This is a genomic window from Streptomyces sp. NPDC019890 (assembly GCF_044903445.1).
Taxonomy (GTDB): Bacteria; Actinomycetota; Actinomycetes; order Streptomycetales; family Streptomycetaceae; genus Streptomyces.
Map to the genome: position 1 here is coordinate 337,084 of NZ_JBJDQK010000001.1, position 55,546 is coordinate 392,629.

Here is a 55,546-nt window from a genome sequence, read left to right on the forward strand (position 1 = left end):
TGCCCGCTACCGGTCGCCTGGCACACCGCCGACGACAACCGGCCCGAGCCCTGGTATCTGTCGACGGACCTGGCCCGTGCCTGGCCCGGCGGACCGCCCGGCGGCCCCGCCCTCTGGCCACAGCATGCCGCCGGACTGGCCGGGCAGGAGGGAGATCGGTGAGGTGTTCGCCGAACGAGTTCCCACCCGACCACCCGACGACTGGTCGTCCTGGGAGAGCCTGGCGCAGGTAAAGGCGTTCGCTCGCGCCTCGCGTCGATCTTGCTCCGGGAATAGATCGGTTCCGTTTGTGAGAACCAGACTGGGCCCCTGAACTTGTCCGGAGAAAATTTTGGGGAGCTGTCGATCTGGCTGTGTCCCGTTCGTCGTCATGTTGTACGGCGACCCGCCGCGCGAGGAAACCACAGGACCTGACCGGAGTCGGACCATGAAGTACATGCTGCTGATCAACGCTGGTGCGATCGACGAGAACGGCGGAGCCGCCGAGTGCACCTTCGAGGACTGGATGAGCTACGACAAGGAGGTGAAGGACGCGGGCATCTGGGTTTCCGGGGAATCGCTGGCGGACCTGGTCACCGCCACGACGGTACGAGTCGGCCAGGACGGCCTGCGGGCTGTCACGGACGGGCCGTTCGCCGAGACGCGCGAGGTCCTCGGCGGCTTCTATGTCGTCGACGTACCGGACCTGGATGTCGCGCTCGACTGGGCCGCCCGCTGTCCCGGCGCGCGCGGCAGCGGTTCGGTCGTTGTGCGTCCGATCGCCGAGTTCGGGGCCTGACATGAGGGACGAGGGAGCCGCAGGACCCGATCCGCCCTTCGAGTCACCCCATCAGTCGCCTGGCCAGTCGACTGTGGAGTCGGTGTTCCGCGAGGAACGCGGTCGGCTGCTCGCCTCCCTCATCCGCCGCTTCGGCGATCTCGACCTGGCCGAGGAGGTCACCTCCGAGGCCGTCGAGGCGGCTCTGGTGCACTGGCCGGTCGAGGGCGTCCCTGCCAAGCCCGGCGCCTGGCTGCTGACTACGGCACGGCGCAAGGCCGTCGACCGCCTGCGCCGGGACCAGGCATACGCCGCCCGCCTCGCCATCCTGCAGGTGGAGGCGGACCGCGCCGACCCCGCACCGCCCGCGGACGCCGACGGCGAGCTGCCCGACGAGCGGTTGCAGATGTTCTTCACCTGCGCCCATCCCGCTCTCGCCGCAGAGGACCGTACGGCGCTGACCCTGCGCTGCCTGGCCGGCCTCACGACGCACGAGGTCGGGCGGGCCTTTCTGGTCCCGACCGCGACGATGGCCCAGCGGATCGTGCGGGCGAAGAAGAAGATCCGCGAGGCTTGCATCCCGTTCCGCGTACCCGGCGCCGACGAGCTGCCGGAGCGGCTGCCCGAAGTGCTCCAGGTCCTCTATTCGATCTTCACCGAGGGCTACGCGGCCAGCTCGGGCCCGCGGTTGCAACGGCTCGACCTCGCCGAGGAGTCCATCCGGCTGGCGCAGATCCTGCGCCGGCTGCTGCCCGCCGAGCGGGAGGTCTCCGGCCTGCTCGCCCTGATGCTGCTGACCCACGCGCGACGCGACACCCGCACCGGTCCGGAGGGCGAGCTCGTGCTCCTCGACGACCAGGACCGCAGCCGCTGGGACCGCACGATGATCGAGGAGGGCCTCGGCCTGGTGCTCGCCGCGCTGACCGGAGGCCCGCCCGGCCCCTACGGGGTGCAGGCCGCCATCGCCGCCCTGCACGACGAGGCCGCCGACCTCGCGACCACCGACTGGCCGCAAGTCGTAGCGCTCTATGACGTGTTGCTCGTGCTCGCGCCGTCCCCCGTGGTCGAGTTGAACCGAGCGGTGGCGGTGGCCATGCGCGACGGCCCGGAAGCAGGCCTGACGCTGCTCGACGAACTGGCCGACGAGCCGCGGCTGCGCGGGCACCACCCCTACCCGGCCACCCGGGGAGACCTGCTGCACCGGCTCGGTCGATTGCCCGAGGCCGCGACGGCCTACCGGGAAGCACTCGACCTGGCCGGCACCGAACCCGAACGGGCCCACCTGCGAAGCAAGCTGACCGAGATCCAACCGCCCAACCCAGCCGACGAGACCGGCACATGACGGCGGAACCCCAACGCCACCAGCCACCAGCCACCAGCCACCAGCCACCAGCCACCAGCCACCGAGGAGAGCTGACCATGGACCTGACCGCAATACTCGCGTGGGTGAAGGCCGAACGGCTCAGCCTCGCCGACTTCTTCGACGGCCTTGAAGACCACGAGTGGCAGACCGCCTCCCTCTGCCCCGGTTGGACCGTCCACGACGTGGCCGCACACATGACACTGTCCACACGCTCCACACTCCTCGGCACGATCAAGGGCGCGATCCGGGCGCGCGGCAACTTCGACCGGATGGAGGCCGACCTGGCACGGGAACGGGCGGCCAGATTCGGGCCCGCCGAGCTCATCGCTCAGCTGCGCGAGACGGCAGGCTCGGCCCACCGCGCGCCTCTGTCCGGCCCGTTGGACCCGCTCGTGGACGCGCTGGTGCACGGGCAGGACGTTGCACGGCCGCTCGGGCGCGAGCGGGAAATGCCCGTGGAGCAGACCGTCGCCGCGCTCGAACACGTCCTTGCCAGCCGGTTCTACGGCGCCCGAAAGCGCCTGGCCGGTACGAGACTGGTGGCCACCGACCGGGAGTGGTCGGCGGGTGAGGGGCAGGACGAAATCCGAGGGCCGGCGGGTGATCTGCTCCTGCTGGCCACGGGGCGAGCCGCCGGGCTCGCAGGCGTGTCCGGACCAGGTGCCGAACGGATTGCGGCAGCGCTGTAGGTATCCGTGCCGACGCCCACCGGCTCTTCGGGAAGAGGGCCAGGTGAGGCACTTATGCGGCGGAAGAGGGCGCTGGGGCGGAAAGGGCGGCCAGCGCGCCCACCGCCCGCACGCCCCCGACCACCGTCCCGCCCTCGATGACCAGCGTTCGGGCGAATCCGGCAAGGACCTGTTGGTCGACTCCGCACAGCGCGAGGGCCGCGGCTGTCACCGGCATCCGGGCGCGGTCGGCGCCGTCGGCGATCTTCACGCCGACGGCCCGCCCATCCGGCAGCGCCGCGACCTGCACACCCTCGAACCCGTCCTTGGCAAGCAGGCCCGGCACCGCGCGCATCAGCCTGGCGACGTCCCGCCCGCTGCCGGAGGCCATCTCCGGGTGCTCGCGCATGGCGTGCGCGACCCGGCCCTCGTGGGTGTCGGGCGCTGCGGTCGCCAGCCGGGCGACGGCCCGGGTGAGGCCGTGCAGGGACACCGAGAACAGTGGCGCACCGCATCCGTCGACCGTCACCCCTGCGATGCCCTGCCCGGTGAGGTCCTCCACGGTCGTGGCGATGGCCCACTGCAACCGGTGTCCGGCGTCGAGGTAGTTGTCCAGCGACCAGCCTCGGGCCTGGGCCGTGATCAGCATGGCGGCGTGCTTGCCCGAGCAGTTCTGAGCGAGCCGGGTGGGTCCGAGGCCCCGGCGGATCCACTCCTCGCGCACCGCCGGGCCGTACGGCAGATCGGGGACATTGCGCAGGTCGTCCTCGGTCAGCCCGGCGGTGTGCAGGATCCGCCGGGCCGTGGCCAGATGCTGTTCCTCACCGGAGTGGCTGGCCGCGGTGAGGGCCAGCGACTCGCCGTCCAGCGGCGGCAGGCCCGCACGCAGCAGGCCGACCGCCTGGACCGGCTTGAGCGCCGAGCGCGGGTAGATCGAGGCCTCGATGTCACCCGCCTTGAATTCCACGCTGCCGTCCGCCGCCAGCACGACGACCGAGCCGTGGTGAACTCCCTCGATGCCGCCCCCGCGCACTACATGGGCGAGGGGGACATGGGACGGTTCACGGTCGGCGGGCGGCTCTGCCGGGGTACGGCGCGGCGTGGTGATGTGACTCATACTCAGCTCTCGGTGCTAGGTGCTGGGCGCTGGGTGTTGGGCGCTCTGGTGCCGGATGCTCTCTCGCTAGGGCCTCTCGCGCTCCTGACGCTCGTGCGCCGCCGACTCTCGTACAGCCCCGACCCTGCCCCGTACGAGAAACCAACCCGCGACCAATGCCGCCCCGATCGCCGGCAGGGACAGGACGGTTGTGCGGCCGGCCCCGCCGTCGGCCCACATCAGGACCAGTACCGATGCGAGGAAGACCAGCGTGACGATCTCGGTCCACGGCGAGCCGGGCAGCCGGTAGCCGGGCCGGCGGAGCTGCCCGGCCTCGGCCTTTCGCCAGAAGAGGAGATGACAGACCATGATCATGGCCCAGGTGCTCAGAATGCCGATCGCCGCGAAGTTCAGCACGATCTCGAAAGCCTTGCTGGGCACGACGTAGTTGAGGCCCACGCCCAGCACGCAGAAGGAGGACGTGAGCAGGATGCCGCCGTACGGGACCTGGTTGCGGTTCATCACGCCGGTGAACCTCGGCGCGGATCCGGACATCGCCATGGAGCGCAGGATGCGCCCGGTGGAGTAGAGCCCGGAGTTGAGGCTGGACATCGCGGCGGTGAGGACGACGAGGTTCATCACGCCGCCCGCGGCCGGCACCCCGATGTTGGACAGCACGGTCACGAAGGGGCTCTCGCCGGCCGAGTACGCGTTCCAGGGAAGCAGCATCGCCAGCAGTACCACTGAGCCGACGTAGAAGAGGGCCACCCGCCACATGATGGAGTTGATGGCCCTGGGCATGATCTTCTCCGGTTCCGCCGTCTCACCCGCCGTGACGCCGACCAGTTCGACCGAGGCGTAGGCGAAGACGACGCCCTGGATGACCAGCAGCATCGGGAGCGTCCCGGCCGGGAAGATGCCGCCGTTGTCCACGATCAGCGAAGGGCCGGGGGTGTGGCCATCGACCGGCTGCTGGGTGACCAGCAGAAAGATGCCGATCAGCATGAACAGGACCAGCGCCCCGACCTTGACGATCGCGAACCAGAACTCCAGTTCGCCGAATATTTTCACGGATATGAGGTTCACGGTCAGCACGACCGCGAGCGCGATCAGTGCGATCACCCACTGCGGGACATCGGTGAACATGCCCCAGTAGTGCGTGTAGGTCGCCACCGCCGTGATGTCGGCGATTCCGGTGGTCGCCCAGTTCATGAAGTACATCCAGCCCGCGACGAACGCCCCCTTCTCGCCGAGGAATTCACGGGCGTACGAGACGAACGCGCCGGAGGACGGCCGGTACAGGACCAGCTCCCCGAGGGCGCGCACGACGAGGAAGGCGATGACACCGCAGAGCAGGTACGCCACGGCCAGAGAGGGCCCGGCGCTCGCGAGCCTGCCGCCCGCGCCGAGGAAGAGCCCGGTGCCGATGGCCCCGCCGATGGCGATCATGTTGACGTGCCGGGATTTCAGCGACTTGCTGTATCCGGCGTCGCCCGCATCGACGTGCGGACCGCCCTGCCGCTGCCGTTCGTCCAGCCCTTCCTGCCGTAATTCCTGCTGCCGTTGCCGTTCCGTCTTTCCGATGAATTGCTCGCTCACGCCTGGTCTTCGCCTTCCGTGAAGGGGTCGGTGCGGTGTGGTGGCCGCACGATGCTGGTCAGAGTGGACTCGACGCGGGCCAGATGGTGTGTCATGGCTTCCACGGCGTCCTGCTCGGAGTGGTCGACAAGCGCCTCGACGATCGCCCGGTGCTCCCGGTTCGACTGCTCGCGCCGTCCGCCGAGCTCGTTGAGGAACGCGGACTGGCGGGCCAGCGCGTCGCGGATCTCCTCGATGACCCTGCGGAAGACCGGGTTCTGGGCCGCCTGGGCGACGGCGAGGTGGAAGAGGGTGTCCATCGCCACCCATGCGGTGGTGTCGGTCTCCTGCTCCATCCGTTCCAGCAGGTGAGTCAGATGGTCGAGGTCCTCGGGGGTACAACGCGCGGCGGCGTACCCCGCCACCGGGATCTCCACATGGCGGCGGACCTCGAGGAGGTCGCTCGCCGAGTAGTCGCCGAAGGTCGGGTCCTCCACCGGACCGTTGGAGAGGACGAAGGTGCCCTTTCCGGTACGGGAAACCGTGAGACCCATCGTCTGCAGGGCGCGCAGAGCCTCACGGAGCACGGGTCTGCTCACTTCCAGGCGGCGGCAGAGCTCCGCCTCGGAGGGCAGCTTCTCCCCCACCGCGTAGTCGCCCCGCTCGATGGCGCCGCGGAGATGACTCAGCACCGCTTCCATCGCGCTGATCCGCCGGGGAGCATCGCCAGCTGTCTGGCTGTCTGACAGGTTCACCCGGGGATAGTCGTCCGTGCAAGGGAAAACTGTCAAGGGCTGCGGCAGAAGTGGCGGTGGAGGTGCGGGGCGAGGCACCGCCCCGCCCCTCCCTCTCCGGACAGAGGCCTACGGCGTCCGGGGCCGCATCCGGTAGTCGTACGCGTCGGGCAGCGGCTCGTCGGTGAGCTGCGACCACACCTCGCCGAGAACTTCCGCGCCCTCACGCAGGTCCGCCACCTCGAAGCCCGCGTCGAAGACGGCGCGGGCTTCGTCCGTGCGGCCCTCGGCGATGAGGAGTTGGGCGTTGAGCAGGCAAAAACGGCCGCGTTGCCGGACCGCCGGGCGCAGCCGGTCCCAGACGGCGCGGGCGTCCCCGGTGCGGTGCACGGCGAGCAGGGCGTCGATCGCCTCGCGGCCGAGGGCGGCCGTCGCCGATGTCCAGGTCTCGCCGTCGTCGCGGCGCTCCTGGCAGAGGTCGTCGAAGGCCTCCAGATAACGCTCGGCGGCGCGTGCCGCGTTGCCGCCCTCCTGGTCGGCGGCGGCGAGACAGCGCAGCAACGGCCAGCGGGACGGGGCGAGCCCGAGTCCGCGCTCCCAGCTGCGTACAGCCTGGGCGAGGTCGCCGGCATGCCACTGGGCCACGCCGAGGTGGTACTCGGTGAGAGGTTCGGCGGGGGCGGTCTCCAGCATGTCGCGCCAGTGCGGGGATACCAGCGAGGGGCCGGGCAGGACGACCCTGCGGGGCGCCGGGAAGACGCCCGTCGTCAGCAACTCGCGCCAGGGCGCCTGTTCTTCACCGAGCGTCGACTCGTCGAAGGGCGTGCCGGGCAGCTTGTGTCCGCCGCGCAGCACCTCCAGCGCGCCCCAGCCGGAACCGGTGGCGAGCCGCTCGCCGGGTTCGGTGTCCGCGCAGGGCCGCCAGGCCTCGTACGCCGCGTCCACCGCCGCCCGCGGCAGGGCGTCGGACAGCCGCCCCTCCACCTCGGCGCGCGCCGCGGCCCAGTCGTCGCCGTGCACCGCAGCGGGGTCCGCGGTGAGCGGTCCGTACGACTCCAGCCAGCTGAACTCCCCGCCACCGTCCAGGCGTAGGTGCTCCAGCTGGGTGCGGGCAAGACCTGCCTGGATCTCCGCGTAGCCACTTGTGCCCGGCTCGGTCAGCCACTCCTGCCAGCGCCGGCCACCGCGCCCCGAACCCCACAGGAACAGCTTGCGGCCGCGCAGCACATCGGTCGATGTCTGGACGAGTCCGTGACCGTGCGCGTCCAGCGAGGCGATCCACTTGCGGGCCTCGGCCGGCACCTCGTAGAAGTAGTCGGCGGGGTACTCGCTGCGCAGCGGATACGTACGGTCCGCGCCCCGGAAGTCTGGCACGGGCACCCGCCGCAGGCTGCGCTCGTAGCCGAAGTGCCAGGCCTCTGCGGCCGGTGCGAGGACGCGTGTCGTCTCGTGTTCCTCGACGGCGATATTGGACCACCAGTAGACCGGCGCGGGCCGCTCGTGCGGATTGCGTATCCGTACGCCGACATGGAGGAAGTCGGAGTCCGCCGGCAGCCACAGATCCACCTGGAACGGCAGGTCGCGCAGCCGCTCCCACTCCCAGAGCCTGACCATTTCGCCGCCGTCTGGCGCGGGCACGATCGCGGCGTGCAGCGGTGCGCAGGACAGGGTGGTGTGGCCGGTCGCGCCGATGTTCCACTCGATGCCGCCGGAGTACCAGGCGCCGTTGAGCGCGAAGTCGGCGGGCTGGAACACCGGGTTGCGGTAGAGCAGTTCACGCCCGGTCGGCTTGTGGTGCAGCGAGTGGATGCGGCCGCCGAGACAGGGCAGCACGGTGGCCCGCAGCCGGTCGTTCTCGATCACGATCGCGTCCAGGCCGGTCTCGGTGCGCTCGCGTCCGTACCCGTCGAGCACGCGCACCGGCAGCAGCGTCCGCAGCGGCTCGTACCCGATCTGCCGTGCCATCTCGCGCGGCAGCTCCCGCCTGGTGCGCTCGTCGATCGAGTGCGTCTCGTCCAGCGGCCGCAGCGCGGGCAGCGGGTTCGGTGGTCCCAACGGGGCCGCGGGCAGGGTCAGTACGGTACGCCGCACGGTTGTGGCCAAGGCAACCTCGCATCCTTGCGAACGGCCGCCGACAGCTCCTTCGGCCGACGCCCCTGACGACCATGGAACACGGTGGGCGCCGCCCCGACCAGGGGCTCCGTGGGTCAGTCTTCGGCAAAAGCCGGTCCCGATCAGGCCGAAGGTGCCGGGGTGCAGGGGGCAGGCAGCATCTCGCTGGTGATCGCCCACCGTTCGTGGTCGCGCCAGGCCCCGTCGATGAAGAGAAAGTCGGGCGAGAAGCCCTCGAGGCGGAAGCCCGCGCTGCGTACGAGTGCGATGGAAGCGGCGTTCGCCGGCTGGACATTGGCCTCCAGACGGTGCAGGCCCATCGGGCCGAAGGCGTGGCGCAGGACCAGTCCGAGGCCCTGGCCCATCAGTCCGCGGCCGACCGAGTGCGCGAAGGCGCCGTAGCCGATGGCCCCGCACCGGAAGCCGCCCCCGACGATGTTGTTGATGTTGATGAAGCCCGCGATCCTGCCGGACTCCCGCTCGCAGACGAGGAATCCGGCCTTGGTCGGGTCCTCGATGAGCTTCCCGGCGTAGGCGGCGTACGCCTCGGCGGTGACGGGCGGGAACAGCCAGGGCCGGTGCTGCTCGGTGCTCCGGCTCGCCAGCGCCGTGAACTCCGCGCTGTCGTCGTACGCGTAGTGGCGCAGGCCGACGCGCGGGCCGGTGGCGATGTAGGAGGCGGTGGTGGAGGTCTCGGCCATCGCGCCAGGTTAACCGGGCTGCTGTCCGGCCGCGGCCCCGGCGGCACATCAGCGCCGAGTTTTACTTGTCAGACAAGCTTCGCTCAGACAGACGGCGATCTACGGTGCGTAGATCGTCACGTCCGCGCTGCTGTGAATGCCGACGAGCCAAAATCGCAGCTCATCCGGGATCCGGCGAACGTTGCCCCGCTGCGCGAGTTCGCATAACTTGCTGACAAGTGAGCCGAGGAGGGGTCGTGGCAGTCAGCCGACAGCAGCGGAGACCGGTCGTCGTCCTGTACGAGCGGATCGCCGACGCCATCCACGAAGGCATCTACCCGCCCGGCTCCACGCTGCCTTCGGAACCCCGGCTCGCGACCGAGCTGGGCGTCAGCCGGCCCGCCCTGCGCGAGGCGCTGCTGCTGCTTCAGGAGGACGGGCTGCTCTCGGTGCGCCGTGGGGTCGGCCGCACCGTCAACGACCGCCCGCCGCGCCGTGGTTACGAGCACATCCAGCCGCTGGAGGAGCTGCTGTCCACCGGCACCCCGCTGCGGGTGCGGCCCTTGCTGCGCGCCGTGGAGGAGCCCACCGACTTCACCACACAGCATCTGCTCGCGCCCGCGCGGGCCGAGCTGCGGTTCTGGGAGTCCGTGCTGACCGGGGAGGGCACGGCGGCGGCGCTCAGCCAGGAGTGGGCCGCGGCCGAAGAGGTCCTGGACCGGACGCACCCGGCCTTCGCCGAGGCACTGCGGGCCGCCCCCGCACCGGCCACCTCGATGCTCGCGGTGCTGACCGCGGCCTCGCGCGGGGTGGCGCTGACCGCGCACAGCGGGGTGAGCGCGACACTGCTCGGCCAGCGGCGCGGCGAACAGCTCGGCCGCCCGGCCGACACGCCTGCGGTGCTGGTCACCCAGGTGGTACGGGTCGGGGAGACGCCGATCATGGCAGCCAAGCACATGCTGCCGACGGGAGCGCCGGCGCTGCCGGTACTCCAGTCGAACTGACGCCGCGGCGGCGCCCCACAGGACGGGGGAGACCGCCGTCACGGCGCCGCCCGCCGGACGTGCCGTACACTCCCGGGATGCACTTGTCTGACATCCTCCGCGCACCCAAGGCGGTCCTCCACGACCACCTGGACGGCGGTCTGCGCCCCGCCACGATCATCGAGCTGGCCCGGGAGTGCGGCTACACCGAGCTGCCCACCGAGGACCCGGCCGAGCTCGCGACCTGGTTCCGCGACGCCGCGGACTCCGGCTCGCTGGAGCGGTACCTGGAGACCTTCGCCCACACCTGCGCGGTGATGCAGACCCGCGAGGCGCTGGAGCGCATCGCGGCGGAGTGCGCCGAGGACCTGGCGGCGGACGGCGTCGTGTACGCCGAGGTGCGGTACGCCCCCGAGCAGCACCTGGAGCGCGGTCTGACCCTCGACGAGGTAGTCGACGCCGTCAATGCGGGCTTCCGCGAGGGCGAGCGCCGCAGCGGCGGCCGGATCACGGTCCGCGCGCTGCTGACCGGTATGCGCCACACCGATCGCTCGCTGGAGATAGCCGAGCTGACCGTCGCCCACCGCGACCGCGGGGTGGCCGGCTTCGACATCGCGGGCGGCGAGATCGGCAACCCGCCGGCCCGCCATCTGCCCGCCTTCCAGCATCTGAAGCGGCACAACTGCCACTTCACGATCCACGCGGGCGAGGCCGTCGGTGCCGAGTCCATCCATGAGGCGGTGCAGATCTGCGGCGCCGAGCGCATCGGCCACGGCGTCCGCATCACCGACGACATCACGGTCCACGACGACGGCACGGCGGACCTGGGCCACCTGGCCGCGTACATACGCGACAACCGCATCGCCCTGGAGGTCTGCCCGACCTCCAACCTCCAGACGGGCGCGGCGAAGGACTACGCCACGCACCCCATCGACCTGCTGCGCCGCCTCGGCTTCCGCGTCACGCTGAACACGGACAACCGCCTGGTCTCCGGCACCACCATGAGCCAGGAGTTCCAGCACATGGTGGACGCCTTCGGCTACGGGCCCGAGGTCTTCGAGCAGTTCACGGTCGCCGCGGTCGAGTCGGCGTTCCTGCCTCTCCCGGAGCGGCGTCGCCTGATCGACGAGGTGATCCGCCCGGGCTACGCGGCGCTTTCAGCCGGCTAGGGCCATGTCCCCTGCGCCGGAGGGGCTGAACTTCAGCCCCTCCGGAGTAGGGCAGGCCCTGGAGGGGAGGATCTGGGGCGGAGCCCCAGTTGCGGGAAGCCTCGCCCGTCAGCGCAGCGCGGGCTCGTCCAGCGTCAGTGTGCAGGCGTCCGCGTCCAGCATCGCGGGCACCCCGAGCGGGATCGTCAGCGCCGTCGCGCCGTGCCCGAAACCCAGCTCCTCCACGACCGGCACCCCAAGGCCGCCGAGCCGGTCGAGCAGCACCGCCCGCACCTTTTCGTAGGGACCGCACTCCTCCCACGATCCGAGCGCGACGCCCGCCACGCCCTCCAGCCAGCCGGAGCGCAGCAGTTGGGTGAGGACCCGGTCGAGGCGATAGTCCTCCTCGCCCACGTCTTCGATCAGCAGCAGACCGCCGCGGGCGGTCGGGCGGGCGTGCGGGGTGCCCAGGTCCGCGGCGAGCAGGCTGACGCAGCCGCCGAGTGTGATGCCCCGGGCCCGGCCGGGGACCATGGTGCGGGCCGTCTCCAGGCCGAGGGTGCGTACCGACTCGGGCTCGAAGAGCGTGGCACGCAGCGACTCCTGGGTGCGGTCGTCCTTGAGGAAGGTGAGCGCGCCGACCATCGGGCCGTGCAGCGTGGCCAGGCCCGTCCGGACGGCGAAGGCCTCATGGAGGGCGGTGACATCGCTGTAGCCGACGAAGACCTTGGGGCCGGCCGCGCGTATCGCGGTCCAGTCGAGCAGATCGACCATGCGCTGGGCACCGTAGCCGCCGCGGGCACAGATGACGGCGGACACCGACCGATCGCACCAGGCCTCCGTCAGATCGCGGGCGCGGTCCTGGTCTGCACCCGCGAGATACCAGAACTCGGGGTGCTGGTCGCGGACATGGGGCAGCACGACCGGGTCCAGGTCCCAGCCGCGCAGGATCTCCAGGCCCGCGTCGAGCCGTTCGCCGGGTACGGGGCCGCTGGGCGCCACGACGGCGACCTTGGCCCCGGGCCGCAGTCGCGGCGGGCGGGTCAAGGGCGTCAGGGGCGGGCGGGTCACTTCTTGAGCTCCAGCAGGGGGATGTCGGGGCGGGTGATGCCGAAGGTCTGGGCGTAGAGGGAGAGTTCGGACTCAAGCGCGCGGATCATGGTCTCGGCCCTGCGGAAGCCATGGCCCTCGCCCTCGAAGGCGATATACGCGTGCGGTATGCCGCGCCCCGCCATCTGCGCCAGGAACCGCTCGCACTGCACGGGCGGACAGATCACATCGTCGAGGCCCTGGAGCAGCAGGAACGGAGTGGTGATCCGGTCGCTGTGCTGCAACGGCGAACGCTCGAGGTAGCGGCCCGGGACCTCGGCGAACGGGCCGATCAGCGACTCCAGATACTGCGACTCGAAGTCATGGGTCTCGTCCGTGGCCCAGCTCTGCAGGTCCAGTACGGGATAGATGATGGTGCCGCAGGCGTAGAGATCGGTGGTGGTCAGCGATGAGGCGGTGGTCCAGCCGCCCGCGCTGCCACCGCGGATGGCCAGTCGCGCCGGATCGGCCGTGCCCTCGGCGGCCAGGGTCTCGGCGACGGCCGCGCAGTCCTCGACGTCGACAACGCCCCATTGTTCGCGCAGTCTGCCGCGGTATTCCCTGCCGTACCCGGTGGAGCCGCCGTAGTTGACCTCGGCGACGCCGATGCCGCGCGAGGTGAAGTAGGCGATCCCCAGGTCGAGGACGAGCGGGGCGTGACCTGTGGGGCCGCCGTGCGCCCACACCACGAACGGCGGCAGTTCGTCGTCGGGCGCGATCCGGTCGGGGCTGTGCGGCGGGTAGATATGGGCGTGGATCTCGCGGTTGTCGGGGCCGGTGAAGGTGCGGATCTGCGGCTCCGGGTAGTAGACCGGGTCCACCGGGTCGTCATGCGCAGAGCCGATGACCCGGGTCCTGCCGGTGGCGGTGTCGAGCTCCACGAGCTCGTACGCGCTGCGCGGGCTGGCCGCGACCCCGATCACCCTGTCTCCGTGCACGGCGAGGGTGGACGCCCACTCGGTCCACGGGCCGGCGGCGTCGACGATCTCACCGGTCTCGGGGTCGAGTATCCCCAGGGCGGTGGCGCCCCTGCCGTGGATGACGGCGATCAGCCCGTTCGCCAGGGGGTGGAACCACCTGAGGCCGATCTTCCACAGCGGCCCGCCGAACTCCTCCGCCCGGCCGGGACAGAGAGCGGTGCGCGTCCCTGGGTCCGGCCCGGTCCCCTCCGGCCGGATCCGCTGCAGCTCCCACCAGTTACCCACGTCGGAGACGAAAAGCAGCGAACCGTCCGGGGCCCAGTCGACCTGGGCGACCGATTCGTCCGTGCCCCCGACGACCGGCCGCACCGCGCCGAACGGCCCGCCCTCCCTCACCTCGCCGAGCATCACCACCGTGCCGTCCCAGGGCATCTGCGGATGGTCCCAGGCGATCCAGGCGGCGTGCCGCCCGTCGGGCGAGAGCCGCGGCCCGGTGACAAAGCGGTGCCGGTCGTCCGAGAGCTCCCGCACCGCCGTCCGGTCCTCGGCCGCCGAGCCGTCCAGGGGCACGGCCGCAATCACCCGCCGTACGTCGGTGGGCGACTCGCCGGTGAACTCCTCGAGCACGCACCAGACTTCGCCCCGCTCCAACTGCAGCTGCAGGTCCACCCAGCGCAGTCCGCCGCCGACAGCCGAGAGCGGTGTAAGCGGTCGCGGGGCGGATTCGGGCGCGTCCGGCTCGTAGACGTACAGCCGCTGGTCGTTGAAGTGCACAAAGACGACGAGCGGACGGCCGTCGGCCCGCCGGGCTCCGGCCCAGGGGTGTCCGCCGTACTCGATGACTCTGCTGCGTATATTCCACGGGGCGGGGAGCAGCGACTCCTCCACGCCGTCGGCCCGCCGGCGCATCAGCGCCCGTCTGCCGCCCTCGGTGGGACGCGGCGCGGTCCACCACACCTCGTCGCCGACCATGCCGAGGAACTCCGGGCGCCCGTCGTGCGAGGCGGCGAGTCTCGCGTCGATCGGGGACGGCCAGGTTCCGTAGGCTCCCGTGGGTACCATTGCCGACTCCCCCTATGCGGACCGCAGATAGCGGTCGAGAACCTTGACGCCGAAGTGCAGCGCCTCGACCGGGACGCGCTCGTCGACCCCGTGGAACAGCGCCGCGTAGTCGAAGCCGACGGGCAGCTTCAGCGGCGAGAAGCCGTAGCCCGTGATGCCGAGCCGGGAGAACTGCTTGGCGTCGGTGCCGCCCGGCATGCAGTACGGCACGGCGTGCCCGTCCGGGTCGAAGTGCTCCACGGCCTCCCGCATCTTGGCGTACGTCGGGGAGTCGACGGGTGCCACAAGTGGCACCTCGCGGTGGTGGAACTCCCACTCGACGTCCGGCCCCGTCAGCCGGTCGAGGGTGTCGTGGAACTCGTCCTCGCCGCCGGGCACCATCCGGCCGTCGACATAAGCGGTGGCGTGCCCCGGGATCACATTGATCTTGTAACCGGCTTCCAGCATGGTCGGGTTGGCGCTGTTGCGCACGGTCGGCTCGACCAGGGCGGCCGCCGGGCCGAGCCTTGCCAGCAGCGATTCCACGTCGAAGTCGGCTGCGTTCACATCGGTCTCGATGCCGTGCAGCACCGCGAGCTCGGCCAGCGCCGCACGCACGGTCGGGGTGAGCCGCACCGGCCACTGGTACTCGCCGATCCTGGCGACCGCCCCCGCGAGCCGGCTCACCGCGTTCGCCCGGTTGACCTTGGAGCCGTGGCCCGCCCTGCCGTGGGCGGTGAGCTTGATCCAGGCGGTGCCGCGCTCGCCGGCGGCGATCGGGTAGAGCGCCATCCCGGGTCCGGCGTGGAAGGTGAAGGCCCCGGACTCGCTGATCCCCTCCGTACACCCGTCGAAGAGGCCGGGGTGCTGGTCGGCGAGGAAGCCCGAGCCGTCGGCCGCGCTGGCCTCCTCGTCCGCGGTGTACGCGATCACGATGTCGCGCCGGGGCCTGATCCCGGCCCGGGCCCAGGCCCGGACGACGGCGAGCATCATCGCGTCCATGTTCTTCATGTCGACCGCGCCGCGACCCCACACCACGCCGTCGCGGACCTCCCCGGAGAAGGGGTGCACGGACCAGTCGGCCCGCTCGGCGGGCACCACGTCCAGATGACCGTGCACGAGCAGGGCGTCCGCGGACGGATCGGTGCCCTCGATCCGGGCGACCACATTGGTGCGCCCCGGGGTGCGCTCCAGCAGGGTGGGTTCGAGACCTGCGTCGGCCAGCCGCTCGGCTGCGTACTCCGCGGCGGGCCGCTCCCGGCAGTCGCCACCGCCGCGGTTGGTGGTGTCGATCCGGATCAGCTCGGAGGTGAAGGTAACCACCTCGTCGAGCGCCTTGCCGTCGATGGGCGTTGTCACGTCAGCCATACTGCTCCTCCACTGCCGCCGAGACGATCGTCGTGACCGCTTTGAAGGTGCGGATGCCCTCATACATCGTCCCGCTGGTGTACGCGACGCGTCGCTCGCCGCTGCCCGCCACTCCCGGCACAACGGTGGCCGCCGCCGCCAGATGCGCCGCGTCGAACTCCAGCTCCACGGTGAACGGGCCGTCCCGCACCGGCTCCTGACGCCCGGCGAGGGCGGTCGCCTCCTTGGCGGCGGCGCGGATGTCGGAGGCGGTACGAGCGGGGGTGCGGCACACCGCCGCATACCGCGAGACATGGTCCTTCACCGCGACCTTGCGGGCCCCCGGCGCATAGCCCTCGGCGTCCACGCAGGTCAGATCGTCACCGGTGACCAGCACCACCGGCACGCCGTACTCCGCGACCACATGGGCGTTGAGCAGGCCCTCGCTCGCCCGCGCGCCGTTCAGCCATACCCCTGTGATCGAGTTGGCGAGATAGGTGTGCGCGAGCACGCCCTCCGTGCCCGCTCCCGTGTGGTAGCCGACGAAGGCGATGGCGTCGACATCGCCGTGCTGCACACCCTCCACCATCGACAGCGACTTGTGTCTGCCGGTCAGCATTTCGGCCCGTTCGTCCAGCCGCTCCAGCAGCAGATTGCGCATGCTCGAGTGCGCTTCATTGATGAGCACCTCATCGGCGCCGCCGTCGAAGAAGCCGAGCACCGCCGCGTTCACATCGGAGGTGAACATGGACCGGCAGCGCTCCCACTGGGGGGTGCCGGGCAGCACGTCGGCGGGCCAGGTCACACCGGTGGCGCCTTCCATGTCGGCGCTGATGAGGATCTTCATGCCCGGAACGTTACGCGGCGCCTTCCACCCCCACCAGCCCTGTGGATAACTGCCAAGGCGCCGCGCCGCGCCTTGGCTGGCGGCCGGAACAGCGGCTCAGCGCCGCCCGACCACGAACCACCGGGCGGGCAGCTCGATCCGGGTGCCGTCCGCCAGATACTCCGTCTGCGGGAGTGCCGTCTCGCCGCTCGTGAAGATGTCCAGGCCCGCTTCCGCCAGCAGGGCGGGCACCTCCTCGTCCGAGGCGTCCGCGGGTTTCAGCCCATGGGCGAAGACCCTGCGCAGTTTGGGGGGCGGCCCGTCCGGCCCCTCGGCCGCCCGGCGCAGTACGTCCCTGGAAGCCGAGACCAGCTCGACGACGAAGGCGCGCCCACGGGTGCCGACGAGTTCGGCGACCGCGCCGGCGACCGCCGCCCGGTCCTCCGGCCTGCTCTGGTGGATCACTGCCCGCATATAGACGTGGCAGTCCCCGAGGCGCCGGTGCAGTTCCCTGACCGCCGGGCCGTCCACCAGACTGAGCTGCTGGAACTCGGCGACCCCGGTGGCGTCGGCGCGGCGTGCGTGCTCGATCGCCGCATGCGCGAGGTCGACGCCGACGGCCTTCGGGAACCTGCCGGCCAGATAGCGGGTCTGCGTCCCGTTGCCGCAGCCCAGATCCACTATGGGCAGCGCGGAGTCCACGTGGGGCAGCAGCAGTTCGGTGTGCGGCTCGGCGGTCAGCGACGGGTCGGAGTCCCAGATCGCCTCGCCCGGCGCATCGGTCGTCTCACGCCAGTAGCTTTCCCACGCGTCCCGGTAGTCCTCTGACACATTCATGCGCGCGCTCCCCAGGTCCGGCCCGGCTGACGATGACGACGACGTACGGATGCGACAGCGGCGTACCGACGTGTCGCCGTATCGCCCTATCGCCGTACGTCAGCACATCACGTCAAGATCGGTCTACCGTGAGGCAGTTGACCGTGCAAGGGAGCTCGCAAGTTCGAATTCATCCTCGGCGCCCGCCGCGCTGCCCACGAGGGAGCGCCTGCTCGAACCAGACGGCCTTGCCGACCGCGCCGCGGCTGCTTCCCCACTCCGTCGCCAGGCGGCTCACCACCCGTAGCCCGCGCCCGCACTCGTCCTCGGGGCTCGCGCTCAGCAGTGTCGGCAATTCGTGATCGTAGTCGGAGACCTCGCACAGCAGCGTGTCGGAACGCACCAGCCGCAGGTCCACATGGCCCCCGTGCGCATGCCGCACCGCGTTGGTCACCAGCTCGCTCACCAGGAGCTCGACGTTCGAGGACAGTTCCGCCAGGCCCCAGACGGCGAGCTGCTCCCGGACCAGCCGCCGGGCCCGCCCCACCTCGTGCGGCTCGGGCGGCAGCCGCCACTCGGCGACGTCCTCGGCGGCGATGCCGTTGAGCCGCGACATCAGCAGGGCCACATCGTCCTTGCGCCCGCCCCGGGTGTTCAGTGCCCGGATGATGGTGTCGCAGGCGTCGTCCATCGCGGCCGCTGGGTGAGCGGCGGACTCGCACAGCGTGGCGAGGCCGACTCCGATGTCCTCGCCGCGCACCTCGACCAGTCCGTCCGTGCACATCACCAGGCGGTCGCCGGGCGCCACCGGGACCCGGGTCGTCTCGAACGGGACCCCGCCGACGCCGATGGGCGCGCCGGTGGGCAGCTCGAGCAGCTCGCTGCGGCCGTCCTCGGCCCGGACCAGCACGGGCGGGATATGGCCCGCGTTGGAGATCTGGAGCTCGGAACGGATCGGGTCGTAGACGGCGTACAGACAGGTCGCCAGATACTGCTCGCCGAGCCGCCGTGCCAGGTCGTCGAGGCTGCGGAGCAGTTGCGCGGGCGGCAGCTCCATGGCGGCCATGGTCTGTACGGCGGTGCGCAACTGGCCCATCATCGCTGCCGAGTTGAGGCCGTGCCCCATGACGTCGCCGACAACGAGCGCGGTGCGCGAGCCGGGCAGTTTGATGGTGTCGAACCAGTCGCCGCCGACTCTGCCGAGCCGGGTGCCCGGCAGATAGCGTGTGGCGGTGTCGCAGCCCGCCATGCGCGGGGTGACCTGCGGCAGCATGCTGTCCTGGAGCGTCTCGGCGACATTCTCCTGGTATGTGTACATGCGGGCGTTGTCGAGGACGAGACCGGCACGGGCGGCGAGTTCGGCGCCGGTCGTGCGGTCCATGTCGTTGAACGCCTCCCGGCCCGGCCGCCGCATCAGCACCATGAAGCCTAGGACGACATTGCGCGCCTTGAGGGGCACGAGCAGCATCGAGCGGTGGTTGATGAGGGGCCGCAGATCCCGCTTCTCGAACTGCCCCGAGATGCGGTTGCCCATCTCCTCGCTGATGTGCGGGATGAGTACCGGCTCTCCGGTGACCATGCACTGGAAGAACGGGGTGTGCTCGGGAAAAGCGATGGCCTCGCCGACCGGAACGGTGTCGTCCCAGCGGTTGGGTTCGTCGTTGTGCTCGACCCAGACGCGGTGCCAGATGGTCGTCACACCCGGCGGACCGTCCGGGAACCCCTCGCCCGCCAGCACGGCCGCACGCAGATGCGTCCCGGCGAAGTCCGCGAAGCGGGGCACGGCGGCGCTGGTGACCTCGCGGATGGTGCGTGCCAGATCGAGCGACGTACCGATGCGTCCGCTGACTTCGTTGAGGAATTCGAGCCGCTCACGCACCGCGGCATACTCGAGATCCTGCTCGAGGTCGGCCGCCTTCACCGCCTGCCCGGCCGCCGCGGCCGCCTCGGCGGCCTGCTGCCGCGCCGTGCGCTCCGCGCGCCTGGGCACACCCCAGTCGGGGGTGACCGGAACCCGGTCGTGATGGCTGAACTCAAGCACCGGATAGCCGAGGTCGAGGATCTGGGAGACGATCCGCGTCGACTCGTGGACGCTCATGCTGGGCAGGATCTCGGGGAGCCGGCGCGCCAGTTCGTCGAAGCCGGGAAACTCCGTGTGCAGGGCGAATCCGGGCGCGATGCGCTCGACGCTCTCGTCCTCGCTCCTGAACTGCGCCGCGTCCGCGGCCAGTACGAGCAGTCGCTCGCAGCCTGGTCCGACCATGGGGTATGCCCACCACAGCACGTCGACCCGGTCGCGCCCCGCCTCGGAGAGGCGCGCCCGGCCGGCCGCGGGGTAGGAGGTGAGGCCGTTCAGCGAGGCGTCGAGTCCGGGGCCCAGACCGCCGTAGGCGTCGTACTCCTCGTACTCGCCGTCCCTTGCGAGTGCGCCGGAGATGGGAAGTAACTCGACGACGGGCTGTCCCACCGCCTGCTCCCTGGAGGGGCCGAACAGCCGCCGCGCACCGGTCGACCAGTGCGACACCAGGCCGTCACCGTCCACGACGACCACGGCAAGCGGAATCCGGCCGGCCGCGGCGTACCGCTGCGGCGGTGTCGGCGGAACACCACAGTCCATGGGTGGGAGGCTCCTTCCCCGCCGCTGAGGCAGCGGCCTTACCACCACGGTACGGCGCTGTGCACACCATGCGCCGGGCAACGGTGAAATGGGTCGTGCGCCCGCGTGCACGTACAAGTGGTCAGTCCTCGTGCCCCAGTTGGAGATCGCGCTCGGTGCGTCCGCCGCCGGCGACCTGCAGAACTGTCGCAACCGGCGGGTAACCTGCGGCGATGACGGTGTACTCCCCCGACGACAGGTCGACGAAGCGGAATGTGCCGTCGGGTCCGGTGGTGAGGGAGTCCACCACATTGGCTGCCGCGTCGAGCAGCGTGACGCGCGCATCCTCGACCGGCCGTCCGCCAGAAGACCGTACGATGCCGCGCAACACCGCCCCACCCGCCAGCTCGATGTCCTGCCGGGTCTCGCGCGACGCCTGCACGCTGACCGGAAGCGCGGCGGGACGGAAGGCGGGGGCGCTCGCGGCTAGCGTGTACTCCCCCGCCACCAGCTCCGACATCACATAGCCGCCTTCACGGCCGCTGCGGGTGGTGGCGACGACCTCTCCCCGTACGTCGGTGAGGGTGACCGCGGCGTCCCGCACGGGTGCGCCCTCCGCCGTGACGACGGAACCGGCAAGCCGGCCGGCCCCGCCGAGGACCACATCGAGCTCGACAGGACGCTCGCCGACGGTGACCGTGACGGCCTGCGGCTGATGCCCGCCCGCCGCCGCGATCATCACGTACGAGCCGGAGCCCGGCACGCTCAGCGCGTACCGCCCGTCCTCGCCGCTGGCGCCGCGTCCCACCTGGTTCCCCTGTACGTCGATGAGGGTGAGGGCGGCGCGCGGGACGATGCTGCCGTCGTGGTGCTGCACGGTGCCGCAGACCGGGACACCCGAGGCGTACGCGGGCGCTCTGCGGGCCGTGGGCACGGAAGCGGTTTCGGTGGTGAAGGCGTTGTGGGTCACCAGCGGTTTCTCCTTGAGGAAGAAGGCGACGAAGAGGCCGAGCGCAAGCACCGGCACCAGGTAGAGGAAGATCCGCGGCATCGCTTGCGCGTACGCCTGGATGTATCCGTCGCGCAGCGCGGGTTCCATGGCGTGGACGAGTTGCGGAGTGATGGAGTCGGGGTCGGGCAGGCCCGCACCGGCCGGGAGTCGGCCAGCGAGCGCGGCGGTGAGCCGGTCGGCGAGGAGCGTGCCGAAGACGGCGGCGCCGAGGCTGCCGCCGATCTGCCGGAAGTAGTTGTTGGCACTGGTGGCGGTGCCGAGGTCGGTGGGCGGCACCGCGTTCTGCACGGCGAGGATCAGCGCCGGCATCACCAGACCGATGCCGACGCCGAGCACGGCCTGCCAGATGCTGTGGTCCAGCCGCGGGGTGTCGGCATCGAGACGGGACAGCAGCCACATCCCGACGGCCGAGATCGCGCAGCCGAGGACCGGATAGATCTTGTAGCGGCCGGTGCGGCTGATGAGCCGGCCGGAGACGATCGAGGAGGCGACGATGCCGCCCATCATCGGGAGCATCAGCAGCCCGGACTCGGTGGCACTGGCTCCCTCGACCATCTGGAGAAAGGTCGGCAGACAGCTGGCCGCACCGAAGAGCGCGACGCCGACGACCGCGCCGACGAGCCCGGTGATGTTGAAGATCGCGTCGCGGAACAGCCGCAGCGGGATGATCGGTTCGGGCGCATAGTACTCGACGACGATGAAGAGCAGGGTGGTTCCGGCCGCGCCGGCCGCGAGTCCCAGGACGACGCGCGAGCCCCATGCGTACTCCGTACCGCCCCAACTGGTCAGCAGTACAAGGAAGGTGGAGGCGGCGGCGAGGAACAGCGCGCCCAGTACGTCGAGTCGGCCCCGGGTGGGGGGCTTCGGAAGCTTCAGCCCGACGGTCACCACCAGCAGGGTGACCAGGCCGAAGGGAACGTTGAAGTAGAAGCACCAGCGCCAGGACGCGTGGTCGGTGAAGAAGCCGCCGAGCAGCGGGCCCGCGACGGAGGCGACTCCGAAGGCCGCGCCGATGAGGCCCATGAAGCGGCCGCGCCGCCGGGCCGGGACGATGTCGGCGATGATCGCCTGCACGCCGGTCATGAGGCCGCCGGCGCCGATGCCCTGGATGGCGCGGAAGGCGATGAGCTCGTCCATCGTGCGCGACCAGCCGGCCAGCGCGGAGCCGATGACGAAGACGACGATCGCGAACTGGAAGACGCCCTTGCGGCCGAAGAGGTCGCCGAGTTTGCCGTAGATCGGCAGGCCGACGGTGGCGGTGAGGAGATAGGCGGTGATCGCCCAGGGCATCCGGCCCAGACCATGGAGTTCGCCGACGATCTTCGGCAGGGCGGTGGCGACGATCATCTGATCCAGCGCCGCGAGGAGCAGCGCGAGCATCAGGCCGGTGAAGACGAGGCGTACGCGGCGCGGGCTGAGCGCGGGGGCAGCGGCACGTGTGCCACGGGGAGGGGGTACGGCCGCGGCAGGCACCCCACGGAGAGATGGTCCGGCCACGGCCGGAGCCGTCTCCTCGTCCTTCACCAGCGTGATCCCGCCCACTTCGCTGCTCCCCTTCGTCGCGCCTGCGCGGGCCCATTTCTCGCATTACGCGACAACTGCGGCAAGCGCGACGAGTTGGGGTGGAAGCGGTGAGTGAGCGGCTTAAGCGCCGGTCGGAGCCCCTACGGCGAAGGACAGCCCCTGTACGGAAGACCACTCGAAACGGTGAGCGCCATGGCAACGCCGTTGTGCGTCACGGCACGGCTGTCGAGGGTCAGGGCAACTCGGCGGGGATGCTTCGGGGTTACTTCTCGACCTCGGCCGCGAGCTTGGCGAGCAGCGCATCGTAGATACGGCCAAGTCCCTTGGGGGCGAAGGTCTTCTCGAAGAATCCACCGATGCCGCCGGCGCCGTTCCAGACCGTGCTGACGACGACCTTGGACTTGCCCTCGCCGGCCGGGGTGACGGTCCAGGTGGTGACCATCGAGGAGTTGCGGTCCTTCTCGATCAGTCGGCCCTCCGTCGGCTCGGTCACCTCGAGAACGCAGTCACGGATGCGCTTGCTCGTCGCCTGGAGCTTCCAGTGGACGACCGTGCCCTCACCGTCGCCGCCCTCCAGGACCTTGTACTCGCTGAAGTGCTCGGGCAGGACCTTCGCGCGGGTGTTCTCGTAGTCGGCCAGCGCGTCGAACACCTTCTCCGCATCCGCCGAGATGATCCGTTCCGTTGTGGCCTCGACCTGCGCCATTCCTGTTCCTCCAAGCATTCGCTTCTTCGGGGGCGCAGCTAGCCAATCACCTCGGCCGCGGCCGCCCAAATCCAGGTTGCAGCGATCAAGGGAACATGTGTTCTATTCTGTGGCCGGAGCTACCGAGGAGGCGTCCATGCGCTGGGACAATCTGGTCGAGAACCCCCGGGCGGCCGGGGACACCGCTCTTTTCGGTACGTCGGCGGTGACCACCAGGACCTTCGACACCCCCGAATTCCGCGGCATCACCTTCCATGAGATCCGCGCCCGGTCGATCCTGAACCGGGTGCCGGGTGCTTCGCGGATGCCGTTCGAGTGGACGGTCAATCCGTATCGGGGCTGCACGCACGCGTGCGTCTACTGCTTCGCCCGCAAGACCCACAGCTATCTGGACCTCGACACCGGGCTCGGGTTCGACTCCCAGATCGTGGTGAAGATCAATGCTCCGGAGCTGCTGCGCCGCCAGCTGGCGTCGCGGCGCTGGCAGGGCGCCCATGTCGCGATGGGGACGAATGTCGACTGCTACCAGCGGGCGGAGGGGCGGTACCGGCTGATGCCGGGCATCATCGCGGCCCTGCGGGACCATGCGAATCCGTTCTCGATCCTCACCAAGGGCACGCTGATTCTGCGCGATCTGGAGCTGTTGCGGCAGGCGTCGGAGGTGACCGAGGTCGGGATCTCCGTCTCCGTCGGCTTCACCGACCGTGAACTGTGGCGCACCGTCGAGCCGGGCACGCCGTCGCCCGAGCGGCGTCTCGACGTCGTACGCACGCTGACGGACAACGGCATCGGCTGCGGCGTGCTGATGGCGCCGGTGATCCCCTTCCTCGGTGATCACCCCGACCAGCTGCGGGCGACGGTGCGGGCGATCGCCGCGTCCGGGGCGACGTCGGTGACCCCGCTCGTGCTGCATCTGCGACCCGGCGCCCGGGAGTGGTTCATGGCATGGCTCGGGGAACACCATCCGCATCTGGTGCGGCGGTACGAGCGGCTGTACGCGGAGGGGGCGTACGCGCCCAAGTGGTACCAGCGTCGGATCACGCGCCATGTGCACGAACTGGCCGCGGAGTTCGGGATAGGCCCGGCGGACCGGGGGATGCCGAGGCGGATCCCGATGCGGCAGGAGGCGGAGCCGATGGAGCCTGAGCCGACGCAGCTGACGCTGCTCTGAACCGATTGCTGGGTGCTCCGGGCCGATTGTCAGTGGCGTGCGCAAGGATGGGCGCATGACTTCGCAGCTCACCCGCATACAAGCCCCCGAGGGCGTCGCACCCAGCGCCCACTACAGCCATGTCGTCTGGGGCACCGGCCGGTTCGTGGCGATATCCGGGCAGTGCGCCCTCGACGCGGACGGCCAGGTCGTGGGCGAGGGGGACCCGGCGGCACAGGCACGCCAGGTCTTCGAGAACCTGCGCCGCTGTCTGACGGCGGCGGGCGCGTCGTTCGACGACGTGGTCAAGCTGACGTATTTCGTCACCGATGTGGCGCACCTGCCGGCGGTCCGGGCGGCGCGCGACGAGGTGATCGACGCCGGTCGGCTGCCGGCGAGCTCGGCGGTCCAGGTGACGGCGCTGTTCCGGCCCGAACTGCTCGTAGAGATCGAGGCGTTCGCGCTGGTCGGGGAGGAGGGTTAACGGATGGACGTCCGGACACGGGACATGGCGGTGGGCGACTGCGATGCCGTCGCCGCGGTCCGGGTGCGGGGCTGGCGATCCGCCTACGCAGGGCTGATGCCCCAGTCGTATCTGGACGCGATGAGCATCGAGGAGGACGCGGCGAGGCGTCGCGCCCACTTCTCCGGGGACGACGGCGGCCGAGTCAGCCACGTGGTCGCCGAGCACCACGGCGAGGTGGTCGGGTGGGGCTGCTTCGGGCCGAGCCGGGACGAGGGCGAGGCACCCGGTGTGTGCGAGCTGTACGCGATCTATGTGCTGCCGGAGCGGGTCGCCACGGGGGTGGGGCGAGCGCTGATGGACGAGCTGACGCGGCGGGCCGCGGCGGACGGCTTCGAGCGGATGCAGTTGTGGGTGCTGAAGGAGAACGAGCGTGCGCGCCGCTTCTACGCCAAGGCGGGCTTCGCGCCCGACGGCGCGGAGGAGCCGTTCGTGGTGGACGGGGTCGCGGTTCCGGAGGTGCGGTATGCGCGCGGGCTGACGGCATAGGCGAGGGTCGACGGGCCCAGTCCGGCGGCCGTTCTGTCCTCGGCCACCGGCAGGGCCTCAGCTGAGGCGGGCAAGCGCCGCCTCAGCCGCGGCGGTGAGTCTGGGGTGGGTGCTGGCCGACGTCAGGATGGCGTGCGCTCGTTTGTCGCCCAGCGCGCCCAGGCCCTCCACGCACGCCAGGGCCAGCCTCCAGTGGGGGTCACCAGGGGTCAGTCTCCGGCGCAGGACCGTGATCAGCGCCGGTACGGACTCCGGGGCCCGCAGGCGGGTGAGCAGCCGCACCGGGACCAGTGCATAGGCGACCCGCAGCTCGTTGGTGGCCAGCGCGGCCGCCGCGCGGGGGGTACGAGGGTCCGCCAGCCGGGACAGGGCGTGCGCGGCCGAGACGCAGCGCCCCGGGTCGCGATGGTTGAGCAGCAGCACCAGCGCCTCGAAGGCCCGCCGGTCCCCCGCGCAGCCGAGCCTGAAGGCCGCGATCTCCCGGGCCCACAGCGGTCGTTCATGTTCGGTGAGGACCCCCGCGAGCTCCTCCCGGTCCTCGGTGACCAGCAGCCGTTCGTATGCCACCGAGCCGCCCGATTCACCCCGCAGCCGCTGAGCCAGCGACCGTAACTCCTCATCCATGGCGGCACCCCTCATCCATGGTGGTCAGCGTATCGGCGATGCGCCGGCGATCCAGATCACATCGGCCCACCCCTGGCGCGCTCGTTACTCGCGGGTTAATCTCAAGTGAGCGGGTAACCCCCCGCGGCTCACGGTGGCCTGGTGACGCAGCCACCGCGAGTGCTTGTCGGTTCGGCAGTTCTGCACGACGTACGACGCGACTTCGGGACAAAGTCCGTCGGCTCAGCACCACGACACGCATGAACGGTGCGCCGATTTCCGTGCGCCCTGCGCCCTCTGGCGTCCCTGCGCCTCTTGGCGTCCTCGCCGCGCGCGCCCCTCACCAGTCGTCACTCATCCCTGGAGTCCCACGATGGACACCCCTCTGCACACCATTGCCGTCGTCGGCCTCGGCACCATGGGCACCGGCATCGCCGAGGTCCTCGCCCGCGCCGGCCGTGAGGTCATCGGCATCGACATCAGCGACGCCGCCGCCCGCCAGGCCGTCACCGCCCTCGAGGCCTCCACCGCCCGCGCCGTGGAGCGCGAGCGGATCACCGAGGAGGAGCGCCGGAACACCCTCGCCCGCTTCCGTACCTTCTCCGATCTGCAGGCCGCCGCCGACGCCGACCTCGTCATCGAGGTCGTGTCCGAGTCGTACGAGGCCAAGCAGCAGGTCTTCCGCGCGCTGGACTCCATCGTCCGCCCCGGCACCATCCTCGCCACCGGCACCAACGCCCTGTCGGTGACCCGGCTCGCCGCCGACTCCGAGCACCCCGAGCGCGTGCTCGGCCTGCACTTCTTCAACCCGGCCCCGGCGATGAAGCTGGTCGAGGTCGTCTCCTCGGTGCTGACCGCGCCGAGCGCCGTCGAGGCCGTCACCGAGCTCGCCCGCGAGCTCGGCAAGGAGCCCGTCGCGGTCGGCGACCGGCCCGGCTTTGTCGCGGACGGTCTGCTCTTCGGCTACCTGAACCAGGCCGCCGCGATGTACGAGGCCAAGTACGCGTCCCGCGAGGACATCGACGCCGCGATGAAGCTCGGCTGCGGGCTGCCGATGGGCCCGCTCGCGCTGCTCGACCTGATCGGCATCGACACCGCCCGTACCGTCCTGGACGCGATGTACGCCGAGTCCCACGACCGGCTGCACGCGCCCGCCCCCATCCTCAAGCAGCTCAGCGAGGCGGGTCTGACCGGCCGCAAGACGGGCCGCGGCTTCTACACCTACGCCGCCCCGGCCACCGGAGTCCTGGTGCCGGACGCCCTCACCCCGCAGCCGGCCGCCGAGGCGGCGGGCGGCCGTGAGATCCGCTCGGTCGGCGTGGCCGGTTCCGGCACGATGGCGAGCGGCATCGCCGAGGTCTTCGCCAAGGCCGGCTACGACGTGGTGCTCGCCGCCCGCTCGCTGGAGAAGGCCGAGACGGCCAAGTCCCGTATCGCCAAGTCGCTTTCTCGCTCCGTCGACAAGGGCCGGATGACGGCCGAGGCGCGCGAGGCGACGCTGGAGCGCGTCTCCCCGGCCGGCTCGCTCGACGCCTTCGCGGACGTGGACCTCGCCGTCGAGGCGGTGGCCGAGGACCTGGAGATCAAGCAGCAGCTCTTCGCCACCCTCGACAAGATCTGCAAGGAGGGTGCGGTGCTCGCCACCACGACCTCCTCACTGCCCGTCGTGGCCTGCGCCCGCGCCACCTCGCGTCCGCAGGACGTCATCGGCATGCACTTCTTCAACCCGGCGCCGGCGATGAAGCTGGTCGAGGTGGTCCGTACGGTCCTGACCTCCGACGAGGTCCACGCCACGGTCCGCGAGGTGACCACGAAGATCAAGAAGCACCCGGTGGACTGCGGCGACCGGGCCGGCTTCATCGTCAACGCCCTGCTCTTCCCGTACCTCAACAACGCGATCAAGATGGTCCAGGAGCACTACGCCACGCTGGACGACATCGACGCCGCGATGAAGCTGGGCGGCGGCTATCCGATGGGCCCGTTCGAGCTGCTCGACGTGGTCGGGCTCGATGTCTCGCTCGCCATCGAGAAGGTGCTGCACCGCGAGTTCCGTGACCCGGGACTGGCTCCGGCACCGCTGCTGGAGCACCTGGTGGCCGCGGGCTGCCTCGGCCGCAAGACGGGACGCGGCTTCCGCGAATATGCCCGCCGCTGATCACGGGGCGGGCTGGGGCGGGCTGCTCGATCCTTCGGGCAGCCCGCCCCCTGCCACCGAGGCGGGGACGGCTCACCCGCAGGCGCACTCCCCTGCACGAATGCAGTACGTTCAGGTCATGCCGCAGCCTGCCAAGCCCGCCCGCACCAAGGCCACGCCCGACGCTCCGGAAAGTGCCGCAGGCAGTCGCGCAGCCGCCCAGCGCCTCAAGATGCGGCGGGAGCTGGCGACTGCGGCCATGGAACTCTTCGCCACCAAGGGGTACGAGGCGACGACCGTCGACGAGATCGCCGCGGCGGCCGGGGTCGCCCGCCGGACCTTCTTCCGCCACTTCCGCTCCAAGGAAGAGGCGATCTTCCCGGACCACGACGACACGCTCGTACGCGCCGAGGCGGTACTGAACGCGGCCCCCGCCCATGAGCACCCCCTGGACACGGTCTGCCGGGGCATCAAGGAGGTCATGCGGATGTATGCGGCCTCCCCAGCGGTCTCCGTGGAGCGCTACCGCCTGACCCGCGAGGTACCCACGCTGCGGGAACGGGAGATCGCCTCGGTGGCCCGCTACGAGCGCCTTTTCACCCGCTATCTGCTGGGCCACTTCGACGAGCGCGATCACCATGCCGGCAACGACGACCCACTGCTGGCCGAGGTGGCCGCGTCCGCGGTCGTCACCGCGCACAACCATGTGCTGCGCCGCTGGCTGCGGGCCGGCGGCCAGGGGGATGTGGAGACCCAGCTGGACCACGCGTTCGCGATCGTCCGCGACACGTTCGGCACGGGGATCGGGGCGGGGCGCACCCCTCAGGCCGAGCGCCAGGGTCCCGCGGCGGTGTCGACGCGTACGAGCGGCGACGTGCTGGTGACGGTGGCCCGTACCGACGCACCGCTGGACGAGGTCATGCGCACGATCGAGCGGGCACTGGGCGACCGCAGAGCCTGACCGAGTCGCCCCGACACCCCCGCACTCACCGTAGTCGGCCGCACACAACATCAGACGGAATCCAACGGCCGCCCGCCCCAGGGGCGGCCGTTGTTGCTCGCAGGTGCCCGCCAGATGACAACTGAGAGAAATTGCTGGCACGCAGTGTCTTGCGAGCTGGCACGGCGTGCCATACGTTGATGTTGTCCGGGCGGCCGGCGTGCAGAGACCTTTCGTACGCCGGCTGTCCCCGCAAACCATCGCGTTTGCGCGCCCGGGCGCCTGCGTCACAGGCAACCTCACGCGCCCACCAGCGCTGCCAGAGCACCACCCGCCGAACCGACGGCACACCTCCACAGCAGCAGCACCCCGACGTTCCCCTAAGCGTTTCCCTCAAACGCGCTTCGCCGGAGGCACCCCGTGAAGGAAATCCTGGACGCGATCCAGTCGACGGACAGCACGTCTGCCGACTTCGCCGCACTGCCCATCCCCGAGTCCTACCGCGCGGTGACCGTGCACAAGGACGAGGTCGAGATGTTCGCCGGCCTCGAGACCCGGGAGAAGGACCCCCGCAAATCCCTCCATGTCGAGGACGTGCCGGTGCCCGAGCTCGGCCCGGGCGAGGCGCTCGTCGCCGTCATGGCCAGCTCGGTGAACTACAACTCCGTCTGGACCTCGATCTTCGAGCCGATGGCCACCTTCGGCTTCCTGGAGCGGTACGGAAAGCTCTCCGAGCTCACCAAGCGGCACGACCTGCCGTACCACATCATCGGCTCCGACCTGGCGGGCGTCGTGCTGCGCACCGGCCCCGGCGTGAACGCCTGGCGGCCGGGCGACGAGGTCGTCGCGCACTGCCTCTCGGTCGAGCTGGAGTCCTCCGACGGCCACAACGACACGATGCTCGACCCCGAGCAGCGCATCTGGGGCTTCGAGACGAACTTCGGCGGTCTCGCCGAGATCGCACTCGTCAAGTCCAACCAGCTGATGCCCAAGCCCGAGCACCTCAGCTGGGAGGAGGCCGCGGCTCCGGGCCTGGTCAACTCCACCGCGTACCGCCAGCTCGTCTCGCGCAACGGCGCGGGCATGAAGCAGGGCGACAACGTCCTGATCTGGGGCGCAAGCGGCGGCCTCGGCTCGTACGCCACCCAGTTCGCGCTGGCCGGCGGCGCCAACCCGATCTGTGTCGTCTCCAGCGAGCAGAAGGCGGACATCTGCCGCGCGATGGGCGCCGAGGCGATCATCGACCGCAACGCCGAGGGCTACAAGTTCTGGAAGGACGAGCACAACCAGGACCCGCGCGAGTGGAAGCGCTTCGGCAAGCGCATCCGTGAGCTGACCGGCGGCGAGGACGTGGACATCGTCTTCGAGCACCCGGGCCGCGAGACCTTCGGCGCGAGCGTGTACGTCACCCGCAAGGGCGGCACCATAGTCACCTGCGCGTCGACCTCTGGCTACAACCACGAGTACGACAACCGCTACCTGTGGATGTCGCTGAAGAGGATCGTGGGCTCGCACTTCGCCAACTACCGCGAGGCGTGGGAGGCCAACCGCCTGGTCGCCAAGGGCAAGATCCACCCGACGCTGTCGAAGGTCTACTCGCTCGACAACACCGGCCAGGCCGCGTACGACGTGCACCGCAACCTCCACCAGGGCAAGGTCGGCGTGCTCGCCCTCGCCCCGAGCGAGGGTCTGGGCGTCCGTGACGAGGAGCTGCGCGCCAAGCACATCGACGCCATCAACCGCTTCCGCAACGTCTGAGAGACGCACACATGACAGAGCGTCAGAAGGACCGGCCGTGGCTCATGCGGACGTACGCCGGTCACTCGACCGCCGAGGCGTCCAACGAGCTCTACCGGCGCAACCTCGCCAAGGGCCAGACCGGCCTGTCGGTCGCGTTCGACCTGCCGACGCAGACGGGCTACGACCCGGACCACATCCTCGCCCGCGGCGAGGTCGGCCGGGTCGGGGTCCCCGTCTCGCATCTCGGTGACATGCGGCGGCTGTTCCAGGACATCCCCCTGGAGCAGATGAACACCTCGATGACGATCAACGCCACCGCGATGTGGCTGCTGGCGCTCTATCAGGTGGTCGCCGAGGAGCAGGGCGCCGACCTCACCAAGCTCCAGGGGACGACGCAGAACGACATCGTCAAGGAGTATCTGTCGCGCGGGACGCATGTCTTCCCGCCGGGCCCGAGTCTGCGGCTGACCACCGACATGATCACGTACACGGTGGCCCACATCCCCAAGTGGAACCCGATCAACATCTGCAGCTACCACCTGCAGGAGGCGGGCGCCACGCCGGTCCAGGAGATCGCGTACGCGATGTCCACCGCGATCGCCGTGCTGGACGCGGTCCGCGACTCCGGCCAGGTGCCCGCCGAGAAGTTCGGCGATGTGGTCGCCCGTATCTCCTTCTTCGTGAACGCGGGCGTCCGGTTCATCGAGGAGATGTGCAAGATGCGCGCCTTCGGCCGCATCTGGGACCAGGTCACCCGCGAGCGGTACGGCATCGAGAACGCCAAGGAGCGCCGTTTCCGCTACGGCGTCCAGGTCAACTCCCTCGGTCTGACCGAGGCGCAGCCGGAGAACAATGTCCAGCGCATCGTCCTGGAGATGCTGGCCGTGACCCTGTCGAAGGACGCACGCGCGCGTGCCGTGCAGCTTCCGGCCTGGAACGAGGCGCTGGGTCTGCCCCGCCCCTGGGACCAGCAGTGGTCGCTGCGTATCCAGCAGGTTCTGGCGCACGAGAGCGACCTGCTGGAGTACGAGGACATCTTCGCCGGCTCGCACGTCATCGAGGCCAAGGTGGACTCCCTGGTCGACGAGTGCCTCGCCGAGATCGCGCGGATCCAGGAGATGGGCGGCGCGATGGCGGCCGTCGAGTCCGGCTATCTCAAGTCGCAGCTGGTCTCCTCGCACGCGGAGCGGCGCGCCAGGATCGAATCGGGCGACGAGAAGATCGTCGGTGTGAACATCTTCGAGACCACCGAGCCCAACCCGCTGACCGCGGACCTGGACGAGGCGATCATGACGGTCGACCCGGCCAACGAGGCCCGCGTGGTCGCGAAGCTGCACGACTGGCGCGACAACCGCGACGAGGCCCGGGCGACCGAGACACTGGCCGCCCTGAAGAAGGCCGCCGCGGGGTCCGAGAATCTGATGGCCGCCACGGTGGAGTGCGCCCGTGCGGGTGTCACGACCGGTGAGTGGTCCTGGGCGCTGCGCGACGTCTTCGGCGAGTTCCGCGCGCCGACGGGTGTCTCCAGCGCTCCCGTCGCGGTGACCGCCGAGGCGGGCACGCCGCTCGCTCTCGTACGCGAGAAGGTGTTCCGTACGGCCGAGGAGCTGGGCTCCGGCAGGCTGCGTCTCCTGGTCGGCAAGCCGGGTCTGGACGGGCATTCCAACGGTGCCGAGCAGATCGCCGTGCGCGCCCGCGACGCGGGCTTCGAGGTGGTCTACCAGGGCATACGGCTCACGCCCGAGCAGATCGTCAACGCCGCCCTCGCGGAGGACGTGCACTGCGTGGGTCTGTCGATCCTGTCCGGCTCGCACGCGGAGCTGGTGCCTGATGTGCTGGAGCGGCTGCGCGAAGCCGGCGCGGCCGACATTCCGGTGATCGTCGGCGGGATCATCCCGAACGCCGACGCCGCAGATCTGAAGGCGGCGGGTGTGGCCGCCGTCTTCACCCCGAAGGACTTCGGCATCACGGAGATCATCGGCCGTATCGTCGACGAGATCCGGAAAGCGAACAAGCTCGACCCTCTGGAGGTCCCCGCATGACCACGCCCGTGAACCGTCTCCGTCCGCGGCGTTCCTGCCTGGCCGTACCGGGCAGCAACCCGCGGTTCCTGGAGAAGGCCCAGGGCCTGCCGGCCGACCAGGTCTTTCTGGACCTGGAGGACGCCTGCGCCCCGCTGGCCAAGCCGGAGGCCCGGCACACCATCGTCAAGTTCCTCAACGAGGGCGACTGGACGGGCAAGACCAGGGTCGTACGGGTCAACGACTGGACGACCGAGTGGACCTACCGCGACGTCGTCACGGTCGTCGAGGGAGCTGGCCCAAACCTCGACTGCATCATGCTGCCGAAGGTCCAGGACGCGCAGCAGGTCGTCGCGCTCGACCTGCTGCTGACGCAGATCGAGAAGACGATGGGCTTCGAGGTCGGCAAGATCGGCATCGAGGCGCAGATCGAGAACGCGCAGGGGCTGAACAACGTCAACGCGATCGCGCAGGCCTCCTCGCGCGTGGAGACGATCATCTTCGGCCCGGCCGACTTCATGGCGTCCATCAACATGAAGTCCCTGGTCGTCGGCGAGCAGCCGCCCGGCTACCCGGCCGACGCCTACCACTACATCCTGATGAAGATCCTCATGGCCGCCCGCGCCAACAACCTCCAGGCGATCGACGGCCCCTACCTGCAGATCCGCAATCAGGAGGGCTACCGCGCCGTCGCCCAGCGGGCCGCCGCCCTCGGCTTCGACGGCAAGTGGGTGCTGCACCCGGACCAGGTCGCCGCGGCCAACGAGATCTTCTCGCCCTCCCAGGAGGACTTCGACCACGCCGAGCTGATCCTGGACGCGTACGAGTACTACACGTCCGAGGCGGGCGGCAAGAAGGGCTCGGCGATGCTCGGCGACGAGATGATCGACGAGGCCAGCCGCAAGATGGCGCTGGTCATCTCCGGCAAGGGCCGGGCCGCCGGCATGCAGCGCACGTCCACGTTCGAGGCCCCGGAGGCGTAACGATGCAGTTCGGCCGCACCTACGAAGAGTTCACCGTCGGGGACGTCTACAAGCACTGGCCCGGGAAGACGGTCACGGAGTACGACGACCACCTCTTCTGTCTGCTCACCATGAATCACCACCCCCTCCACATGGACACCAACTATGCGGAGAAGTCGACAGACTTCGGCAAGAACGTCGTCGTGGGCAACTACATCTACTCCCTGCTCCTCGGCATGTCCGTCCCGGACGTCTCCGGCAAGGCCATCGCCAATCTGGAGATCGAGTCGCTCAAGCATGTCGCGCCGACCTTCCACGGCGACACGATCTACGGCGAGACGACCGTTCTCGACAAGACCCCCTCGAAGTCCAAGAGCGACCGCGGGATCGTCTATGTCGAGACCAAGGGCTACAAGCAGGACGGCACTCTCGTCTGCGTCTTCCGGCGCAAGGTGATGGTCCCGACCGAGACGTACATCAAGGAGCGCGGCGGCGAGCAGCCAGGCCGCCCGGAGCTGAAGGCACAGGAGAAGTAGCCATGAGCCGACTCGCCCAGACCCACGGTCTGACCGACGTCCAGCAGGAAATCCTGGCCACGGTCCGGGACTTCGTCGACAAGGAGATCATCCCTGTCGCGACCGAGCTGGAGCACCGCGACGAGTATCCGACGCAGATCGTGGAAGGCCTCAAGGAACTCGGTCTGTTCGGGCTGATGATTCCGGAGGAGTACGGCGGCCTGGGCGAGTCCCTGCTCACGTACGCGCTGTGCGTCGAGGAGATAGCGCGTGGCTGGATGTCCGTCTCGGGCATCATCAACACGCACTTCATTGTGGCGTACATGCTCAAGCAGCACGGCACGCAGGAGCAGAAGGACACCTTCCTGCCGCGGATGGCGCTGGGCGAGGTGCGTGGCGCGTTCTCGATGTCCGAGCCGGCTCTCGGCTCCGACGTCTCCGCCATCACGTCCAAGGGCGTCAAGGACGGCGACGAGTACGTCCTCAACGGCCAGAAGATGTGGCTGACGAACGGCGGAACGTCCAATCTGGTCGCCGTTCTGTGCCGGAGTGACGAAGGACACCCGGAGGGCACTGCCCCCCACAAGTCGATGACGACCTTCCTCGTGGAGAAGGAGCCCGGCTTCGGAGAGGTCCGGCCCGGTCTCACCATCCCCGGGAAGATCGACAAGATGGGTTACAAGGGCGTCGACACGACCGAACTCATCATGGACGGACTGCGCATTCCGGCCAATCGGGTACTTGGCGGCACCACCGGCCGAGGGTTTTACCAAATGATGGACGGCGTCGAAGTCGGCCGCGTCAACGTGGCGGCACGTGGCTGCGGTGTCGCACAGCGTGCCTTCGAGCTGGGTGTCTCGTACGCCCAGCAGCGTCACACCTTCGGCAAGGCGATCGCTCAGCACCAGGCGATCCAGTTCAAGCTGGCCGAGATGGCTACCAAGGTCGAGGCGGCGCATGCGATGATGGTGAACGCAGCGCGCAAAAAGGACTCTGGGGAGCGAAACGACCTGGAGGCAGGGATGGCGAAGTACCTCGCCTCCGAGTACTGCAAGGAAGTCGTCGAGGACGCCTTCCGTATCCACGGCGGTTACGGCTTCTCCAAGGAGTACGAGATCGAGCGCCTCTACCGTGAGGCTCCGATGCTGCTGATCGGTGAAGGTACCGCCGAGATCCAGAAAATGATCATTGGTCGTAGGCTGCTGGAGGAGTACCGATTCCAGGGTTGATTGCCGCGTTTGGGTCGGTTCGGCCGCGAAGAAGATCACACCCCGTTATCGTCTTCCGGCCGCCGACTCGGCTTCTGGCTTTCCCAGTTGCGGCCCGCAACCGATAGCATCGCCCGAAAGCCGCCGTCCCCCTGTTGCCAGCGCGGCATCATCCGCTACGAAGGTCATCCATGCCCCACAGCCAAACCTCTGCACCACGCGACAGCCTCGTCGGCGTACGCCTCGCGCGCGGAGCATCGCCGTGGCTTCTGCCGACCGTCGCCACCGCTGCACTCAGCCTGGCCCGCTCGCGCCGTTCCGGACGCGCGGCGGCCATCGCCGTGCCCGCCACCGCGCTCGCGGCGGGCATGCTGTGGTTCTTCCGCGACCCCGAGCGCGAGATCGCCCAGGGCCGGGTCATCTCGCCCGCCGACGGCGTGGTGCAGAGCATCATGCCGTGGAAGGACGGGCGCACTCGCGTCGCGATCTTCATGAGCCCGCTGAACGTCCACGTCAACCGCGCTCCCCTCGCGGGCACCGTGACGTCCGTAGAGCACATCCCCGGTGGTTTTGTGCCGGCGTTCAACAAGGAGAGCGAGAACAACGAGCGCGTTGTCTGGCACTTCGACACCGAACTCGGCGACATCGAGATGGTGCAGATCGCGGGTGCCGTGGCCCGGCGCATCGTGCCGTACATCCCGGCGGGCACCAAGGTCGAGCAGGGCGAGCGCATTGGTCTGATCCGCTTCGGATCGCGCGTTGACATCTACCTTCCGGAAGGTGTCGACGTCGCTGTCGAGGTCGGTCAGACCACGACCGCGGGGGTGACTCGAATTGACCGTGATTGATCCGGACACACAAGCGGGCTGGGTCGCCGAGGCGGAGGCCGAGGACGACGCGGAGGAGATGCCCCTCTCTCTGCGGCTGTCGATAGCGGACACCCTCACGCTCGGTAACGCCACGTGTGGCTTCATGGCGGTGTACTTCACCACCACCGGGATCCTGATCCCGCACCTCACCGGCAGCAACGAGAGCGGCATGGCGCGCAACAGCGCGGCGACCGCCGTGATCCTGATGCTGCTGGCCGCGATCTTCGACCTCTGCGACGGGCTCGTGGCGCGCAAGCTGCGCAGTTCGCCGATGGGCGCGGAGCTGGACAACCTCTCCGACCTGATCAGCTTCGGGCTCGCCCCGGCCTACTTCGTGCTCGTGTACGGAATGGTCGCGGACGACGCCCAGCAGAAGGTCTCTGCGGTGGCCGCGATCGTGGTGCTGCTCGCGGTGGTGCTCCGGCTTGCCAGATTCTCGTGCGTGACCATGAAGGACGGCATGTTCCAGGGCATGCCGAGCCCCTTCGGCGCGCTCACTGTCGTCTCGATCGTGCTGCTCGAGCTGCCGTTCGTGCCGACGCTGCTGGCGATCATCGGCACGGCCTGGCTGATGGTGAGCCGCGTCGAGTACCCCAAGCCTCGGGGTGTCCTCGCGGTGGCGATGCTCGGCTGGATCGTTTCCGCGATGGGCATGCTGGCGGCGTGGGCGTTCGACGCCCCGGGCGGTCAGGTACTGCTCCAGACCGGCTGCGCGCTGCAGATCGTGATGGCGGCGACGATCCCCCTCTTCGCGACGGCACGGCGCGTGAACACGTTCCGCGACAACCGCCGCGAGAGCCGTGAGGCAAGGGCTGCTCAACTCCCCTAGAGCAGTGCATAAGCAGGGGTGAGGGCCCGGGTGCGATCCGCACCCGGGCCCTCGTCATGCTCGGCGCCTTCTGGAATGATCCGGTCATGCCAGGGGGAGCGCTTCATCAGCTGTTCGAAGACAGGGTGCGGACCGAGCCGGACCGCACCGCCGTGCTCACCGACCGTGCCCGGCTCAGCTATCGGCAATTGGATGCGAGGGCCAACCAGCTGGCCCGGCATCTGACCGAGAACGCACGACTGCCCGCCGGTGGTCTCGTCGCCATACGCACCGTACGCACCCCGGATGTGCTGGTCGCCGTCCTGGGCGTACTCAAGGCGGGCGGGGCCTACGCCGTCATCGGGCCCGAGCAGACCGAGCCGCCCGGCCTCGATGCCCGGGCCCTCATCACTCACCGGGCCCATCTGGCCCGCGTCGAGGACGGCAGCGGGCGGCCCGTCATCTGCCTGGACACGGACGCCGCGGCCATCGAGGCCCATTCGGGCGATCCGCTCGATGCGCCCGCGGCCACCGGTGCGAAGGCCGCGGTGCTGTTCACTGCCGGGACCACGGGCGCGCGCCGCAGCGTGCCCGTCTCGCACGGGCTGCTGAGGGCCTCGTACGACGCCTGGGCCGAGGTCTACCGACTCACCGGCGACGACCGGGTCCTGGTGACGGCCGCGCCGGACACCACCGAGTTCAACGGCGGCTGGATAAGGACCCTGGGCGCGGGCGCCACGCTGGTGCTCACCCGGCGCGAGGCGTTCACCGTGGCCGACACCGATCCACTGAGCGCGGCCTCGCTGCTGGACGGCGGCACGGAGTTGCCGCGGCTGCGGCTGGTAGCGATCGGCGGAGAACGGCTCCGGCTCGACGAGCAGGTGCGGCTGGGGCGGGGGCTCGCCCCGGGCGCGCGGCTGATCAGCGTGTACGGTCCCACCGAGGTCGCCGGGTGCGGGACCTGGTTCGAGACCGGCCAGCTGCCGGGGCCGGTCGGGGATCCCGAGCAGCACGCCTATCTCGGCCGGCCGTTCCCCGGCGTCGAAGCGCGGATCCGTAAGGGGCAGATCTGGCTCACGCCGCCCGGCGGCGGTGACGCGGTGCCCACCGGGGATCTCGGGCGGCAGGACGGCTCGGGGCCGCTGGAGTTCCGCGGCCGGATGGCGCACCGGGTCACGGTGGACGGCCGCACCGTCGACACCTACCGGGTGGAGACGGCACTCGCCGGGCATCCGGGGGTGGACGAAGCTGTCGTGGGCGAGGGCGGCGGACGGCTGATCGCCTATGTGCTGCCTTCCTCGGGTAGCGCGCCGGGTACGGGGACCTTGCGAACTCACCTCACGGGCGCTGTGCCGTCCGCGGACATCCCCCGCACCGTGGTACCGATCGGATCCCTGCCACGCAACAGCGCGGGGAAGGTGGACCGCACGGCGCTGGTGCGGCCACCGGTCAGATCCGCGGCGAGCAGGACGAGCGGCAGCAAGGGCGGCGGCTCCGTGCCGTCCGACGGGCGGCCCGTCGTCGGCCTGCTCGCCGTGGCGGCGCCCGTCCTGATCGCCTCGCTCTTCCTGACGAACCTGTTCTGGCCCGGCTCCACCGATCTCTCCCTGGTGCCGGGCCCCTGGGCGTGGCTCTTCCGCGGTCTGTACCTCGCCGAAAGCATGGCGTTCGCCGTCGGTGTGGCGTTCCTGTTCGGCGGGCGTCGGCTGATGGCGAGCCGGCGCAGGCCGAAGGGGCTGACGGCCGCGGCCCATCTGTCGATCGTCTGGCTGCTCGTCTCCTGGTGGCCGCAGGACAATCTGTACCGGCTGGCGGACAAGTGGGACTGGCCACGGCAAGCGGCGCTCGTCTACGTCTTCAATGTCCCGCTGATGATCGCGGCTGGTGTCGTTGCGGCGTGGGCGGCGTGGGGCGGACTGAAGTCCGGGCCGGAGCGCGAGAAGTGATCAGTCGAAGATCCGGCCCAGGTCGTGGCTCACGGCCCGCACGAGGGCGTCGGCGACATCCAGCCGGTCAGTCGTACGGGCCGCGATGAGCACGCCCACGTACGGATCGGGCTCATAGCCCGCCGTGGGGATCGACGGCACGAGAATCGCCTCGATCCCCGCGCAGCGCTCCGTCAACTCTCGCAGAAATTCGATCAGTTCGGGCTCGGGTAGGCGCGCGCCGAGCGGTACGCGGTCGAGTGACCGTACGAGATGGTCACCGCCGCGCATCTCGTCGAGGCGCAGCTTCACCATGAACGCCGCCGAGGGGCCGGTGAGCCGGAGATTGGTCTCGGTGGGGGCGAGCCGCCGCTCGGGGCCCGTCACGAAGTCGACGTCGTACCAGCCGCGGTAGCCGCTCGCGGCGAGCTCCCGGCCGACCGCGTGGCCGAACCGCAGGGCGTGCGCGGCAAGGCCGTCCGGCACGGCTCCAGGACCCACGGTCGCCCCACGGTAGGCCGTGCCTTCGACGTCCATCGCCGCGACGCCCACATCGTGCACCTGGCCCTGGGCGTCGATCAGCCCGTCGTACGTCGGATCGCTCGGCACCCCGTCGCCCGCCACATGCTCCTCGAGCAGCAGCGAGCCGCTGGGCAGTGAGCGCGCCCGGACGCGGTCCGTCACCACGCGGGTGCCCGAACCTCCCGCGCCGTGCTCGGTCTTGACGACGGTGGCCGCCCCGGCGCGGGCCCGGGCGGCGATCAGCCGGGCCGCCTCGCGGCGGGTGGCGGGCGTCCATCTCTCGGGCACCACGATGCCCGGATGCTCGGGGGCCAGTTGCCGGAAGAGGACATGCGATGCCCGTTTGGACTCGTATCGCAGTGCGTCCGGCGACAGTTGGCGTCCGGAGAGCTGGCCGAAAGCCTGGGTGTGGCCCCACGGCACAAACGGCAGCCGTAGGCCGCGCAGCCTGCCGACGAGCGCGGGCCGGGCGATTACGTCGGGGCCGGTGAGGCCCTCGTACACCTCGACCCGGCCCCAGCCCAGCTGCCGGGCGACCAGGGCGATCCACTGGCGGGGTACGGACCTGGGCAGGACGAGCGCCGCGGGGTGCGGGCTGGCGAAGGCGGCGAGGCAGGAGTAGTGCGCGGCCGCCTGCCGGGCGTCATCGGTCACATCGCCGAACTGGCCCTGGAACTCGGCGACATTGCCGATGTGTACGGCGGGTTGGCCGCCCGTCCAGGCCTGTGCCCAGCCGGGGCGCGGAGTCAGCGTGACTTCCAGGCGCGGCAGCGCCCCCGTCCTGGTCGGGACCGGGCGGGCGCCCAGTGTCCGGTAGAAGGGCTCGGCGTGCGGGTCGGAGTCGATGGTGAGCCGCTTGAAGCCCAACTCGCGGGCGGTGTCGAGAACATACGCATACAGTGTTCGGCCGATGCCGCGGCCGATCGCCGAGGGCTCGACGAAGAGCAGGCCGAGGGTGCCGTGGGGCGGTTCGCCCTCGAGGGAGGCGACGCCGAGGACCGGGGTGTCCTCCTCGGCCACGACGATCCGGCGTGCGGCGATCTCACTGGCGGCGACGGTGAGTTCGTCGCGGCATGCCGCGAGGAAGGCGTCGTCGTAGCCCCAGTGCGCTTTGGAGCGCAGGATCAGGGCGGTCAGGGCGTCGGCCTCGTCGGAGCGGGCGTCACGTATCCACACGGGACGACCCTAGGCGTCCCCCTGGGGCTCCGTCCCAAGCTCCGCTCCTCAATCTCCCCCAGACTTCGTCCGGGGGACCCCCAGAGGGGCTTGGTTTCCGCCGGACGGGCTGAATCTCAGCCCGTCCGGCGATTGAGGACACGCGGCCGAAGGTCGCGTTCGGGGGCCCGGGGGCGCAGCCCCCGGTTTCAGGGATGGGGCGGGGAGGGGAAAGCCCCGCCCGGACCCGAGCTCAGCTGCCCGTCTTGTACGACTCCGCCGACTTGGACACCGCCGCCGGCCGCACCACCTTCAGACCGCCCGGCACCTTGAGGTCCGGCTTCATGATCAGACTCTGCCGGGTCGACGGTGCCGCGGGGTCGGAGAAGTTGTTCGTGATGCCAAAGCCGTTGTCGAACGAGGAGACGGTGAGCAGCGCCTTGTCGATGCCTTCTCGTGTCAGGTCCTTGGACGCGCAGGCCTTCATCAGCACCTCGCCGTAGACGCTCGCGGCTGTGTAGCCCGCGACCACGCCGTTGTCGAGCCCGTCCTTGGGGTAAGCGGCCTTGTACTCCTTGGCGAGCTTGGCCGGGCCGGCGCCCGGGTCGCCGATGGGGAGGGTGGAGGCGGCGACGTAGTAGTCCTTCGTCAGCGCGGGCGCCGCCGGGGTGCCCAGCAGCTGCGGCGCGAAGGCGGAGTTGTTGCCGATCATGGGAACCTTGAAGCCGCCCGCCGCGGCGACGCCGACCAGCGAGGCCGCCTGACGTGGTCCGGCGCTGATGACGACCGCCTTGACGCCTGCCTTCTTGAGCGCGGCGACCTGGGCGGACATGTCGTTGTCAGTCGGCTTGATCTTCTGCTCGACGACGGTCAGACCTGCCTGCTTCGCCGCGTACTTCGAGCCCTTCAGCGCGTTCTCCCCGAAGTCGCCCTCGAAGTAGACATGACCGATCTTGTCGCCCTTGGCGATGCGCTTCTGGCTGAGCAGATAGTCGACCGCGTTGATCGTCTCGATGTCGTACGTCGCTCCCACGACCCGGATGTACGGGCTGCCCAGCAGCGATGCCGACCAGGCCTGCGGCACCACGAGTCCCTTGTCCTGGCCGTCGATACGGCCCTTCACCGCGGCGACGAAGGGCGAGCCGACGAACTCGGAGAAGCCGAGCACCTTCGGTTCGAGTTCGGTGTACGCCGCGACGGCCTTCTGCGGGTCGTAGCCGTGGTCCCGGACGGTGAGCTCGACGTTGCGGCCGCAGATGCCGCCGGCCGCGTTGGTCTGCTTCGCCCACAGCTGCTGCGCCTGGGTGACGCTCTTGCCGAGCGAGGCGTAGACGCCGGTCATGTCGGTGAGCACGCCGAGGGTGATGGTCTTGTTCGTGACGCCTTCGCCGGTCTTCACTCCGCCGGCGTCCTTCTCGCCCGCGCCGCCGTCGGTGGCCTTCGAGCTGCATCCGGCGAGGCCGGCGCTGGTGAGGGTCAGGGCGGCGGCCAGCGCCGCCGCGTACAGACGTGACTTCATTGTCTACTCCTGTGGGGTCTTGCGTGAGGTGATGAGACGGGTGAGTCCGCCGGGCAGGAAGAGGACGACCGCGACGACCGCGGCGCCGTACAGGTAGCGCGATGCCTCGCCGGGTGAGACGCCGCCCGTGCCGGGGGCGGAGACCAGCGGGAGGGTGTCGCTGTAGTGGGTGAGGAGCTGGGGCAGCAGAGAGACGAAGACCGCGCCGACGACAGCGCCGGCGACCGTGCCGAGACCTCCGATCACGATCATCGCGAGGAATTCGAGCGAAAGGATCACACCGAAGTACTCGGGGACGGTCCGCTGGAAGACCAGGGCGATCAGTACGCCGGCGAGTCCCGCGTACATCGAGGACAGGACGAAGACGGCGGCCCGGTAGCGGGCGACCGGGACGCCCATGACACCCGCGGCGATGCGGTGGTCGCGGATGGCGTTCATGGCGCGGCCGGGGCGGCCCCGTAGCACTCCGCGGGCGAAGAGGCCGCAGCCGATGAGGGCGAGCAGTGCCACGTACCAGAGCTTCTCGGCGGACTGGAAGGGGACGGCTGCGATGACCGTCTCGCTGTCGTCGAAGTCGATGCCGAAGAGCGACAGGGGCGGAACCGCCCGGCCGTTGAACCCTCCTGTCAGATCATGAGCGTTGAAGAGGACGTGCTGACCGATGAAGATCAGCGCGAGCGTGGCGATGCCCAGATACGCGCCGCGCAGCCGTCCCGCGATGGGGCTGAACAGGCCGCCCGCCGCGCCCGCGACGAGGACCGCCAGTACTGCGGCGAGCCAGGTCGGGAGTCCGAGTCCGATGAGGCGGTGACCGTTCTCCACGCCGCTGTCGCCCGCCAGGACGCAGTAGCTGTAGGCGCCCACCGCGAGGAAGAAGGCGTGCCCCATGGACAGCTGCCCGGTGGCGCCGGTGAGGAGGTTGATCCCGATCGCGCCGATAGCGGCGGCCATCGCGAAGAGTCCGGCCTGCAGCCAGAAGCGGTCGAGGTAGAAGGGCAGGGCGAAGAGCAGGACGGTGCCGGCGATCCAGACGTACGCCTTGGGACTCTTCACATACGCCCTGGGGCTCTTCACGTCCGACGTGAGGCTCTGTGCCACGTCTGCCTCGGGGTTCTTCAGCGTCTCAGACACGGGCGGGCTCCTTTGTGCCGAAGAGTCCGGCCGGCCTGAGCAGCAGGACGAGCACCATCACCAGATACGGCGCGAGATCGCCGATCCCCCGGCCCAGGAAGGACAGTTCGCTCTGGTAGCCGGTGGCGAAGGACTCGGTGACACCGACGATCAGACCCCCCGCGAGCGCGCCGGTGGTGGAGTCGAGCCCGCCGAGGATCGCCGCCGGGAAGGCCTTGAGTGCGGCGAGCGAGGTGGCGCGTTCGAGCCCCGGCGTCGGGAACACGGTGAGGAAGAGCGCGGCGACCGCGGCGAGCGCGCCCGCCACCGCCCAGGCGGCCAGCGATACCCGGCCCAGGCGTACTCCCATCAGCGCGGCGGTCTCGGGATTCTCGGCCGCCGCCCGCATCGAAACGCCCCACGAGGTGTATCGGAACGCGAGCAGGAACGCGGTGATCAGCAGGGCCGCCGAGACGAAGGCGGCGATACGGGTCTGCGCGATGGTGATGTCCCCGATGGTGACGACGTGGTCGCCCCACGGGTCACCGAGGGCGAGGACGTCCGTGCCGATACGGCGGGTGAGTTCGGTGGTCAGGAGGATGTCGACGCCGATGGTGACGATGGCCAGGACGCTGTGGTCGGAGCCCCGGTAGCGGCGCATGACGAGGAATTCCACGGCCGCGCCGACGAGGGCAGCGCCCGCGATACCGACGGCCAGCGCGCCCCAGAAACCGATGTCGTCGTGGAGTACGGCGGTGACATAGCCGCCCGCGAGAAGCAGGGACGCGTGGGCGAAGTTGACGACTTCGGTGGCTTTGAAGATGACGACGAAGCCGAGCGCGATCAGCGCGTAGACGGATCCGATGGAGAGTCCGCCGAGGAGTAGTTCGGTGAAGGTCGTCATACCTGGGCCTCCGTTCCTAGATAGGCCTGTACGACGGCCGGGTCGCTCTGTACCTGTGCGGGGGTGCCGTCGGCGATCCGGCGCCCGAAGTCGAGGACGGTCACGGCGTCCGCGAGCCGCATCACCATCCCCATGTCGTGTTCGACGAGCACGATGGATATGCCGAGGCTGTCGCGTACGCCCGCGATGACGGAGGCGATCTGCCGCCGCTCGTCCGCGGTCATCCCGGCGACGGGCTCGTCGAGGAGCAGCAGCCGAGGCTCCATGCACAGGGCGCGGCCGAGTTCGACGAGCTTCTGCTTTCCGTACGGGAGTGCTCCCGCGAGCCGGTCCAGATCGCCGCCGAGTCCGGTGAACTCCGCGATCTCCCGTACCCGCTCCAGGTGTTGACGCGCCTCGCGAGCGGCGGACGGCAGCCGCAGTCCGGCAGCGAGGAACCCGGCGCGGGTGAGCCGGTGCCGGCCGAGCAGCAGGCTGTCGGCGACCGTGGCGTGCGGCGGGAGCGCGAGGTTCTGGAAGGTACGGGCGATGCCGAGGGCGGCGATGCGGTCGGGAGAGAGCTTGGTCAGCTCCGCCTCGCCGAAGCGGACGCTGCCGGAGGTGGCCCGGTAGACGCCGGACAGGACGTTGAAGGAGGTGGACTTGCCGGCGCCGTTGGGGCCGATGAGGGCGTGGACGCTGCCGGGCTGGACGGTGAAGGAGACGGAGTCGAGGGCGGTGAGCCCGGCGAACCGGACGGTGAGGTCCGTGACGTCGAGGGCGGGCACGGCGCCGCCGGATGCGGTGTCGGTCATCGGTGCCCCCTGCCGGATGCGGGCCGCAGCCCGCTGACCGGGGCCGCGCCCCAGATCCCGCGGCTCACCTGCCGGCTGGATTCCACAGTGGTCATGCCGGCCACCTCCTCAGCGTCTGCGTCGTCGCCTGCGCGCGGGACGCATCCGCGGCCGCGTCCTCGTCCACCACTCCCAGATAGCGCCGACGCACCTCGTCCGAGGCGGCGAGCTCGTCCGCAGGGCCCGAGAGGACGACCTCGCCCACGTCGAGTACGTACGCCGACGAGGCCAGCCGCAGCGCGATCGCGGCGTTCTGCTCGACCAGCAGGACCGATGTTCCGGTGGCGTTGATCTCCTGCACCGTCTCGGCGATCCGGGCCGCCATCAGCGGGGCGAGGCCGAGCGACGGCTCGTCGAGCAGCAGCAGCCGTGGCCGGGCCATCAACGCCCGTCCCATCGCGAGCATTTGCTGCTCCCCGCCGGACAGCAGTCCGGCCCGCTGGTGGGCGCGGTCGGCGAGGACGGGGAAGAGCTCATGCACCCGGGCGAGGGCCTGGGCACTCGACCGGCGCCCGCCGGTCGAGCCCAGGGCACCCGCCCGGAGATTGTCGGCGACCGTCATCCGCGAAAAGACCTGCCGTCCCTCCGGGACCTGGACGACGCCCGCGGCGACGACCCGAGCGGCGCTCAGTCCTTCGAGCGGGCGGCCGTCGAAGCGGATGCTGCCGGACGTGACGTGTCCGCGCTGAAAACCGAGGGTGCGGGAGACGGCGCGCAGCAGGGTCGATTTGCCGGCACCGTTGCCGCCGAGGACGGCGACGATCGCGCCCTCGGGTACATCGACTGTGACGTCGCGCAGTGCCCGCACCGGCCCGTAGCCGACGGACAGCGCACGCACTTCGAGTGAGGCGGCTGCCATGCAGACCCCCTTTCCGGGCTTGTTCGAAATTGCCTGTGGGGGCACACGTCAGCACCGGTCGGGACGTACCGTCCAGGCGGTATGCCCGAATCGCTGCGGATGACCAGCGGTGCGGCGCGCGCATTGTGCACCGGCACAAGGGCTGGCATCCTCACAGGTCATGGGTGGCCGCAGAGAGCGCACCGAGCGTGAGTGGTCCGTCCTGATGAGCGCCGCCCAGGTGCTTCTGGAGCGCGTGCCGCAACTGACGGACCAGCTCATCGAGGCACTTCAGGCCCATTCACCGCAGTTCGATCTAGCCGTGCCGAGGGACGAGCACTGGCAGCAGATCAGCGAGGCGATGCGGTACGGCATCGAGGCACTGGCAGCGAAGCGCTCGGCGCCCCGGCGGGACCTCCAGTACGCGGAACGGCTGGGCCGGCGGCGGGCGGAGCAGGGACTTCCGCTGGAACTGCTGCTGTACGCGTACCGGCACGCGGGCTATCTCGTCTGGGACGAACTGCTGGAGATCGTCACCGAGAAGGACCCGGAGTCGCTGCCGGTGCTGGTGCATCTGGCGTCGGACGTGTGGGCGGGAGTGGACCGGCAGGCGTCCACGGTCGCGGATGCCTACCGCGGTACGGAGCAGGAGATGCGGCGGCGCAGCGACGAGCGGGTGCAGGCGCTGCTGGACGCACTGCTCGAGGGCAGATCGGCGCCGGGCCTCGCGGCGAGCGCGGCGGCGGGCCTGGACCTGCCGGAGCAGGGGCGGTACGCGGTGGTGGTGATCCGGGTGGAGCGGGCGGCGGGGCGTGAGCCGTTCCACCGGATCGGTGCGGCGGAGGGGCTGCGGTTCTTCTGGCGGATGCGTACGGACTACGAGATCGCGGTGGTGGCGCTGGAGCCGGGGGTGGGGCTGACGGAGCTGGCAGAGGTGCTGCGCCGACGCTGCCCGGGCCGCCCGGGCGGCATCAGCCCGGTTGTGCCGGGCCTCGCGGATCTGGGTGAGGCCCGCCGCCTGGCGGAAACGGCCCTGCGCACGTGCGGCCCCGACACGGACCGCATCGTGCGCCTGGACGAACGCCTCCCCACGGCCCTGGTGGTCAGCCGGCCGGACCTGGCGTCCCACCTGGTCGCGGACGTCTTCGGCCCCCTGCTGGCCCTGGACCCGGCGGATCGGGCGGTGCTGCTGGAGACGCTGGACGCGTGGCTGGAGTCGGGGGGCTCGGCCGGCCGGGCGGCGACGCGGCTGTTCTGCCACCGGAACACGGTGTTCAACCGGCTGCGCCGCCTGGAACAACTGACATCGCGGTCACTGTCGCGCCCGCGGGACCTGATCGAGATGATGCTGGCACTGGATGCGTTTCGGCTGGGGTGAGGGAGAACCGCCCTCACCCCGGCCCCGTCGGCTCGGAAAATCCCGATCGGCTCGGAAAATCCCGGTCAGGTCAGGAAGTCCCGCGCAATGCTCTCCGCCGCCCGCTCCAGCAGCGGCCCCGCCTCCGCCATGCACTTCGCCGGGTCCGGTTCCAGGGCCGTCAAGGCGTACGCACGGCGGATGCCCGCGCGCCCCAGGGCCTCCGGGGGCAGGGCCAGTCGGCCGCAGACCGCCACGACCTCGATGCCCTGCGCGCGCGCCGCCGCCGCGACGCCCGCCGGTGCCTTGCCGTGCAGCGTCTGCTCGTCGAGCGAGCCCTCGCCCGTGATCACCAGCGTCGCCCGCTCCAGCGCCGCTGCGAAGCCGAGTACGTCGAGCATGACCTCGATGCCGGGGCGGAATCGCGCCCCGAGCGCGACGAGCGCGCCGTAGCCGACACCACCCGCCGCCCCCGCACCGGGCAGGTCCGCCTGCTCGGGGCCGAGGACGGACGCGTAGTGCGCAAGCGCCGCGTCCAGCGTCGCCACGTCCTCGGGCGTCGCGCCCTTCTGCGGGCCGTACACCGCGGGAGCGCCCTTGGGCCCCGTGAGCGGATTGTCCACATCGCTCGCGAGGACGAGCTCCACGTCCTTGAGGCGTGGGTCGAGCCCCGACAGGTCGGCCGTGGCGAGGTCGCTCAGCCCGCCGCCGCCCGGCCCGACCGGCTCGCCGTCCGCGTCCAGGAAGCGCGCCCCGAGCGCCGCGAGCATGCCCGCGCCGCCGTCGGTCGTCGCGCTGCCGCCGACACCGAAGACGATCGTCCGCGCCCCCGCGTCGAGCGCGGCGCGCAGCAGCTCGCCCGAGCCGTACGTCGTCGAGGTGAGCGGCGCGAAGACCCCGTCGGGGAGGTGCTGGAGGCCGGACGCCTCCGCCATCTCCACCACCGCGGTGCCGTCCCGCAGGGCGTACGCCGCTGTCACGGGCTCACCGAGCGGCCCGGTCACCCGGACTTCGCGGCGTTCGAACCCGGCCGCCACCGCCGCCGCGACCGTGCCGTCGCCGCCGTCCGCGACGGGCAGGGTCTCGACAGCCAGACCGGGTACGACCCGCTGGAGACCTGCCGTGACTCGCTCCGCGACCTGCACGGCCGTGAGCGAGCCTTTGAATTTGTCAGCCGCGACGAGCACGCACGCGGGCTGAGTAACTGCTCCGTTCGTCACCTTGCATCCCTTGCTATCGAACAGGCAGTCGCGCCGCCACGACCCTATCCGCCCTGTCGGAGGACGTGCCACCCGTCCGACGCGGCGCGCCAGGCGTCATGCCCGGTGCACCGCCCGGCCACGACGGCACTCGTACGGCGTGTAAGGGCGCTACCGTCACAACTTGTCATGCCGGGCAGCGAGCCGCGCCAACCACCGCGCGGTTCGGCCGCCGATTCGGTAAACCGGACGTATGGGCCTACAGCGCGCGGACCTCGCCGACCGCATCCTCGGCGGCTGGCTGGGCCGGGTCGCCGGCAACATGCTCGGCAAGCCCGTCGAGCGCGGCGACTACTGGACGCGCGAGCGCATCGACCGCTATCTGCGCCAGGCCGACGCCCTCCCGCTGACCGACTACCTTCCCGAACCCCCGCCCGGCGCCGACGAAGCAGGCTTCGAGCTGCGTCCCGAGTGGCGCCAGTGCGTACGCGGCCGGATCCACGGCAGCTGCCGGGACGACGACGTGGACTATGCGATCCTCGGGCTGCATCTCCTGGAGACCCACGGCTTCGGCTTCACCACCGAGCAGGTGGGCGAGATCTGGCTGCTGCATCTGCCGATCCTGCAGACGTTCACCGCCGAGCGGGCCGCCTACCGCAATCTCGCCAACGGCCTGGGGCCCCCGCTCACCGCCACCCACGACAACCCCTACCAGGAGTGGATCGGGGCCCTCATCCGCGCCGACATCTTCGGCTGGACATCCCCGGGCGCCCCGCGCCGCGCCGCCACGCTCGCCCGCCGTGACGCGGTGCTCTCGCATTCCGGCAACGGCGTGTACGGCGCGATGTGGGCGGCCGCCCTGATCGCCGCCGCGTTCACCGCGCACAGCCCGCGCGAGGCGATCGACGCCGCGCTGGAACGCATCCCGGCAGGCAGCCGCCTCGCCCGCGCGGTCCGGCGTACGGCCGCCCTGTACGACTCCGGGCTGTCCTGGTCCGACACCCTGACCGAGCTGGAGGCGGAGACGGGCCGCCTCGGCTGGATCCACACCGTGCCCAACGCCGCCGTCATCACCGCCGGACTGCTGTACGGCGCCGGTGACTTCACCCCCACCATCACCCTCACGGTCCGCGGCGGTCTGGACACCGACTCCAACGGCGCGACGGCGGGCTCGGTCGCGGGGGTGCTGTGCGGGGCCTCCGCCATCCCCACACAGTGGACGGACCCGCTGGAGGACCGGGTGCGCAGCGCGGTGTTCGGCTTCGACGGGGTACGGATCAGCGAACTGGCAAAGCGCACGCTGCGGTTGGCTGAGACGTGACTGCGCCTGTCTTACGCTTCCGGTGTGACCACCTCTGACTACGCCACGTACATCGCATCGCTCCCCCGCATCCTCGCCGGCGCCGCCGCGCTCATCCGCGACGAACAGGGCAGTGTGTTGCTCGTCGAGCCCAACTACCGCGAAGGCTGGGTGCTGCCCGGCGGCACCGTCGAGTCGGACCAGGGCGAGACCCCGCGGCAGGCAGCTCGCAGGGAGACCCTCGAAGAGATCGGTCTGGATCTGGAGCTGGGGGCGCTGCTGGCGGTCGACTGGGTGCCAGGTGTCGCGCGGCCGCCGATCGCCGCGTATGTGTACGACGGCGGGGTGCTGACCGAGGACCGGTTCAAGGCGATCCAGTTGCAGGAGGAGGAACTTCTCTCCTGGCGGCTGGTGCCCCGGGACGAGATCCGCGCCCACCTGCTGGGATCGCTGGGCCACCGGGTGCTGGCCGCGCTCGATGCGCTGGAGGCCGGCACCGGAACGGTGGAGCTGGAGAACGGGCAGCCGCCCGCCTGAGCAGGCGGGCCCCGCCCGAGCAGGTGGCTCCGCCTGACGGCTGGGTGGGGTAAATCGGCTCGCAGACGCGGGGACCCGCTGCGTAGGCTCGCCGTATGACTCTCGTCGCGATCCTCAGCGGCGCCGGCATCTCCACGGACTCCGGCATTCCCGACTACCGCGGGCCCAACGGCCTGTGGCGGCGCGATCCGCAGGCCGAAAAGCTCGTCACGTACGACTACTACATGGCCGATCCGGACATCCGCCGCCGCGCCTGGCTGATGCGGCGCGAGAGCACGACCTGGCGCGCTGAGCCGAACACGGCGCACCGCGCCGTCGCCGAGCTGGACCGGCAGTCCGGGTTCGCGGTCCGGGTGATCACCCAGAACGTCGACGGACTGCATCAGCTCGGCGGCATGCCCGAGCGCAAGGTGCTCGAACTGCACGGCACGGCGCGGACCGTGGTCTGCACCGGCTGCCATGCCCGCTCCTCCATGGCGGAGGCGCTGGCGCGGGTGGAGGCGGGCGAGGAGGACCCGCCGTGCCTGGCGTGCGGCGGGATCCTGAAGTCGGCGACCGTGATGTTCGGGCAGCGGCTCGATCCGCAGGTGCTGGCCGATGCGATGGCGATCGCCAAGGCGAGCGAGGTCTTCATCGCGGTCGGCACGAGTCTGCAGGTGCAGCCGGCGGCGTCGCTCGCGGGCATCGCGGCGGAGCACGGGGCGCGGCTGATCGTGGTGAACGCCGAACCGACTCCGTACGACGAGCTGGCGGACGAGATCATCCGCGACCCCATCGGCACGGCGCTGCCGGCGCTGTTGAAGCGGCTCGCGTAGTCCAGCGCCTCCGGGGCCGATGGTTGCCGGGTCCGCGCGGCAGCCGGTTTGTCCTCAATCGCCGGACGGGCTTGATTTTTGAGCCCTGCCCCTTAGAACAGTGCGTCGTCCGGGGTGCCGGACTCGAACGCCAGCAGCCGCTGCTTGCGGTCCAGCCCGCCCCCGTATCCGACGAGACTCCCCGACGAACCGATCACCCGATGGCACGGCACGATGATCCCGATCGGGTTCTTGCCGTTCGCCAGCCCCACCGCGCGCGACGCGCCCCGGTTGCCGAGCGCCTCGGCCAGTTCGCCGTATGTGCGCGTCTCGCCGTACGGGATCTGCCGCAGCTGATCCCAGACACCCCGCTGGAAGGGCGTGCCCTCGAGCCGCATCGGCAGGTCGAACTCCGTCAGCTCGCGGGCGAAGTACGCATCGAGCTGACGGATCGTCTCGCGGAAGGGCGCGGAGTCCTCCTCGCCGAAGGTCTCCTCGTCCGGGCGGTGGCGTTGCCGGGCCATGTAGAGGCCGCTCAGCACCCCGTCCGTGGCGACGAGGGTCAGTGGTCCGTACGGGCTGTCGACAACCGTGTGCTGCCTGGTCATGGCTGAACTTCCTTACGCGGGGAGGTGGTTGATGGGATGCCCGTCGGTGGCCCAGAGGTACTGGACGGCGTACGCACGCCAGGGCCGCCAGGCCGCGGCGCGTTCGGTGAGTGCGGCGGGGGTCGACGGCAGACCGAGCTCCGCCGCCGCGCGCCGCATGCCGAGGTCGCTCGGCAGGAAGGCGTCGGGGTCGCCGAGTGCGCGCATGGCGATCACCTCGACCGTCCAGGGACCGAAGCCGGGCAGTGCGGTCAGCTGGGCGCGGGCCTTGTCCCAGTCGCTGTCGAGGCCGAGCTGCAACGAGCCGTCGGCCAGCGCTCCGACGAGGGTCGTGAGGGTGGTGCGGCGGCTGCGGGGCAGCGCCAGGGTCTCGGGATCCAGCACCGCGAGCGCTGCGGGCGCGGGGAACAGATGGGTGAGTCCGCCTTCGGGGTCCTCGACCGGCCGGCCGTGCGCGGTGACCAGGCGACCAGCGTGGGTGCGGGCTGCGGCCGTCGAGACCTGCTGGCCCAGCACCGCCCGTACCGCGAATTCCGCCGCGTCGACGGTGCGCGGCACCCGCCGGCCCGGGGCCTTGTCGACCAGCGGGGCGAGCAGTTCGTCCCTGCGCAACTGGTCGTCGACCGCGACCGGATCGGCGTCCAGGTCGAGCATCCAGCGGCAGCGGCTGATCGCGATGGTGAGGTCGCGCGGGTCGGTGAGCGAGAGCCGGCAGGCGATGTGGTCGGGCCGCGGGGTGAGGGCGACGATGCCGTGTCCGTACGGGAGGCTCAGGGTGCGGCGGTACGCGCCGTCCCGCCACTCCTCGACGCCCGGTACGCCGGTGGCCGCGAGGTGCCCGAAGAGGTTGCTCGGGTTGAGCGGTGCGCGGTAGGGCAGCCGCAGGGCGATCACGCCGGGGGTCTGTGGCGGTGTGGAGCGGCTGCGGGCGACGCGGGTGCGCAGTTCGCCCGGGGCGAGCGCGAAGACCTCGCGGACGGTGTCGTTGAAGGTACGGATGGAGGAGAAACCGGCCGCGAAGGCGACCTCGGCCAGGGGAAGGCCGGTGGTTTCGATGAGGACGCGGGCGGTCTGGGCGCGCTGGGCGCGGGCCAGGGCGAGCGGGCCCGCGCCCAGTTCGGCGAGGAGCTGGCGCTCGATCTGGCGCGTCGAGTAGCCGAGCCGGGCGGCGAAACCCGGCACGCCCTCGCGGTCGACGACGCCGTCGCGGATGAGGCGCATGGCGCGGGCGACGGCATCGGCGCGGGCGTTCCACTCGGGCGAGCCGGGGCTGGTGTCGGGGCGGCAGCGCTTACAGGCCCGGAATCCGGCCTGCTGGCAGGCGGCGGCGCTCGGGTAGAAGGTCATGTTCTCGACCTTCGGCGGCACCACCGGGCAGCTGGGGCGGCAGTAGATCCGCGTGGTCAGTACGGCCGTGAAGAACCAGCCGTCGAAGCGGGCGTCCTTCGACTGGACGGCGCGTACGCAGCGCTCGGTGTCGGTGTGCATGGCTACAAGGATCCAGCAGCGCGAGAGCCGGGGCTGGCGAGAAAACGACATCATCCTTCGGCTGCCTGGGCCGTCTCGAAGCCCGGCGCGCCTCCCCCGGGCCCTGGCCGGCGTGATCCTGATCAGCGTCGCCCTCTCGGCGGGCGCTGCGGTCGACGCGGCGCACGATCTGCACACGAGCGTCGAGGTCGCACAGGGCGAGGCCGCACCGGAGTAAGACCTGTCAGTGCTCCTGCGCGGCGAAGGCCGTGTACGCGGGCTCGTCGAAGAGGACGAAGCGCACCTCCGCCACCGCCGTGTCCGCGGCCCGCACCGTCTCGACGGCGATGCGGGCGCCGTCGTCGATCGGCCAGCCGTAGATGCCGGTGGAAATGGCGGGGAACGCGACGGTGCGGGCCCCCAGTTCGTCGGCGACTCGCAGCGACTCGCGGTAGCAGGAGGCCAGCAGCGCGGAACGGTCCTCGGTGGCCGACCAGACGGGTCCGACCGTGTGAATCACATGGCCGGCGTCGAGGTTGCCGGCGGTGGTGGCGACGGCCTGGCCGGTGGGCAGCCCCCTGCCGTACCGGGAGGCACGCAGGGCACGGCACTCGGCCAGGATGTCCGGTCCGCCGCGCCGGTGGATCGCCCCGTCGACGCCGCCGCCGCCGAGGAGCGAGGAGTTGGCGGCGTTGACGATGGCGTCGACGTGCTGCTGGGTGATGTCTCCGCGGACGAGGACGATGGCGGGCTGATCGGTCATGAGGCCATCTTCGCGCGCGGTGGCTCCCGGCGGGTGGGTGGCACCGACGAACTGGGGGTGGTCCTCAGCGTGTGGCGCGCAAGCGGCGCCAGACCGCCTTCGCCGCGTGATGGCCGGACATGCCGTGTACGCCGGGCCCGGGCGGGGTCGCGGCCGAGCAGATGAAGACGGCGGGGTGCGAGGTCGCGTACGGCACCCGGGCGAGCTTGGGACGGATCAGCGTCTGGAGTCCGGCGAACGCTCCGCAGGCGATGTCCCCGCCGACGTAATTGGCGTTGCGCCGGGCGAGTTGGGGCGGGCCCGCGACCGCGCGGGCCAGCACGAGGTCGCGGAAACCGGGCGCGAAGCGCTCCAGCTGCCGCTCGATGACCTCGGTGGCGTCCCCTTCCCAGCCGGCCGGCACATGGCCGTACGCCCACAGGACATGCTTGCCCGCCGGCGCGCGGGAGGGGTCGATCACGGTGGGCTGGGAGGTGATCAGGAAGGGCACACGGGGGTCGCTGCCGGCGACGGCGGCGTGCAGGGCGGCCTCGATCTCACCGGCCGTGGGGCCGATGTGCACGGTCCCGGCCGTGCGGGCCTCCTTCGCGGTCCAGGGCATCGGGCCCGACAGGGCGTAGTCGATCTTGAACGCCGCGGCGCCGTACCGATAGTGCTGATACGCCTGGCCGAGTCCGGCGATCCGGGCGAGCGCGGTCGGCGAGGTGTCGAAGATGTACGCGCGGGCCGGGGGCAGCTCGTCGAGCCGCTTCACCTCCGCGCCGGTGTGAATCGTGCCGCCCTGTTCCCGCAGATACGAGGCCAGCGCGTCGGAGATCGCCTGCGAGCCGCCGCGAGGCACGGGCCAGCCCTTCTCATGGGCGGCCAGGGCGAACATCAGCGCGATGCCGCCGGTGGCGAGGCCGCTGGTCGGGGCGATGGCATGGGCCGCGAGCCCGGCGAGCAGGCCACGGGCCCGCTCGCCCTCGAAACGGCGCGAGATCCAGGTGGCGGGCTGGAGCGCGGTCAGTCCGAAGCGGACATAGCGGTACGGGTCACGGGGCAGGCCGTCCCACGGCGTGCGCAGGAAGTCGGCCGCGAAGGTGTTCCAGTGGCCGAGGTAAGGGGCGACGAGCCGGCGGTACGCTCCGGCGTCACCGGCCCCCAGCGACATGGCGGTCTCGCCGACCGACCGGCTCAGTACGGCGGCGGTGCCGTCCGGAAAGGGGTGGGCGAGGGGGAGTTCGGGGTGCAGCCACTCAAGGCCGTGCCGGGTGAGGGGCATGGCGTCGAAGGCGGGCGAGCCGATGCCGAGCGGATGGACCGCGGAGCAGGGGTCGTGGCGGAAGCCGGGGAGGGTGAGCTCCTCGGTCCTCGCTCCCCCACCGATGGCGTCCAGGGCCTCGTACACCGCCACCGAGAAGCCACGGCGGGCCAGTTCGACGGCGGCGGTCAGTCCGTTGGGTCCCGCCCCCACGACGACGGCATCGAGCATCGACGGCACCTTCGGACTCCTTTGTCAGCCGATGGCCAAGGCAACCAGGATATTGGTGCGGGCGGGTGGCGGGGGCGGAGGGGGATTCCGGCGCGATGTTTTCCGGGGTCGGACGGATGGGTGGGCGGCGCGAGGGGGCTTTCCCCCACCCCGCCCCTTCCCGCAACTGGGGGCGGTGCCCCCAGACCCCCGCGGGCGGGAGGGCAGGCAGGGGCTGACGCCCCCGCCCCGGCGGAGACGGCAGCTTCGCGCCGCAGGGCACGCCGTCGCGACGGCTCGCGCT

General features: G+C 70.6%; 48 protein-coding genes (1 of these 48 cut by a window edge). 23 read left to right on the plus strand and 25 right to left on the minus strand.

Features of this window, described 5'->3' with window-relative positions; genetic code table 11:
- The 4 genes from ACI2LP_RS01450 to ACI2LP_RS01465 form a co-directional block, all read left to right on the plus strand.
- Positions 1-162, plus strand: partial view of a hypothetical protein gene (locus ACI2LP_RS01450; RefSeq protein ID WP_404722489.1) — the 3' portion only. It extends 57 nt beyond the left edge of the window; only the last 162 of its 219 coding nucleotides appear in the window; its start codon lies beyond the left edge, outside the window; it ends in the stop codon at positions 160-162.
- A 265-nt stretch (positions 163-427) separates the two neighbouring features.
- Positions 428-778, plus strand: coding sequence for a YciI family protein (locus tag ACI2LP_RS01455; RefSeq protein WP_404722490.1), 351 nt, complete (start codon positions 428-430; stop codon positions 776-778).
- A 1-nt stretch (position 779) separates the two neighbouring features.
- On the plus strand, positions 780-2,099 hold the full coding sequence (locus ACI2LP_RS01460) for an RNA polymerase sigma factor (RefSeq protein WP_404722491.1): 1,320 nt from the start codon (positions 780-782) through the stop codon (positions 2,097-2,099).
- Positions 2,100-2,176: 77 nt separating this feature from the next.
- On the plus strand, positions 2,177-2,809 hold the full coding sequence (locus ACI2LP_RS01465; RefSeq protein ID WP_404722492.1) for a maleylpyruvate isomerase family mycothiol-dependent enzyme: 633 nt from the start codon (positions 2,177-2,179) through the stop codon (positions 2,807-2,809).
- 52 nt (positions 2,810-2,861) lie between these two features.
- Here the strand turns inward: ACI2LP_RS01465 and ACI2LP_RS01470 are convergent, their stop codons facing one another.
- The 5 genes from ACI2LP_RS01470 to ACI2LP_RS01490 all read right to left on the minus strand — a co-directional run bounded on the left by ACI2LP_RS01470 (position 2,862) and on the right by ACI2LP_RS01490 (position 9,009).
- Positions 2,862-3,905 (minus strand): asparaginase, encoded by a 1,044-nt coding sequence (locus ACI2LP_RS01470; protein ID WP_404722493.1) that lies wholly within the window; start codon positions 3,903-3,905, stop codon positions 2,862-2,864.
- A gap of 66 nt (positions 3,906-3,971) precedes the next feature.
- The gene (locus ACI2LP_RS01475; protein ID WP_404723033.1) at positions 3,972-5,420 is read right to left on the minus strand and encodes an amino acid permease; all 1,449 of its coding nucleotides are present in this window, start codon (positions 5,418-5,420) and stop codon (positions 3,972-3,974) included.
- Between the two features lie 59 nt (positions 5,421-5,479).
- On the minus strand, positions 5,480-6,217 hold the full coding sequence (locus tag ACI2LP_RS01480) for a FadR/GntR family transcriptional regulator (RefSeq protein WP_404722494.1): 738 nt from the start codon (positions 6,215-6,217) through the stop codon (positions 5,480-5,482).
- Between the two features lie 108 nt (positions 6,218-6,325).
- Positions 6,326-8,299, minus strand: coding sequence for a DUF5107 domain-containing protein (locus tag ACI2LP_RS01485; protein WP_404722495.1), 1,974 nt, complete (start codon positions 8,297-8,299; stop codon positions 6,326-6,328).
- A 131-nt stretch (positions 8,300-8,430) separates the two neighbouring features.
- Positions 8,431-9,009, minus strand: a complete 579-nt coding sequence (locus ACI2LP_RS01490) for a GNAT family N-acetyltransferase (RefSeq protein ID WP_404722496.1) — start codon at positions 9,007-9,009, stop codon at positions 8,431-8,433.
- Between the two features lie 236 nt (positions 9,010-9,245).
- Between ACI2LP_RS01490 and ACI2LP_RS01495 the strand changes: the two genes are divergently transcribed.
- Entirely contained in the window at positions 9,246-9,992 is a 747-nt protein-coding gene (locus ACI2LP_RS01495) for a GntR family transcriptional regulator (RefSeq protein WP_404722497.1), read from the plus strand.
- Between the two features lie 77 nt (positions 9,993-10,069).
- Complete coding sequence (locus tag ACI2LP_RS01500) at positions 10,070-11,140, plus strand: adenosine deaminase (RefSeq protein ID WP_404722498.1); 1,071 nt, start codon at positions 10,070-10,072, stop codon at positions 11,138-11,140.
- Between the two features lie 108 nt (positions 11,141-11,248).
- Here ACI2LP_RS01500 and ACI2LP_RS01505 read toward each other — a convergent pair whose 3' ends face one another.
- The 8 genes from ACI2LP_RS01505 to ACI2LP_RS01540 form a co-directional block, all read right to left on the minus strand.
- On the minus strand, positions 11,249-12,190 hold the full coding sequence (locus ACI2LP_RS01505) for an LD-carboxypeptidase (protein ID WP_404722499.1): 942 nt from the start codon (positions 12,188-12,190) through the stop codon (positions 11,249-11,251).
- Positions 12,187-14,190: a prolyl oligopeptidase family serine peptidase gene (locus tag ACI2LP_RS01510; protein WP_404722500.1), complete on the minus strand. Its 2,004-nt coding sequence runs from the start codon at positions 14,188-14,190 to the stop codon at positions 12,187-12,189. The genes ACI2LP_RS01505 and ACI2LP_RS01510 overlap by 4 nt, the downstream gene beginning before the upstream one ends.
- Positions 14,191-14,202: 12 nt before the next feature.
- Positions 14,203-15,537 (minus strand): M20/M25/M40 family metallo-hydrolase, encoded by a 1,335-nt coding sequence (locus ACI2LP_RS01515; protein ID WP_404722501.1) that lies wholly within the window; start codon positions 15,535-15,537, stop codon positions 14,203-14,205.
- A complete protein-coding gene (locus tag ACI2LP_RS01520) occupies positions 15,530-16,363 on the minus strand; it encodes a M55 family metallopeptidase (protein WP_404722502.1) in 834 nt (277 codons plus the stop codon). Before ACI2LP_RS01520 ends, ACI2LP_RS01515 begins: the two co-directional genes overlap by 8 nt.
- A gap of 96 nt (positions 16,364-16,459) precedes the next feature.
- Positions 16,460-17,179: a class I SAM-dependent methyltransferase gene (locus tag ACI2LP_RS01525; protein WP_404722503.1), complete on the minus strand. Its 720-nt coding sequence runs from the start codon at positions 17,177-17,179 to the stop codon at positions 16,460-16,462.
- 169 nt (positions 17,180-17,348) lie between these two features.
- On the minus strand, positions 17,349-19,775 hold the full coding sequence (locus tag ACI2LP_RS01530) for a SpoIIE family protein phosphatase (protein WP_404722504.1): 2,427 nt from the start codon (positions 19,773-19,775) through the stop codon (positions 17,349-17,351).
- A gap of 121 nt (positions 19,776-19,896) precedes the next feature.
- A complete protein-coding gene (locus ACI2LP_RS01535) occupies positions 19,897-22,308 on the minus strand; it encodes an MFS transporter (protein WP_404722505.1) in 2,412 nt (803 codons plus the stop codon).
- A gap of 244 nt (positions 22,309-22,552) precedes the next feature.
- The gene (locus ACI2LP_RS01540; RefSeq protein ID WP_404722506.1) at positions 22,553-22,996 is read right to left on the minus strand and encodes an SRPBCC family protein; all 444 of its coding nucleotides are present in this window, start codon (positions 22,994-22,996) and stop codon (positions 22,553-22,555) included.
- Between the two features lie 136 nt (positions 22,997-23,132).
- Between ACI2LP_RS01540 and ACI2LP_RS01545 the strand changes: the two genes are divergently transcribed.
- The 3 genes from ACI2LP_RS01545 to ACI2LP_RS01555 are packed head-to-tail and all read left to right on the plus strand — an operon-like array spanning position 23,133 to position 25,158.
- A complete protein-coding gene (locus ACI2LP_RS01545; protein WP_404722507.1) occupies positions 23,133-24,167 on the plus strand; it encodes an Rv2578c family radical SAM protein in 1,035 nt (344 codons plus the stop codon).
- A 55-nt stretch (positions 24,168-24,222) separates the two neighbouring features.
- Positions 24,223-24,630 (plus strand): RidA family protein, encoded by a 408-nt coding sequence (locus tag ACI2LP_RS01550; protein ID WP_404722508.1) that lies wholly within the window; start codon positions 24,223-24,225, stop codon positions 24,628-24,630.
- 3 nt (positions 24,631-24,633) lie between these two features.
- A complete protein-coding gene (locus ACI2LP_RS01555) occupies positions 24,634-25,158 on the plus strand; it encodes a GNAT family N-acetyltransferase (RefSeq protein WP_404722509.1) in 525 nt (174 codons plus the stop codon).
- A gap of 57 nt (positions 25,159-25,215) precedes the next feature.
- Here ACI2LP_RS01555 and ACI2LP_RS01560 read toward each other — a convergent pair whose 3' ends face one another.
- Positions 25,216-25,782: an adenylosuccinate lyase gene (locus tag ACI2LP_RS01560; protein WP_404722510.1), complete on the minus strand. Its 567-nt coding sequence runs from the start codon at positions 25,780-25,782 to the stop codon at positions 25,216-25,218.
- Between the two features lie 352 nt (positions 25,783-26,134).
- Here ACI2LP_RS01560 and ACI2LP_RS01565 point away from each other — a divergent pair, with 352 nt between their 5' ends.
- The 10 genes from ACI2LP_RS01565 to ACI2LP_RS01610 all read left to right on the plus strand — a co-directional run bounded on the left by ACI2LP_RS01565 (position 26,135) and on the right by ACI2LP_RS01610 (position 38,904).
- On the plus strand, positions 26,135-27,916 hold the full coding sequence (locus ACI2LP_RS01565) for a 3-hydroxyacyl-CoA dehydrogenase family protein (protein ID WP_404722511.1): 1,782 nt from the start codon (positions 26,135-26,137) through the stop codon (positions 27,914-27,916).
- 118 nt (positions 27,917-28,034) lie between these two features.
- Positions 28,035-28,856, plus strand: a complete 822-nt coding sequence (locus ACI2LP_RS01570) for a TetR family transcriptional regulator (RefSeq protein WP_404722512.1) — start codon at positions 28,035-28,037, stop codon at positions 28,854-28,856.
- A 399-nt stretch (positions 28,857-29,255) separates the two neighbouring features.
- A complete protein-coding gene (gene ccrA / locus ACI2LP_RS01575; protein ID WP_404722513.1) occupies positions 29,256-30,593 on the plus strand; it encodes a crotonyl-CoA carboxylase/reductase in 1,338 nt (445 codons plus the stop codon).
- 11 nt (positions 30,594-30,604) lie between these two features.
- Positions 30,605-32,617, plus strand: a complete 2,013-nt coding sequence (locus tag ACI2LP_RS01580; protein ID WP_404722514.1) for a protein meaA — start codon at positions 30,605-30,607, stop codon at positions 32,615-32,617.
- Positions 32,614-33,579 (plus strand): HpcH/HpaI aldolase/citrate lyase family protein, encoded by a 966-nt coding sequence (locus tag ACI2LP_RS01585; protein ID WP_404722515.1) that lies wholly within the window; start codon positions 32,614-32,616, stop codon positions 33,577-33,579. The genes ACI2LP_RS01580 and ACI2LP_RS01585 overlap by 4 nt, the downstream gene beginning before the upstream one ends.
- Before the next feature lie 2 nt (positions 33,580-33,581).
- Positions 33,582-34,094, plus strand: coding sequence for a MaoC family dehydratase (locus ACI2LP_RS01590; protein ID WP_404722516.1), 513 nt, complete (start codon positions 33,582-33,584; stop codon positions 34,092-34,094).
- 2 nt (positions 34,095-34,096) lie between these two features.
- Positions 34,097-35,302: an acyl-CoA dehydrogenase family protein gene (locus ACI2LP_RS01595; RefSeq protein WP_404722517.1), complete on the plus strand. Its 1,206-nt coding sequence runs from the start codon at positions 34,097-34,099 to the stop codon at positions 35,300-35,302.
- 170 nt (positions 35,303-35,472) lie between these two features.
- Positions 35,473-36,129: a phosphatidylserine decarboxylase gene (locus ACI2LP_RS01600; RefSeq protein WP_404722518.1), complete on the plus strand. Its 657-nt coding sequence runs from the start codon at positions 35,473-35,475 to the stop codon at positions 36,127-36,129.
- Entirely contained in the window at positions 36,122-36,979 is an 858-nt protein-coding gene (gene pssA / locus ACI2LP_RS01605) for a CDP-diacylglycerol--serine O-phosphatidyltransferase (protein WP_360880920.1), read from the plus strand. The genes ACI2LP_RS01600 and pssA overlap by 8 nt, the downstream gene beginning before the upstream one ends.
- An 86-nt stretch (positions 36,980-37,065) precedes the next feature.
- On the plus strand, positions 37,066-38,904 hold the full coding sequence (locus ACI2LP_RS01610) for an AMP-binding protein (protein ID WP_404722519.1): 1,839 nt from the start codon (positions 37,066-37,068) through the stop codon (positions 38,902-38,904).
- Here the strand turns inward: ACI2LP_RS01610 and ACI2LP_RS01615 are convergent, their stop codons facing one another.
- From ACI2LP_RS01615 to ACI2LP_RS01640, 6 genes are all read right to left on the minus strand, one after another.
- Positions 38,905-40,581: a GNAT family N-acetyltransferase gene (locus tag ACI2LP_RS01615; RefSeq protein WP_404722520.1), complete on the minus strand. Its 1,677-nt coding sequence runs from the start codon at positions 40,579-40,581 to the stop codon at positions 38,905-38,907.
- Between the two features lie 232 nt (positions 40,582-40,813).
- On the minus strand, positions 40,814-42,079 hold the full coding sequence (locus ACI2LP_RS01620) for an ABC transporter substrate-binding protein (RefSeq protein WP_404722521.1): 1,266 nt from the start codon (positions 42,077-42,079) through the stop codon (positions 40,814-40,816).
- A gap of 3 nt (positions 42,080-42,082) precedes the next feature.
- Positions 42,083-43,153 carry a branched-chain amino acid ABC transporter permease gene (locus ACI2LP_RS01625; protein ID WP_404723034.1) on the minus strand — a complete coding sequence of 357 codons (1,071 nt, stop codon included), beginning with the start codon at positions 43,151-43,153 and terminating at the stop codon, positions 42,083-42,085.
- A gap of 49 nt (positions 43,154-43,202) precedes the next feature.
- Positions 43,203-44,093: a branched-chain amino acid ABC transporter permease gene (locus ACI2LP_RS01630; protein ID WP_404722522.1), complete on the minus strand. Its 891-nt coding sequence runs from the start codon at positions 44,091-44,093 to the stop codon at positions 43,203-43,205.
- Positions 44,090-44,887 (minus strand): ABC transporter ATP-binding protein, encoded by a 798-nt coding sequence (locus ACI2LP_RS01635; RefSeq protein ID WP_404722523.1) that lies wholly within the window; start codon positions 44,885-44,887, stop codon positions 44,090-44,092. Before ACI2LP_RS01635 ends, ACI2LP_RS01630 begins: the two co-directional genes overlap by 4 nt.
- 91 nt (positions 44,888-44,978) lie before the next feature.
- The gene (locus ACI2LP_RS01640; protein ID WP_404722524.1) at positions 44,979-45,785 is read right to left on the minus strand and encodes an ABC transporter ATP-binding protein; all 807 of its coding nucleotides are present in this window, start codon (positions 45,783-45,785) and stop codon (positions 44,979-44,981) included.
- A gap of 160 nt (positions 45,786-45,945) precedes the next feature.
- Between ACI2LP_RS01640 and ACI2LP_RS01645 the strand changes: the two genes are divergently transcribed.
- Positions 45,946-47,142, plus strand: coding sequence for a PucR family transcriptional regulator (locus ACI2LP_RS01645; RefSeq protein WP_404722525.1), 1,197 nt, complete (start codon positions 45,946-45,948; stop codon positions 47,140-47,142).
- 65 nt (positions 47,143-47,207) lie between these two features.
- Here the strand turns inward: ACI2LP_RS01645 and ACI2LP_RS01650 are convergent, their stop codons facing one another.
- Positions 47,208-48,341: a glycerate kinase gene (locus ACI2LP_RS01650; RefSeq protein ID WP_404722526.1), complete on the minus strand. Its 1,134-nt coding sequence runs from the start codon at positions 48,339-48,341 to the stop codon at positions 47,208-47,210.
- 232 nt (positions 48,342-48,573) lie between these two features.
- On the opposite strand from ACI2LP_RS01650, the gene ACI2LP_RS01655 reads away from it, so the two are divergent.
- The 3 genes from ACI2LP_RS01655 (at position 48,574) to ACI2LP_RS01665 (ending at position 50,972) form a co-directional block, all read left to right on the plus strand.
- Positions 48,574-49,641, plus strand: a complete 1,068-nt coding sequence (locus tag ACI2LP_RS01655) for an ADP-ribosylglycohydrolase family protein (protein ID WP_404722527.1) — start codon at positions 48,574-48,576, stop codon at positions 49,639-49,641.
- 24 nt (positions 49,642-49,665) lie between these two features.
- Positions 49,666-50,157, plus strand: a complete 492-nt coding sequence (locus ACI2LP_RS01660) for an NUDIX domain-containing protein (RefSeq protein ID WP_404722528.1) — start codon at positions 49,666-49,668, stop codon at positions 50,155-50,157.
- Positions 50,158-50,252: 95 nt separating this feature from the next.
- The gene (locus tag ACI2LP_RS01665) at positions 50,253-50,972 is read left to right on the plus strand and encodes an SIR2 family NAD-dependent protein deacylase (protein ID WP_404722529.1); all 720 of its coding nucleotides are present in this window, start codon (positions 50,253-50,255) and stop codon (positions 50,970-50,972) included.
- Positions 50,973-51,064: 92 nt separating this feature from the next.
- Here the strand turns inward: ACI2LP_RS01665 and ACI2LP_RS01670 are convergent, their stop codons facing one another.
- The 4 genes from ACI2LP_RS01670 to ACI2LP_RS01685 form a co-directional block, all read right to left on the minus strand.
- Positions 51,065-51,559, minus strand: a complete 495-nt coding sequence (locus tag ACI2LP_RS01670) for a methylated-DNA--[protein]-cysteine S-methyltransferase (RefSeq protein ID WP_404722530.1) — start codon at positions 51,557-51,559, stop codon at positions 51,065-51,067.
- Positions 51,560-51,571: 12 nt separating this feature from the next.
- The gene (locus ACI2LP_RS01675) at positions 51,572-53,047 is read right to left on the minus strand and encodes an AlkA N-terminal domain-containing protein (RefSeq protein WP_404722531.1); all 1,476 of its coding nucleotides are present in this window, start codon (positions 53,045-53,047) and stop codon (positions 51,572-51,574) included.
- Between the two features lie 223 nt (positions 53,048-53,270).
- A complete protein-coding gene (locus ACI2LP_RS01680; RefSeq protein ID WP_404722532.1) occupies positions 53,271-53,789 on the minus strand; it encodes an O-acetyl-ADP-ribose deacetylase in 519 nt (172 codons plus the stop codon).
- Positions 53,790-53,853: 64 nt separating this feature from the next.
- A complete protein-coding gene (locus ACI2LP_RS01685) occupies positions 53,854-55,272 on the minus strand; it encodes a phytoene desaturase family protein (RefSeq protein ID WP_404722533.1) in 1,419 nt (472 codons plus the stop codon).
- Between the last annotated feature and the right edge of the window lie 274 nt (positions 55,273-55,546).

Coding starts and splice junctions, on each gene's coding strand:
- ACI2LP_RS01455 (WP_404722490.1), top strand. CDS start 428: ATGAAGTACATGCTGCTGATCAACGCTGGTGCGATCGACGAGAACGGC.
- ACI2LP_RS01460 (WP_404722491.1), top strand. CDS start 780: ATGAGGGACGAGGGAGCCGCAGGACCCGATCCGCCCTTCGAGTCACCC.
- ACI2LP_RS01465 (WP_404722492.1), top strand. CDS start 2,177: ATGGACCTGACCGCAATACTCGCGTGGGTGAAGGCCGAACGGCTCAGC.
- ACI2LP_RS01470 (WP_404722493.1), bottom strand. CDS start 3,905: ATGAGTCACATCACCACGCCGCGCCGTACCCCGGCAGAGCCGCCCGCC.
- ACI2LP_RS01490 (WP_404722496.1), bottom strand. CDS start 9,009: ATGGCCGAGACCTCCACCACCGCCTCCTACATCGCCACCGGCCCGCGC.
- ACI2LP_RS01500 (WP_404722498.1), top strand. CDS start 10,070: ATGCACTTGTCTGACATCCTCCGCGCACCCAAGGCGGTCCTCCACGAC.
- ACI2LP_RS01510 (WP_404722500.1), bottom strand. CDS start 14,190: ATGGTACCCACGGGAGCCTACGGAACCTGGCCGTCCCCGATCGACGCG.
- ACI2LP_RS01515 (WP_404722501.1), bottom strand. CDS start 15,537: ATGGCTGACGTGACAACGCCCATCGACGGCAAGGCGCTCGACGAGGTG.
- ACI2LP_RS01520 (WP_404722502.1), bottom strand. CDS start 16,363: ATGAAGATCCTCATCAGCGCCGACATGGAAGGCGCCACCGGTGTGACC.
- ACI2LP_RS01525 (WP_404722503.1), bottom strand. CDS start 17,179: ATGAATGTGTCAGAGGACTACCGGGACGCGTGGGAAAGCTACTGGCGT.
- ACI2LP_RS01530 (WP_404722504.1), bottom strand. CDS start 19,775: ATGGACTGTGGTGTTCCGCCGACACCGCCGCAGCGGTACGCCGCGGCC.
- ACI2LP_RS01540 (WP_404722506.1), bottom strand. CDS start 22,996: ATGGCGCAGGTCGAGGCCACAACGGAACGGATCATCTCGGCGGATGCG.
- ACI2LP_RS01545 (WP_404722507.1), top strand. CDS start 23,133: ATGCGCTGGGACAATCTGGTCGAGAACCCCCGGGCGGCCGGGGACACC.
- ACI2LP_RS01550 (WP_404722508.1), top strand. CDS start 24,223: ATGACTTCGCAGCTCACCCGCATACAAGCCCCCGAGGGCGTCGCACCC.
- ACI2LP_RS01555 (WP_404722509.1), top strand. CDS start 24,634: ATGGACGTCCGGACACGGGACATGGCGGTGGGCGACTGCGATGCCGTC.
- ACI2LP_RS01560 (WP_404722510.1), bottom strand. CDS start 25,782: ATGGATGAGGAGTTACGGTCGCTGGCTCAGCGGCTGCGGGGTGAATCG.
- ACI2LP_RS01565 (WP_404722511.1), top strand. CDS start 26,135: ATGGACACCCCTCTGCACACCATTGCCGTCGTCGGCCTCGGCACCATG.
- ACI2LP_RS01570 (WP_404722512.1), top strand. CDS start 28,035: ATGCCGCAGCCTGCCAAGCCCGCCCGCACCAAGGCCACGCCCGACGCT.
- ACI2LP_RS01580 (WP_404722514.1), top strand. CDS start 30,605: ATGACAGAGCGTCAGAAGGACCGGCCGTGGCTCATGCGGACGTACGCC.
- ACI2LP_RS01585 (WP_404722515.1), top strand. CDS start 32,614: ATGACCACGCCCGTGAACCGTCTCCGTCCGCGGCGTTCCTGCCTGGCC.
- ACI2LP_RS01590 (WP_404722516.1), top strand. CDS start 33,582: ATGCAGTTCGGCCGCACCTACGAAGAGTTCACCGTCGGGGACGTCTAC.
- ACI2LP_RS01595 (WP_404722517.1), top strand. CDS start 34,097: ATGAGCCGACTCGCCCAGACCCACGGTCTGACCGACGTCCAGCAGGAA.
- ACI2LP_RS01600 (WP_404722518.1), top strand. CDS start 35,473: ATGCCCCACAGCCAAACCTCTGCACCACGCGACAGCCTCGTCGGCGTA.
- ACI2LP_RS01610 (WP_404722519.1), top strand. CDS start 37,066: ATGCCAGGGGGAGCGCTTCATCAGCTGTTCGAAGACAGGGTGCGGACC.
- ACI2LP_RS01620 (WP_404722521.1), bottom strand. CDS start 42,079: ATGAAGTCACGTCTGTACGCGGCGGCGCTGGCCGCCGCCCTGACCCTC.
- ACI2LP_RS01630 (WP_404722522.1), bottom strand. CDS start 44,093: ATGACGACCTTCACCGAACTACTCCTCGGCGGACTCTCCATCGGATCC.
- ACI2LP_RS01635 (WP_404722523.1), bottom strand. CDS start 44,887: ATGACCGACACCGCATCCGGCGGCGCCGTGCCCGCCCTCGACGTCACG.
- ACI2LP_RS01640 (WP_404722524.1), bottom strand. CDS start 45,785: ATGGCAGCCGCCTCACTCGAAGTGCGTGCGCTGTCCGTCGGCTACGGG.
- ACI2LP_RS01645 (WP_404722525.1), top strand. CDS start 45,946: ATGGGTGGCCGCAGAGAGCGCACCGAGCGTGAGTGGTCCGTCCTGATG.
- ACI2LP_RS01655 (WP_404722527.1), top strand. CDS start 48,574: ATGGGCCTACAGCGCGCGGACCTCGCCGACCGCATCCTCGGCGGCTGG.
- ACI2LP_RS01665 (WP_404722529.1), top strand. CDS start 50,253: ATGACTCTCGTCGCGATCCTCAGCGGCGCCGGCATCTCCACGGACTCC.
- ACI2LP_RS01670 (WP_404722530.1), bottom strand. CDS start 51,559: ATGACCAGGCAGCACACGGTTGTCGACAGCCCGTACGGACCACTGACC.
- ACI2LP_RS01675 (WP_404722531.1), bottom strand. CDS start 53,047: ATGCACACCGACACCGAGCGCTGCGTACGCGCCGTCCAGTCGAAGGAC.
- ACI2LP_RS01680 (WP_404722532.1), bottom strand. CDS start 53,789: ATGACCGATCAGCCCGCCATCGTCCTCGTCCGCGGAGACATCACCCAG.